Source organism: Acinetobacter sp. DSM 11652 (assembly GCF_900109815.1).
Taxonomy (GTDB): Bacteria; Pseudomonadota; Gammaproteobacteria; order Pseudomonadales; family Moraxellaceae; genus Acinetobacter.
Genome location: NZ_FOBK01000007.1, coordinates 115,343 through 171,400, shown reverse-complemented (window position 1 = coordinate 171,400; position 56,058 = coordinate 115,343). Strand labels below are relative to the sequence as shown.

Below are 56,058 nucleotides of genomic sequence, written 5' to 3'. Positions count from 1 at the left end.
ATCCATTAGAAAAAAGTGATATCCGTTTCCAAGGGCAATATTACGATGAGGAAACAGGATTACATTACAACCGTTACAGATATTACGAACCATTTTGTGCGCGCTATGTAAGCAAAGATCCGATCAGTCTATTAGGTGGTTTAAATAACTTCGCTTATGTAAGTGATCCGAATCAGTGGGTCGATCCAATGGGGTTGCAAGTTGGAATAGGATTTAGTAGTAAAAATAATACAGTGATTATTACAGATGTTGATACGAAACAATCAATGAGGATAGGTGCTTTCACTGGTGGTCATATTAGTCAAGAGGGAGTATTTAACGCTAATGGAAATAATTACGAAAAACCAATACCACCAGGATCATATTATATAACGGAATATCCTAATCCAGACAGACCCAATAATAATCATTGGTACGGGTTATTAAAAATTGATGAAAAAATTGATGATGAGACTATAGACCAATTTGGTAATAAACGATTCGGTTTTCGCCTTCATCCGCGTACTGTTAGTCATGGTTGTGTAACAATCAGTAGTTTTGATCAACAAGGTAGAGAGAGTTGGGGTAAATTAAAGGAAATGCTTGACAAAACATCGACTTCAACGATTGAGTATGAGGATAAATGGTACAGAAAGAATAGACAGCTTAAACTTTATGGAATATTACATGTTAAATAAATTAGAATGGAATATGTTATGATTTTAAAAAAAATTTCTTACATTTTTTTTGTATTAATTTTGGCTATATTGATATTATATTTAGCTTTATTATATAAATTTAAATCGATTGATTCGAGGTTTCAATTAGAGTCATCTAAAGTTTTAATTTCTTTTTTCCTTAAAGATTTTTATTTATTTGGTGGGTTAGAAAAGCAGTCATTAGAAATTGAAAGAAAAAATCAAAAAGACCAAGATGATTTTTACTATTCAATAATAATATTGGGCTCAAAAAATTTAGAGTATAATGGTGGTGGCTTGTTGCTTTTAAATGAATTATTATCAAAGAGGGATAATACAAATTTAATTCTAAAAATAAAAAAATTTAAAAATAGTAAGGGTTATGAAAGTCTTAATAAAACAGATAAGGATTCAATAAATTATTGGGAAAATATATTATTAGAAAATAATAGCTCTATTAGATCTCTCTCATAAGTCAAAAAAAGATCTATCCCTTGCTGACTATTTGTACCGAATAATTTTAAATATTCATGCATAATTTGCGAACGAAATACATCGACTCAAAGAAGCTCTCTGAAACACAGTTTAAGCGATATACAGGCATCTCATGGTCAACCTTTGTTTTAATGACTGAACAGCTAAAAATGCTTGTACCTGCTAAAGGTAGACCATCTAAGTTAAGTGTAGAAGATCAAATCCTTCTGTGCTTAAGTTATTGGCGGGAATATCGAACATTGTTTCATGTCGCAACGAGTTATGGTGTGTTAGAGCTTACTGCTTTAAGAATCGTCCGCCACGTAGAAGATTGCGTGATCAAGTCTAATCTATTTAATTTACCCAAGAGTTTGGCTAAAGGCGAAGGTATCGATTGGAATGTGGTGATCGTAGATGCCACAGAAATTCCAATTCAAAGACCTAAAAAAACAGAAGAAATGCTATAGTGGTAAGAAGAAGGCACATACTTTTAAAGTACAAGCCATTATCCATTATAGAACACAGCAAGTTCTAAGTTTATGCACGAGTCGTGCTGCAGTACATGATTTCGAGCTCTTCAAACGTAACCTGAATCAAATTCCTAAAGGGTCTTTTATCCTTGCAGATAAAGGCTATCAAGGGATTTATACGGTGTATCCAAATAGTCTATTGCCATTAAAAGCAAAAAAGCACTGTAAACTAGAACCTGAGCTAAAAGTTTACAATCAAGAAATCAATAAAAGAAGAATTGGGATTGAGCATGTATTTGGGACTTTGAAGACCTTCAAAATCCTTGCTGAGCGATATCGCAACCGTGGCAAAAGATTGGGATTAAGATTCAGTTTAATCGCAGGGATTTATAATTTAGAACTGATTAAAAAATGATTTATGAAAGAACCCTATTGTTTACTAGTATTAAAGTTAATACATTAGAAACTAAGTGTTAGTGATTACTGTGCATGTTGAATATCTGAAATGACGATATTGCTTCTAGTTCAGCATTGCTGAATAAAGTTACTACAGAGTTAAATCAAGATAAAATCGATTTAAATAATAGGAAAATAAAACACTCCATAAAAAAACCGAGCAAAAAAGCTCGGTTTTTAATGTACAAGTTTTTATTTTTCAACAAAAGCACGTTCAATCACATAATCACCAAGAACACCCATACGTGGAGATTCTTTTAGGCCATGTTGATCAAGAAGTGCAGCTACATCGTCGAGGAATGCAGGAGAACCACATAACATTGCACGGTCAGTTTCAGGATTAAAACGAGGTAAGCCGATTTTCTCGAAAAGAGCACCAGTTTCAATCGCAGTTGTAACACGACCTTGAGTATGAAAGTCTTCACGTGTAACTGTTGGGTAATAAATTAACTTTTCTTTCGCACCAAGTTCCCCAAAGAACTCATGGTTTGGAATTTCATTTTGAATAAGGTCTTGATACGCCAACTCTGAGATATAACGTGTACCGTGTACAACGATGATTTTCTCGAAACGCTCATAAGTTTCTGGATCACGGATAGTCGAAAGGAAAGGAGCTAAACCAGTACCTGATGATAAAAGATACAAGTTTTTACCAGGATTTAAATCATCAAGAACAAGTGTACCAGTCGGTTTTTTAGAAACTAAAATTTCATCACCAACTTTTACTTTTTGTAGGATTGATGTCAAAGGACCATCTGGAACTTTAATAGAGAAAAACTCAAGTTCTTCTTCATAGTTCGCGCTAGCAATCGAATATGCACGCATTAAAGGCTTGCCATTGACTTCTAAACCAATCATCACAAATTGACCATTTTTAAAACGCAATGCTGTATCGCGAGTCGTTTTAAAACTGAATAATGTGTCATTCCAGTGGTGTACGTGAGTAATCTTTTCGACGTTAAAAGCAGCCATTAAAGGTCTCAATAAATTATCAAATTAGAACAGCTTGCTATTCTAAACTAAAACCATTCTCGATAAACTGAATATATTTAATTGAGCTTATCAAAAAAAGTGATTATGAATGAGCTGACTTTACCTGTGATTGGTATAATGAGATCTCCCTACAAAGAAAAGTTTGGTATTCCACGTCAGCCAAATTTAGTAAATATTGAAAGTTATATTGAACTATTGGCGCCATATAATGATGAATTGGCTTTTGAAGGTATACATGATTTCAGTCACTTATGGCTGATTTGGCAGTTTCACGATAATAAAAATCAGAATAATCAAAAATTTAAGCCTCAAGTCAGACCACCACGTTTAGGTGGAAATAAAAAAGTGGGGGTCTTTGCGACAAGAAGCATGTACCGTCCAGCACCTATCGGTATGTCAGTCGTACAATTCAAAAGACTTTTTAAAGAAGGTGATTCTTTGAGGTTGTATGTGTCTGGTAGTGATTTACTAGATGGAACACCAGTTATCGATATCAAACCATATATTCAGTATTCTGATGCCGTGATTGAGGCGACGAGCGGTTATGCACAGGATAAGCCAATTCAAAAAGTTGTTATTTGGTCAAAAACTGCTGAAATTCAACGAAATGAGCTGTTGGTGCAACAACATGTTGCAGAAAGTTTAATCAAAGAATTGGAGCAAGTTCTATCATTTGATCCAAGACCATCTTATCAAAATGATCCTGAGCGAATTTATGGGCTAAGTTTCGGCCTCTTAAATGTCAAATTTAAAGTGGATACTGAGGTTGAGATCGTTGCACTGGAACTTTGTGCAAACGAATAAATTGTTGGACTGATGTATTTAAAGCTGAATTTGATCTAATGAATTTAATTGTAAATTCTGAATAGGCTAAAGGCTAATGTTGAATAAAGAATTTGCTATAGTTGGGCTCAAGGAATGGGGCAATTTGAATGAATTTTAATTTTGAAATTGATACAACATGGTGTTTAGAACAACTACTAAAAGATGGTCGTATTTTAGAACGAGATAAGTTGCTCATACAAACCCGACACCGCCAAAAAGATCAATTTAAATGGCATCCATTGCAGTGGATTGCTCATTTTGAATTGGTAGATCAAGTTCAACCTCAACATAAGTTAACATTGCAACGCTTATGTGAGTGGTTAGCATTAAAAACACAACTCCAATATTATGTGATCGACCCGCTTAAAGCAGATGTTGCAGCACTGACTCAGGTCATGTCACAAGAATATGCATTCAAAAATAAAATTCTTGCTGTGGAAGTGCATCCTGATCAGATCTTAATTGGTACAGATCAACCATTCTTGGATGATTGGGTCAAGAATTTAGAAAAGAGCTTAAGTCCTAAAAAAATTGTTAAGGTTTTATTGAATCCAGAGCAGTTACAACGTTACTTGATTGAATATTATCAAGTGAGCCGAGCAGTAAACTCCTCTCAATATTCAGGAGCTTACGACCGACAGAGCCGAGGTGTTGAATCCCTTTTACAATTGGGTGATAGTCAAAATCCTGATGCCAACGATCAGCACATCGTAAAATTAGTCGACTGGTTGCTTCAATTTGCCTTTGAACAGGGTGCGAGTGATATTCATCTTGAGCCTCGTGCGGAGAAAGGACGTGTTAGATTCCGTATCGATGGTGTGCTGCATACGATTTATAACATGCCTAGCAATACACTCACGGCAGTAATTTCTCGTATTAAAATTCTGGGTCGTATGAACGTTGCAGAAAAACGACGTCCTCAGGATGGGCGTTTAAAAACGCGTACACCTAAGGGTCAAGAAACTGAACTGCGTTTATCAACTCTGCCTACTGCAGCAGGCGAAAAAATGGTAATGCGAATTTTTGATCCTGAAGTATTAGTGAGGAGTTTCCAACAACTGGGTTTTGAAGGAAAACTGCTAGAACAATGGAATGCCATTACCAAAAATAGTCACGGCATCATTTTAGTGACAGGTCCAACTGGTTCAGGTAAAACCACAACCCTGTATTCATCAATGAAACAACTTGCGACTGAGCAATTAAATGTTTGTACGATTGAAGATCCTATCGAGATGATAGAGCCGAGCTTTAATCAGATGCAGGTAAACCCTGCAATTGATCTTCATTTTGCCGATGGTGTACGTGCCCTCATGCGCCAAGATCCAGACATTATCATGGTAGGGGAAATCCGAGACCAAGATACAGCGAATATGGCGATTCAAGCTGCGTTAACAGGTCATCTCGTACTTTCAACACTTCATACAAACGATGCACCTTCAAGCTTGACTCGTTTACATGATCTAGGGGTGCAGCCATTTTTAACAGCGGCAACAATCTTAGGGGTATTGGCGCAAAGGTTAGTCAGAAAATTATGTTCTCATTGTAAAGAAAAACGGGAAATTAATGCTCAAGAATGGGAGCATCTGACCTATGGGTATTTAGTGAAGATGCCTGCTCAAGTGTATCATGCCAAAGGTTGTGAACATTGTCGTCACACAGGATATAAGGGGCGGGTGGGTATATATGAATTTATGCCTGTGTCTCTAGAAACAAAACAAAAAATCAGTGCTAATCTTAATTTAGATGAATTACGTGCTCACGCAAAAAAAGAAGGTGTAGAACCGTTGCGTATTGCGGGTGCTCGAAAAGTCCTTGAAGGGGTAACGACATTAGAAGAGGTGCTAAGAGTCGTACCACTAAGTTAATTGTCAAAGATTAATAAATATTCATATTTCTTAAGATTCGCTTCAGCATTGTTTGTTTTAATAGCTTTATCGAAACAAACATCACTTGAAAAGGTATAGAAAATGAAAATGTTTAATCAAGCTTTAATTGCGACAGCTTTAGTCGGTGCAACTACATTTGCAATGGCTAATACGGCAGTGAACCAAAGTGCTGTTAATCATGCAGCCATTGCACCACAAGCAATTACGACTGTTAAAAGTGCTTTAACTGCCAAAGATGATACGCCAGTGAAATTAAAAGGCTATATTGTTAAGGCAACTGGTGATGAAAAATATCAATTCCGCGATAGCACAGGTGTGATCACTGTGGATATTGATGATGAACTTTGGCAAGGTAAACCAATCTCTGCAAAAACACCTGTTGTATTAATTGGTGAAGTGGATATTGATTATAAGCCTGCTAAGCGTGTAGAAATTGATGTAGATCAAGTTCAATTTTAATGAGCTATTTACTGAATTGAGTATTTGATTTATGGCTTTTAAGTACTCAAACCAAAAAACCACATTCTCCAGAAATGTGGTTTTTTTATGCATCTTTTTTTGAAAAACTTTATAGTGAATGAATTGTGGCTTAGTGAAGAGAGACATGCGTATATTATTAGCAGAAGATGATGTGTCACAAGCTGAAAGTATCAAAGCTTGGTTAGAAATGGATGGATATAGTGTTGATTGGGTCGAGCGTGGAGATCATGCGATATTAGCAATTGAGCAGCATCAATATGATTGTTTATTACTTGATCGTGGATTACCGAAAGCAACTGGTGATGATATTCTGACACATTTAAGAAAACACCAACACAATACACCAGTTATTTTTATTACAGCCCAAGACAGTATCCAAGATCGTGTTGGAGGACTTGATTTGGGGGCTAATGATTATCTAGTTAAACCATTCAGTTTAGATGAGCTCTCGGCGAGAGTGAGAGCACAACTACGTACTCAGCACAAAGGCACGTCTCAAATCCTAATGTTTGGATCCGTGAGTTTGGACCCCCAAGCCAAAGTTGTTAAATTAAATTCAGAAATTGTCAATCTCACAGCGAAAGAGTACCAAATTTTATATAAGTTAATGCAACATCCTGAACGTGTTGTGACACGTGAGCAACTAGAAGAGTCCTTATATGCTTGGGGTGATGAAATTGAAAGTAATGCAGTTGAAGTTTATATTTATCAGATTCGGAAAAAAATAGGCTCAACCATGATTAAAACGATTCGTGGATTAGGTTATCGAATGAATCTAGATCAGACTTAAGGTAGAACAGTGTTGGATCAGCACCCTATTTCTTTACAGAATCGTCTTGTTAAGTCTTCAATGCTCAGTTCGATGTTGGCGGGCGTTGTCGCATTAATTCTTTTATTGGTGATCTCGCTTTACCAGAACATGCAGACCCATGACAATATGATGGATGAAATCGCCGATTTGATTTTGGTCAGTGATATTTCAAGTCATGTGGGAAATGAGTTAGATGATTTAAGTGAACAATTTGATATCAAATATGAATTAAAGCTCGATGAACTTATTTTGATTGAATCGCAAGACCTTGCTTTCAGTCAAATTGGTTCCAAGGTCTTTTTTCAGAATGATCACTTTGGTTTTGTTTGGCTAGAAGGACGATTATTTCGTTATTACAGTGAGCAAAGCGATCAGCAAATTCTAACTATGCTTCAACCCATGTCAGCGCGTGTTGATCAGTTATTCAAAAGTTTGCTGGGCTACGGTGGTGTTCTCATTATTTTATGGGGCATTCAATGGTTTATTCTACACTTTATTATACGACGTCAGTTTCGATCTATTCACCAACTTTCAAAATTAATATCGCAAAAGACCGTTAAGGATTTATCACCGATTACACCTTCAAAACCAGAACTAAAAGAACTGCAACCTATTGTGAGTCAAATAAACCAAATGATGGAGCGTTTAGATCGGGCAATTACTGCGGAACAACGTTTTACAGCAGATGCATCCCATGAATTAAGGTCGCCACTTTCAGCGATTCAAATGCGGTTACAACTTTTAAAACGAAAATACCAGTCTGATCATGAGGATTTGTCACAAGACTTAGAGCAGATTCTAAAAGATGTGAGTAGAGGCTCAAATATTTTAGAAAATTTACTTTTGTTGGCTAGACTTGACCCATCTTCAACGCAAGATGTACCTATACAGTCCATAGATTTAGACCGTTTGACGAAAGAGGTTTTACATTCAGTACAACCTTTGAGCCAAGAAAAAAACATTCAGTTTAAAACTGAGTTAGGAAATCATGCGATTAATGCAAATCCTGAGTTAATGTTTAGCTGCATCCGAAATTTAGTCGATAATGCAATCCGCTATACGCCACCGAATGGAATCGTTGATATTTCAATCAAACAAAATAATAATGAAATTCTATTTGTGATTGAAAATGAAGGTCACGGCATTGAGCAAACAGTAATTGATCGGCTGGGAGAAAGATTTTATCGTAAGTTAGGCACACGTACATCGGGCTCAGGATTAGGATTATCAATTTGCCGTAAAATTGTCGAACTACACCAAGCCGAGATTGTATTTAAGAAATCGGAGTTAGGTGGGTTAAAAGTTGAAATTAAATTTCATTAAAATTAATTATCAACAAATTTGAAGAAATAAAATTAAAGAAGCAGTATGCGCTGATTCATACTGCTTAGTTCCACGATTATTATTATCAAATTTTAGAATTTTTATTTTGTCAAAATGAGTCGATTATTTCGTGTGAGACGAAGGCGATATTCTTCTCCTGCATGCATGATGCGAATTTCTCTGCCTAGAGCAAATAGATTATTTGAGTGAAGCATTGGTAATGCTTGGTGGTTTTCGTTATTACGTGTGAATAAGCTAAATGGTGCGTTCATTCCTTGGACTCCGTGGTATGTGGTGAACGATTTAAATGATAATCATTATCGAATAGGGCTGTCAACGATAATTTTTCTCATTTATAAAAAAACATAAAATGCTTACAATTAAGCACTCATTTTTTGAAAGATAATCATGTCAAAAAAAACTCTTAATGTTTCTATAGCGTTGTTATTCCACAAAAATCAAGTTCTTGTCGGGTGGAGAGAAGTCTCTTTACATCAGGGGGATAAAGCTGAGTTTCCTGGAGGAAAAGTGGAGTTAGGTGAAACTCCTGAACAAGCTTGCAAGCGTGAAGTTCAAGAAGAGGTGGGAATTTTTCTAGATCATGTCTATTTATTCGATATTATTACGCATGAATATGAAGATCTAATCGTAAAATTGCACATTTATCAGGCTTATGTAGATCAGTCTCTACTAGATCATATTGAAAGTCCTTGGACATGGCATGATCGTTCAGCACTAACCATTTTGAATTTTCCTAAAGCCAATGATGCCATTGTTAAACGACTACTCTGGCCGAATAAAATGGCAATAAAAAATATAGATCGTCTCGATACAACCATTGATCTTAATCGAGTTAGCTATTTGAGAACTGAAAATGCTTTAGATTTTGCGCTGCAACTCAACCAGTATAATCAACTGGATCAGCTCATTATCAATCGTGATGTGTGGATAGGATTATCAGAATCAAATCAGAAAAAAGTATTTGCCGTACAATTTAAACATGATCAATTGATGCAATTAAATTCTGATTCATTTATGGAGGAATGGAAGGGCATTAAACGCATCGCATCCTGTCATGACCATTCTAGTGTCAGTCGAGCTGTAGCGTTAGGTTTTGATGCAATATTTTTAAGTCCAGTACTGTGTACAACATCGCATCCTCAGCAAGCACCCTTAGGTTGGACGCAGTTTGAATTGTTATCAAAAGATATACATATACCAGTTTATGCGCTAGGCGGTATGAAGCCTGAATTATTAGATCAGGCCATACAACATGGAGCTTATGGAATTGCTGGTATTCGTGCTTTTTAAAGGCATTAAAAAAGCAAAACTCATGCTTACATCAAAATTTCTTGATTTGGTTTTGTGCTTCTTGGATGAGTTTTTGATTTTTTTGGAGTTGACCTGATTTCAAAATAATTTGCCAAAGTTGTCGCTTCATCGTTGCTGTTTGAGCATAACTGAGACCTCGTTTTGCCAACGATTCAGCATTTTTTGCCTCATTTTTTTGATTGGCAATCATCGCGAGATACATATAGGTCTCTGCAGATTGAGGGGCAAGTCTTTGTGCTTGGAGTGCGGCTTTCTCAGCTTCACTCCATTTTGCTTGACGAAATGCATGATGGGTTTGTTGCATTAGATTTTTAAATGCGGGAAGTTGGCGGCCATCATCGAATTTTTGAGTTGAGCTTTTCTGTTCAGGAATAACAATTTGTAATTGTTCCCGTTTAATCTCAGGTCGATCGTAAGGCGTAATTTTAATACCATCGGCATCTTTTTGAGATGGTGTTGTTTTAGTCTCAGCTTGTTTAGGTTTCTGAGACGGTTGTGAGTTTTTAGGGGAGGTTAAAGTTTGGCAACCGCCTAAGAGTAATATGCTGGCGAATAGTACGCTAAAATTCAGTTTTGTCATTAACCTTAACTCCTCCTAAACTTATTTTAAGGATTATAACTTCCACTCGAAAGTACTCGAGTGGCATTCGTATTTAAATCCCGTTCCATTTCTGTTTCGCTCTCACGAATATATTGGTCGATGCTGTCTTCTGCTGGAATTTCTTCTGCATTCGTTTCAGGAACGTAAGTCGGCTCTACTTGGTAGTGTGGTAAGCCACATGCTGTTGCGCGACGAGGAACAGTATATTTAAGTATCGGTACATAGAGCGCACCTTGACAACCTTGTGCTGAAAGCTCACCGCTATTTGAGTCAATCCAATGCCACTGTACTTCATCAGGTTGACGTAAATTGACAGGTTTTTGCTTCAGTTGCTTCATTACGTTGGTCCACACGGGTAAAGCGCCAGATGAGCCCGTTAAGCCTGTCACTTTATTATCATCTAATCCAAGCCAGACAACTGCCAAATGATTACCTGAATACCCCGCGAACCACGAGTCCCTTGTATCATTGGTCGTACCTGATTTACCCGCTAGATTTAGATTCGGAGCGAGGCCGTTATAAGCAGCACGTCCTGTACCTGCCGACATCACACGTTGTAATCCGTAATTTAAAATATAAGCAGCCGATGGGTCGATCGTTTGTTGAACATTTAAACTGTAGCGATTAATGAGCTGCCCATTGGTATCAACAACTGTTCGGATAGATTTTGTAGGATATTTAAACCCTCCAGTTGCAAAGTTGCCATAAATATTCATGATTTCCATAGGCGACATTTCAACAGCCCCTAAGAAAATCGATGGGTAATTTGGAATAGGTGAAGTCACGCCAAACTTCATTAAATGATTGGTAAATGAAGAAAGTCCAAATTCTTGTCCTAAGCGAACTGTAGATAGGTTATACGAATTGGCTAAAGCTTGAACCATTGGGACGTAACCATACGAAGTTCCGCTATAATTTTTGGGTGTCCAAGTCTGATTGCGATCGACTGGCACACTAATTGGCGAGTCTTCGATTGCCGTCGCCCAGTTATAACGACCAGATTCCAAAGCAGTTAGGAAAATAACAGGTTTTAATAATGAGCCTACCTGACGTTTTGCATCAACTGCGCGGTTAAAACCTGTGAAGTCAGATACTGAACCTACGGCTGCAATCAATTCACCATTTTCAGGGTGAGAAACTAATACCGCGCCTTGAAGCTCTTTCAAGCGTGCAGGATTGGTCTTAGACAGTCTTGATACTGAATCTGTAAATGATTTTTGTACTTTGATTTGTGCGATTGGATCTAATGTGGTGAAAATTCGAAGACCTTGTTTCGTTAAATCGCTTTCTTGGTATTCTGTTTTGAGTTGACGACGAACGATGTCTAGGAAATCAGGGAAGCGAGCTGGGCCTAAAGTCGGTTTTTTAATCACGTTTAAAGGTTTAGCTGACTCAGTTTCATATTGCTCTTCAGTCAAATATCCCATGACTAACATATTGTTTAGAACAACATTACGGCGTTTTAATGCACTTTCAGGATTTCTCCAAGGATTGTATAAGCTAGGACCTTGAACGAGTCCGACAAGGAAAGCCTGTTGCGCTATACTCAATTCTCTAAGTGGTAAACCAAAATAAAATTGAGACGCTAAACCATAGCCATTGATCGAGTAATTACCATTTTGTCCTAAATTAACTTCATTCAAATATGCTTCCAGAATTTCATCTTTGTCATAATGAAACTCAAGCAACAACGCCATAAAGGCTTCATTCACTTTACGTTTGATTGTACGTTCAGGGGTCAAATAAAAGTTTTTAACCAATTGCTGTGTGAGTGTAGAACCACCTTGACGCTTACCACCAGTAACGTTGCTTACAACTGCGCGTGCTGTACCACGAAACGAGACGCCGTGATGATGATAGAAGTTGCGGTCTTCAGTGGCAATAAGCGCTTGAATTAAAGGTTTAGGAACACGATTGAGTTTAATGAGAACACGGTCCTCGTTGTGTTGAGGGTAGATTCCCCCAACTAACATTGGTTCTAGACGGGCAATCCCCGTACTCGATGGTTTTGTTGCTTTAATCTCTGAAATTTGACTAGCGCCAAAACTGACTTGGAGGATTTGTTCTGGTTCTACACTATCACCAAAATCGAAGCCACGCGTGTGGACATATATAGTATTGCCTTGAACCAAAAAATTACCTGGCTTGGTATAGTCTTCAGCGTTTTTATAACCCAACAGACCTAGCTCTTGAATGAAGTTTTGTTGCTCAACGGGTGCATTAGCATAAACTTCCAAGGGGCGTGCATATACTTTCGCTGGAATATCCCAACGATTGCCTTCAAATTTATCGCGAATAATATTATCTAAGCGGATTAGATAAATACTAAAAGCCACAAATGCAGAAATCACCAGCACTGAGAAAATCAATGCAATTAAGCCAATACCACGTTCAAACTTCATAGATCAAAAAGCAAAACCCTGTTTTATTGCGCTCATCATGCGAAGCTTTTTTATAATTTGCAATAATTAAACTGTGAATTTATGCCTTTTTTAGATAAATGTAATGATTTATCTAATTCAATATTAAGGAGAAAATTAAGATTTTAAGTTGGGGAAATGTGAAATTATTCGTGAAATTCATAACATGAAACAGGCTTGAAATATGTAAGTCACAGAATGATGATGATATGATACTCAACAATTCATCTGGAGCCGTAGCATACGTGCAACTTTCAGCAAAGTCATTTCGTAATATTGGATTAATTGGACGACCAGATAAATCATCTGTGGTTGAGACTTTAAGTCTAATTCATGACCATTTGATTAGTTTAGGTTTGCATCCAGTTTTTGATTCAGAAACCGCTAAATTGGTCCCTTATAAAAATTCGCAAACGGTCAGTCGAGCTTTATTGGGTGAAGTTACAGATTTGGTGATTGTCGTAGGTGGTGATGGTTCATTGCTTCAAGCGGCTAGATCTTTAGTGAAATACAATACTCCCGTCATCGGGGTAAACCGTGGGCGTTTAGGTTTCCTAACAGATATCAAACCGACAGAAGTGTTATTTAAATTAGATCAAGTCTTGAAAGGTGAGTTTCAGCTAGATCGCCGTTTTTTATTAGAAGTCGAAGTTCGTAGTAAAAATGAACTGATTTATGATGCAATAGCATTGAATGATGTGGTGCTGCATTCAGGTAAGTCAGTCCATATGATTGAGTTTGATCTTCATATTGATGGTCAATATGTTTATCGCCAACACAGTGATGGTTTGATTGTATCGACACCTACGGGTTCAACAGCATACGCACTTTCTGGTGGCGGTCCAATTTTGCACCCAAGTATGGATGCGATCGCGCTAGTGCCAATGCACCCGCATACGCTTTCTTCTCGTCCGATTGTGGTGGGTGGTCAAAGTGAAATTAAAATTCAAATTCGTAAGAATCGAGTGTTGCCAATGGTGAGTGCTGATGGGCAACACAGTGTTTCTTTAAATGAAGGTGATTGGTTGCATATTCGCAAACATCCTTTCAAACTTACTTTATTACATCCACCTGGATACGACTTTTATATGGCATGTCGTACCAAACTAGGATGGAATCAAGATTACGATTCATTTCATCAGCAGGACTAAACATGAATATTGAACAAATGTTATCAGTTTTGGATGCAGACATCGTTGCTCGTTTAAGAACTGCCGTTGAAATCGGTAAATGGCCAAACGGTGTAGCTTTAACTCAAGAGCAGCGTCAGATTTCAATGCAAGCAGTCATTGCTTGGGAAGCTAAAAATCTGCCAGAAACAGAAAGATCAGGGTATATTGATAAAGGTCATAAAGAGGAAGGTGATGAATGTGATTCACATGTTCCAGAGCCAGAATTTCAACCTATACGTTTTGTATAATGTTCTATGCTTAAAAAAGACACCTGATGGTGTCTTTTTTTAATCCGAAGTTAAACTCGATGACGTGATTTTGCCAGTATTCTTGAGCCAAAGTCTGCGCTTGTGTAAATTTATCAGCCACATTCATGGTGTAAAGTGCGATTGCCATAGTTTCAATAACAGCCACCTCTCCGTAAGTATGTTGGGAATCACCTAACCATATTTCTTTGAAAGTATCTAAGTTCAACTCTTCTTCAATTGCTGAACGATCAGCTGTGAGTTTCGGAAGTTCAAGCTCATACAGTTCACCGTCTCGTATACCGCAAATTAAGGTTTTTGCATCTGGGTTTCGTTCAAATTCACCGCCTTCACCTTTAATCACCGCACTGTTAACGTAACCTAATTTGGCGGCAGTCTGTTGATGAGAACTGCGGTACGCAGGGTGAAATATCGCTTGTAAAGTGGCTTTGGCATTGAAGGGATTGATGAGTCGTGAAAGCGTATGAATGGGTGAGCGTAAGCCCATGATATTGCGTAATGCAATTAAGTCACTCAAGGTAGGTGAAATGGCTTCGAGTGGTATATAGGCAAAGTTATGCTGATTAAGTTCTGATGCCACTTCGTTTTCATTTTGACAAATGGTATAACCTAAATACTCTAAAACTTGTTCTGTATATAATCGATTAATGGTATGTCCAGAAGCCCCATGCATTACAATACGATGACCATGTTTTGCTAAGGTTAACGCCGATAAGATAAACCACGGATAGTGTTTGCGTTTCCCCGCGTAAGAAGACCAGTCTAGGTCGACATCAATAGCTCTAAATTTAAGTTGATCACGAGTCGCTTGCACAAAGCCAGCCAGTTCATCTACAGATTCTTCTTTCACTCGTAAAAGCATTAAAAAAGCACCCAGCTGAACGTCTAATACCTCATTTTTTAAAATCATCTCAAATGCTTGATAGGCTTCTTCATAGGTCAGTGATCGCGCACCATTTTTTCCTTTGCCAAGAATACGAACAAATTGCGCAAATGGATGTTCAAAGTCTTTATATAAATTACGTTTTGTATTCATGATCAATGCAGTTGGATGTTCTTAATGACATTGTAACGTGGAATGATGCTTCGAATAAAAGCTAAATATCAAATTCAATGATCAAGCATTATTTTTAGCTTTTGAGACTGACCAAATTGTATGAATTTTCAAGCGCTTTTGTCCATGACAACTGGAAAAAAACGGGATAGCATGAAAACTTATAAAAAAATGAAGTGTAAGGAACACAAGAATGTTGGCATATGATGCAGATTTAGAATTATTCCGTGATAATTTCAAACGTTTTATGAGTGAGCACGTTGCTCCTTATTATGAGCAGTGGGAACGTGAAGGAAAAATGCCACGTTCAGTGTGGAATGCACTTGGTGAAAATGGCTTCTTGTGCGTAGATGTTCCTGAAGAATACGGTGGTTATGGTGTTCCAACAGAATATTCTTTAATGTTGGTTGAAGAGTCGGCACGTGCAGGTTATAGCGCATTATCGACAGGTATTTCATGTCACTCAGAAATTGCAGCACCATATATTTTACATATCGCGAACGAAGAACAAAAAAAATACTGGTTGCCAAAAATGGTTTCTGGTGAAGTGGTCGGGGCAATTGGAATGACAGAGCCAGGTGCTGGTTCTGATTTACAAGCCATCCGTACGAATGCCATTTTGAATGGTGATCATTATATTTTGAATGGCTCTAAAACCTTTATTTCAAATGGTCAGCATGCAGATTTGGTTGTGCTTGCCGTTAAAACAGATCCTCAGGCACGTGCTAAAGGCGTCTCACTTCTATTGGTTGATACTCATTTAGAAGGGTTTAAAAAAGGCACAAATCTCGACAAAATCGGTTTGCATTCCCAAGATACTTCGGAACTCTTTTTTGACAATGTAAAAGTTCCAGCTGATCAGCTTTTAGGTCAAGCGGGTCAGGGATTTGCATATTTGATGCAAGAATTACCACGTGAGCGGACAGCGATTGCTGCGACAGCATTAGGGGCAATTCGAGGTTCAATTGATGTGACTGTTCAATATGTCCAAGAGCGTCAGGCCTTTGGTCAAAAAATTGGACAATTCCAAAATTCTCGTTTTGTTTTAGCACAAGCGAAAATCGATGAACTGGCTACAGCCGCGTTTTATAATCAAAACCTAGCATTGTATAAAGAAGGGAAATTGGATGTTGAAACAGCAGCTGCATTAAAAAGTTTCAGTACAGATATGCAAATGAAAGTGGCGGATAATCTACTGCAACTCTTTGGTGGCTATGGCTATATGACGGAATATCCTATTTCACGCTTCTTTGTGGATGCACGTATTCAACGAATCTACGGCGGAACCAACGAGATCATGAAAGAAATCGTAGCACGTGGCATGCTAGGACGTTAATTTTCTATCCATATTTACATCTCGTTTGAGGAATACAAGCGAGATGTATTCAAATGTGTTTTCAATTTTAAAACTTATAGAGCGAACTGATTTTAAAAAAAAGATTAAAGCTATCCTATTCATTGACCTTGTCTTTTTTTCTAATTTATAGTTCATATTGGATTGATGATTATTTCAACTGTATATTTTTAAGTCTTATTGCCATAAAGTTTGGTTGCTTAACATTTGAAAGCTAACTATTGTTATACTGTTTACATAACTGATTCTGTAAGGCGACATTACAATGATCAACGATGATCAAAACACGACGAATTCTTTAGACTTAGCTAAAATCCGCGAAGATATCGACTCAGTAGATCAACAACTCCAACAACTGATTAACCGTCGAGCACGACTTGCTGAAGCTGTAGCAAAAGCAAAATTTGCTTCTGAAGAAAATCCAATGTTTTATCGTCCTGAGCGCGAAGCACAAGTTTTGCGTAATGTGATGGAGCGTAATGAAGGTCCTTTATCTGACGTGACGATGGCGCGTTTGTTTAGAGAAATTATGTCTGCGTGTCTTGCTTTAGAAGCACCACAAAGCATTGCTTTCCTTGGTCCAGTAGGAACTTATACGCATTCCGCAGTACTCAAGCATTTTGGACATGATGCGGTTGTGCGCCCACTTCCTACAATTGATGAAGTGTTCCGAGAAGTCGAAGCAGGCAGTGCACATTATGGTTTAGTTCCTGTTGAGAACTCATCCGAAGGCGTGGTTAACCACACGCTTGATTGTTTTAAAGCGTCACATTTAAATGTGATTGGTGAAGTTGAATTACGTATTCATCATCAATTTTTGATTTCTTCAAATACGCGTAAAGACAGCATTAAACAAATCTATGCGCATCAACAAACTTTAGCTCAATGTCGTGGCTGGCTCGATGCACATTATCCAGGTGTTGAACGTGTGGCTTTGAGTTCGAATGCTGAAGCTGCTCGCCGTATCCGTAATGAATGGCATTCTGCGGCAATCGCATCTGAAACAGCTGCGAGCTTATATGATTTAGAAATCTTACATAGCAATATTGAAGATAATCCAGAAAATACAACACGCTTCTTAGTTATTGGGCGTGAAAAAGTACCACAAAGTGGTAATGATAAAACTTCTTTATTGATCTCTGCACATGACCGTGCAGGTGCGTTATTAGAAATTTTAGCGCCGTTCGCTAAACATAACATTAGCTTGACCAGTATCGAAACAAGACCTGCATTGCCTGAAAAATGGGCTTATGTATTCTTTATCGATTTAGAAGGGCATATCGAACAAGAGAACGTACGTGCGGCTGTCGAAGAAATTCGTCCATTAGTCAAAGAAATCCGTGTTCTTGGTTCATACCCGATTGCGGTACTTTAAAAAGAGTTGAAACTTAGATATGTCTCAACCTTTATTTAAAAAAGTTGCATTTATTGGGCTAGGATTGATTGGATCAAGTTTAGCACGTGTCATTCAAGCACATGGTCTTGCTGAAAATGTTGTGGCATCTACGCGATCTGTTCAAACGTTAGAAGATGCTAAAGCTTTAGGTTTGATTAGTGACGGATATGCTGATGCCAAAGATGCAGTGGTTGATGCAGATTTAATTGTTCTTGCTTTACCCGTGAGAGCTACACAATCTGTATTAAACTCGATCAAATCTGTGATTACTCCTGATACCATAATTACAGATGTGGGCAGTACCAAAGGCAATGTTGTTGAGGCTGCAATTGCGGTTTTTGGTGAGCAGTTACCCGCAGGTTTTGTTCCAGGGCATCCAATAGCTGGTGCTGAACATACTGGTGTTCATGCAGGTAAAGTAGATTTATTTGCTAACCACAAAGTGATATTAACGCCGTTAGCAACAAGTGCTGAGTGGGCAGTGCAAAAACTAATTCAGTTATGGCAAGCTGCTCAAGCTGAAGTAATTTGTATGGATGTGGAAAAGCATGATGAAGTGCTTGCGCATACAAGTCATCTGCCACATTTAATGGCATTCAATTTGGTTGAGCAACTTGCAAATCGTGAAGATAATCTGGACATTTTCCGCTATGCAGCTGGTGGTTTCAGAGACTTTTCTCGCATTGCGGCGAGTGATCCACAAATGTGGCATGATATATTCTTTGCCAATAAAAAAGCGATTTTGAATGCTGTTGATGGTTTTGAGAACCAATTGGCTCATATTCGACAGCTCATTGAAAACGAAGATTCAAAAGCACTCATGGGATTGCTTGGACATGCTCAGGCAGCACGCCAACATTTTAACCATATGCTTGCCAAGAAACCTTTAATGGAGAACAAAACTGTGACACAGCAATTTACTATTCTGCCGGGTGCTAAATCATTTACTGGAAAATTTAGCGTGCCAGGTGACAAATCTGTGTCACACCGTTCAATCATGTTTGGTGCGATCGCTGAAGGTACAACCCATGTTACTGGTTTCTTAGAAGGTGAAGATGCCTTAGCAACACTTCAAGCATTCCGTGATATGGGTGTAAATATTGAAGGTCCAAAAAATGGTGAAGTCACGATTCATGGTGTAGGAATGCATGGCCTTAAAGCTCCAGCAAGTGAGCTTTATATGGGTAACTCTGGGACTTCAATGCGTCTTCTGTCAGGGATGTTGTCTGCGCAAAAATTTGACTCAGTAATGACTGGTGATGCATCGTTGAGCAAACGTCCTATGGAACGTATTGCAAAGCCACTCCGTGAAATGGGTGCTCAAATTCAAACAACAGGTGAGCGTGGCACACCGCCAGTATCGATCACAGGTAATCAGCAACTAAAAGGTATTCATTACGATTTACCGATGGCTTCTGCACAAGTGAAGTCTGGCATTCTGCTCGCTGGTTTATGGGCAGAAGGTGTAACGTCGGTGACTGAGCCAGAACCGACACGTGATCACTCTGAGCGTATGTTACGTGCATTTGGGTATGATGTGAAAACTGAAGGTAACCGTATTTCTTTAAAAGGTGGTGGTAAGTTAGTTGGCACGAATATTCAAGTGCCTTCAGATATTTCATCTGCTGCGTTCTTTATGGTGGGTGCTGCCATTACTGAAAATTCAGATGTAACACTTGAGGCAGTGGGTATTAACCCTACTCGTACTGGTGTGATCGAAATTTTGAAGCAAATGGGGGCTGATATTTCAGTCGAGAATGAACGAATTGCAGGTGGTGAACCAATCGCTGATATTCGAATTCGTGGCACTCGTACTTTGAAAGGCATCCACATGCCTGAAGATCAAGTACCTTTAGCGATTGATGAATTCCCAGCATTATTTATTGCTGCAGCTTGTGCTGAAGGTCAAACAGTGTTAACTGGTGCAGCTGAACTTCGTGTAAAAGAGTCTGATCGAATCCAAGTGATGGCTGATGGATTGAAAACAATGGGTGTTGATTGTACGCCTACGGAAGACGGTATTATTATTGAAGGTAAAGGTAAGTCTGGTGATTGGTCTGCTATCTTTACAGGTGGTGAAATTGAGTCACATCATGATCATCGTATTGCAATGAGTTTCTCCATTGCGGGGCTGCGTACTTCAGGCGCAATTAAAATTGTGGGAACTGAAACCGTTGCAACAAGTTTCCCAACATTTACTCAACTCACTGAACAAGCGGGTTTATCTATTCAAGTTAGTGAATAATACGACCAAAGATTTGTATATTTCTTTTCAAACAGCCAAGCAAAAGCTTGGCTGTTTTGTTTATATTGCTTATTCTAATTCTATATAATTAAAAAGCCTTTGGATGAGGAAATGAAAAAATTACAATTTTTAGTTGATCAAACGAAATACGCTAAGGCTCATTCAAGTCATTCTCATGATAATGCACAAACTTACGTTACAGCATTGTTATCTGAACAGTTGGTGCAACATGGATTTCACACTCAAACTACGAATCCGCATGAATTAGAAGTCAGTGTCTCTGATCACCCAATCGCTTTAGGGGTGAACTGTAATCAACCAGATGGCGAAGGACATTTTGTATGTGAAATAAGTGCGCATGCAGATGAGGAACAGGATTGGTTCCAAAAAATTGAGACGCAGAGTGTGATTAAACAACTTGCGCAAGCAGTAGAGCAGACATTAAGAGAAGATGAATCGTTCCAGTCGCTAGAATGGAAATCCTAACGAGGAATAAAACAAACCCAATGTAAAGAATCTACACTGGGTTTTTCTGAAACACGTAATATTTATATTAAGCAGTAAGGAAGCGAGTGATCGCGACGCGAAGTTGCTTCAAATAACCTGTGAAGAAGTGATTAGCACCGGGTAGCACTGTAATAATATGGCGTTGAGGCTTTGCCCATTCAATTAAATCGGATAATAAAGTGACTTCATCTGCCTCACCATGAATAAACAGAATATCACCTTTAATTGCCGGAGTAACATAGTGACGGATACCAGCAACTGTGGCTGTTGGTAAACCACATAGAATGACTTGTTCAGGTTGAATTTCTTGAGGTAGTGCATGATATGCCTTCGCCATAACATGTGCACCAAAACTAAAGCCTCCAACATAGAAAGGCAATGTAAGGTGTTTTGCACGTACTTGACGAATGACTTCTAAAATATCTTCTGTTTCACCAAATCCTTCATCGTGAACCCCTTCACTTTGACCTGATCCACGGAAACTTGGACGATAAACGATATAACCACGCTCAAGGAACATTTGAGCTAGCAGAGTGGGAACTTTGTGCTGAGGAGTACCACCTTGAAGCGGGTGAGGGTGACAAACGACCGCAAATCCTTTTACTTCAGACTGAGGATAATCTACAAAAACCTCAATTTTGCCAACAGGGCCTTGAATGAACATTTGTTCAGACATAAAAATACCGATTAACGTGCAGGAGAATCGTATATTTTAACGTCAATAATTAAAAAAAACACAATTGGAAATAAAATAAGTCTACTGTTATAGTTTGATTAATTGTTTTTTGATCAGGTTTCTATGTTTGCCTTAATTTCTCCTGCTAAGACATTAGATTATGAATCTACACTTCCAACTGATGAACATACTTTACCAAGATTGCTTGACCACTCACAACAGCTTATAGACGTAAGTCGTAAACTGTCTGCTTCAGAAATCGCCAAATTAATGAGTGTGAGTGAAAAAATTGCGAATCTTAACGTGGAACGCTTTAGAGATTGGCAATCAGACTTTGATTTATCAAATTCACGCCAAGCAATATTTGCCTTTAAGGGCGATGTTTATACAGGTCTGGATGCGTATTCGCTTACGCAAGCTGATTTAGAGTATGCTCAATGCCATTTAAGAATGCTATCGGGTCTCTATGGATTACTTCGACCACTGGATTTGATGATGCCTTATCGTTTAGAAATGGGCACGAAATTAGCAAATCCACGCGGTCACAATCTTTACGAATTTTGGGGAGATGAAATTACCCAATTGATCAACCAAGATTTATCAGAAGCCAAGAGTGATTTATTGGTCAATATCGCATCCGATGAATATTATAAATCGGTGAAAGAAAGCAAAATTAAAGCTGAAATTATCAAGCCCGTATTTTTAGACCAGAAAAATGGAAAATATAAAGTAATAAGTTTCTATGCAAAAAAAGCGCGTGGATTGATGGCACGTTATATTATCGAAAATAAACCTAATACTGTGGATGATCTTAAATCATTCAATACGGATGGCTATTATTTCGATGCTGAAAGTTCTTTGAAAGGTGAGCTCGTATTTAAACGTGATGAGCAGGCTGCTTGAAAATAAATAGGCGGTAGCTGGGCAGGGTGTCTGATGATTGATTCATATTTAAAACAGTTGAGAAGATACTGGGCCGCTACTGCACAACAGCTTGAACTATCCTCAGAGGATTCCATATCTATTCTTGATAGATTAGAAGTTCATTACAGTGAGCCTCATCGGCATTATCATACAGTGCAGCATATCGTTGAATGTATGGATCACTTACAATTGGTTCTACCAAATTTAAAAGATCCTTTATCAGTCTCTATAGCTCTTTGGTTTCATGATGTCATATATGAGCCTAAGGCACACGATAATGAACAACAAAGTGCTGATCTGATGCTGAACATCATATCTCCCCACATGGAGATGAGGAGATGTGAGAAAATTTATCAGTGGATATTAGCGACCAAAGAGCATCGTTGTGCATCTGATTCGGATCTTAACTATTTACTTGATATTGATCTTGCAATTCTCGGTTCAAACGCCAAACGTTTTGAAGAATATCAGCAGCAAATTCATCAAGAATTCAGTTGGGTACCCTCTGAAATTTATACATTAAAACGAAATGAAGTTCTTAATAGCTTTTATCAAATGGAATCCATTTATAAAACAGCATATTTTCATGACACTTTAGAAAATCAAGCCAAACAAAATTTAGAACGAGCATTCGTTAGGCTGATTTGAAAGCAGCTAATGCGCGCTGTCGACTCATCTTTAAATCAACAATAGGTTTTGGATAATTGAGTTTAAGATTCGGATTTTTAGCATAAGGCTCATGAATGATTTTTGCATCAAGATGAGCTAATTCAGGTACCCATTTGCGAATATAATTACCTTGACTATCAAATTTTTGTGATTGACTAATGGGGTTGAAAATACGGAAATAAGGTACAGCATCTGTACCTGTTGAAGCACACCATTGCCAGCCACCATTATTTGCCGCTAAATCTCCATCAATCAAATGTTGCATAAACCATTGTTCGCCTTTACGCCAGTCGATGAGCAAATTCTTACTAAGGAACATGGCGACAATCATTCTGACACGATTGTGCATCCATCCTGTTTCAAGCATTTGACGGATTCCAGCGTCCACAATTGGAATCCCAGTTTGTCCAAACTTCCAAGCATTTAATTCATCGGGTGCGTCACGCCATGGCACATTAGACGTGTTTAAATTGAATGGTTGATATTTCGATAATCTTGGAAAGTCAAACAGGATATGTTGATAAAATTCTCGCCATAATAACTCATCTAACCAAGTTTGTTGACCATCAGAGTAGAGATGAAAATTGCCATTTGAGCGACTAAAAATTGCAGCCAAACATTGTCGAATCGAAATAATTCCTAGATTTAAATACGGTGATAATTGACTGGTTGCATCAATGTTTGGAAAGTCGCGTTGTTGTTTGTACGTCTCTAAATTCTCATCAACAAATTTCTCGAGCATTTGTAGTGCAAATGACTCTCCAACAGGCCATTGATATTTAATCTGAGCATCAGGATAAAAATCATGTATCGATGGAATTTTGGAGGTATGAAAGCGTTGTATAAGCTCATGAGGCTGTACTTTAGGTACAGGGAGTGGTTGAGGAACAGAGATATTCAAGATTTCATAGCATGCACGTTTATAAGCACCAAAAACTTGATAAGGCTGGTGCGCCTGATTACGAATTGATTCAAGTGGGAAAATTGTGCGGTCATGATAATACTCGACAGTTACTTGATGCGATTCTAATAAGGTCTGCACTTGTGCATCACGAGGTAACTCATTCACGCCGATTTCAATGTTGGCGTGTATCACAGTAACTTGATATTTATTTGCGAAAGTTAATAATCTAGCTGGTACATCGTCCCATTGGGGAACGATTTCCACCATAAGTGGGATATTGAATTGCTTTAACTCAATTTCAAGTGATTTAAGTTGGCGAAGATAAAAGTCAATTTTAATCACTGCATCATCATGCAATTTCCATTGTTCAGGCGAAAGTATCACCACTGCACAAGTATTCCCATGCTGGGTTGCCTCCATTAACGCCGTGTTGTCCCTAACTCTTAAATCCTGACGAAACCAAATGAGATTCATATGATTAATATCCAAATATCCTCAGGAAATTATAAAAATTTGAATCATTTAAATCGTTAAGCATTGTAATTTTTTGCATAAAAAAAAGGCGAAGCAGAAGCTTCACCTTTTTGTCCTAAAATCCGTAGATCTTAGTGGTGGTGACCACCTACACCGTGAACGTGACCGTGATCTAACTCTTCTTGAGTTGCTTCACGGATTTCAACGATTTCAACATCAAATGTTAAGTCTTGACCAGCAAGCGGGAAGTTAGCATCAACGATTACGTTTTCGCCTTCAACAGCTTTAACAGTCACAATTTGAACGCCATCATCAGTTTGCGCTTGGAATTGCATGCCAGCTTCGATGTTGTCTACGCCTTGGAACATTTGTTTAGGTACTTCTTGAACTAAATCAGTGTTGTACTCACCATAAGCTTCAGCAGCAGGAATCGTTACTGTGAATTTGTCACCAGTCGTTTTACCTAACATTGCTTTTTCTAAGCCAGGGATAATGTTGCCAGCGCCTTGCAAATATGCAAGTGGTTCACCTTGAGATTGATCGAGAGTTTCACCCTCTGCATTAGTCAATTTATAGTTAAATAAAACCACAAGGTCATTTGCAATAACTGTCATGTTAATGATCCATTCAAATATTTTAAGGGTACATCATAAAGTGAAAACCAATTTTTGTAGACAATTTTCTAAAAAAAATGCAGTTTCGATAATTTATAACGCTTAAATATTACATTGGGGCGTCTTTTAGATTTTTCAATGCAATTTGATTTTAGGTGCTATTTTTCTGGTCACAAAATCTTTGGCTGTGAGTAACCCTGCCTGTGCATAACCATAAATCGTGGCTTGATGCAGTCGGTAAAGAGATACATACATCGACTTCGCCACAAATCCTTGAACATTGACCTGACCTAGTAATTCGCCGACTGCTTTATTCTCACTTAAAGACACAAGTGAACCTTTGTCAGAAAAATTGAACATCGGTTGTGATCTTCCTGAAATTCGCGCTTTCATTGCATCAACGAGGAAAGCAGCCTGTTGACTTGCAACTTGCGCACGCGGTCCTAAAGCTGTTTCACGGGCATCTAAAATACAGTATGCGCAATCACCGAAAGCAAAAACATTCGGATCTGCTTTTGTTTGGAGTGTTGCAAATACGTGTAAGCGACCCATACGATCTTTTTCGAAGCCTTCTAGGTTTTGAATCACTGCTGGAGTTTTAATGCCTGCAGCCCAAATTTTTAATTGTGCTGGAATTGAACTTCCATCATTAAAGTAAATTTGATCAGCATCCACTTTTTCGACACGCTTAGACGTTAAAATATCCACATTCATGCGCTTAAGCTGCTTAGTGCTGTGGTCTGACATTTTTTCAGAAAGAGCCGGTAAAATACGATCAGCGCCTTCGATTAACGAAATTTTGACGTTTTTAGGGTCAATTTTATTAAGACCGTATTTAAAGAAGTTTTGTTTGGCTTGAACTAATTCAGCTGCAAGCTCAACGCCAGTTGCACCTGCACCTATAATGCCAATATGCAGCTCACGATGGTCATTGTTATTTTGAGCTTCGATATAAAGATGAAGTAGATGCTGCTGGAACTGTTCGGCCTGTTTTGAATTATCTAAATAGTGACAATGTTCTTGCACACCTGAAGTATTAAAATCATTGGAAACCGAACCAACCGCTAGAATAAGAGTGTCATAACTTAGCGTTAAATGATCAGTCGATTGGTCATAGGTCGATGCAACAGGTTTGAGCAATTGAATGGTCTTGGCTTCACGATCTAATTTTTCGAATTTACCCAATACAAACTCATAATGATGCTTCGCAGCATGACCAAAATAGTTTGTTTCTTCATCACTAGGGCTTAACGTACCTGCTGCAATTTCATGTAAAAGTGGTTTCCAAATATGTGTAAGCTTTTGGTCAACTAATGTAATTTTTGCTTTTTTAGATTTGCCCAGCGTGTCACCCAGTTGTGTTGCTAGTTCTAAGCCACCAGCACCACCACCCACAATCACAATATGATGAAGATTCGACATTTAATATTCCTATTTTTATAGCGTCATAAATAAAAAAGAGATGGGGCTAATATGCCATCTCTTTTTTAAAAGAATTGTTCTTTTTGTATTACAAGTTACAGATTTACAATAAAAAAAACTGCAATCAGTTTAAAGGATAGATTTTTGCTTGATTTGCACTGCTAGATCCGAAACTAAATAATTGTTTAAACCAATTCAAAATACTTTCAAACCATGATGCTTCATCAATTTGAAGTTCATCCTCAATCAATACCGTTTGAATGAGTCGATTATTTTGATAGATATGAATACGTGCCAACTGCTGAATTTGCGCAATAGGTGCGGTTAATGATTGTGTTAGTAGCTCGACGTTCATATGCGTTTGAGTTTGCTGTAAAGGCTCAAGAGCTGAAGTGAATCCAAAAGCATCTGTTTGAATCAAACGATGAGTTTGATTGTCAAAATTACGCATATCAATCATTTGATTCGCGTTATACAAAGAGGTCGTCACGATACTTGGCTTTTTAGTTTCGACTCTGAACATTTTTAAGGTAGATGCGACTACAGGGAGTTCAGCAATTAGTTGCTTATTTTTAATTGCAATTTCATTGCGTGTATAAGCATAGGATAGGTTTAAAAGCTGATGTGCGATTTCAGCGCGTTTGAAGCCACTTTGAGCACCGAGTACCACAACAATAAGTCTTCTTTGATTGAGCTCAAATTGTTGAGTTGGTCGGTTGGCTGTAAGTGCAAGGTTATAGCCTGCAGCACGAGTAAACCCTGTTTTTAAACCATCAACAGTAGCATCTTGTTTTAGTAAGATATTCGTTGCACGGTGAAAATGCTGATTGTAAGTAAAACTTTGCTGTTTCGAGTAGTCAAGGTAATCGGGTGTTTCATTGGTGAGTGCTTGTGCGAGCACGGCTAAATCATGCGCTGTTGAATAGTGCATATCCATTGTAATGCCCGCAGGATTGGCAAAGTTTGTATCTTTCATGCCAAGTGCTTTGGCTTCTTGATTCATGCGTTGAACAAATGCAGGCACTGATCCTGAAATTCGTTCAGCCAATGTGACAGCAGCATCGTTGGCAGACATGATAATTAAGCCTGCTAAAAGCTGATCAATCGTAATTTGTTGAGTCGGCTTCAGATACATCTGAGACTCATCCCATTGAACTACATTGACGACTGGTGTGGCAGTAATAACTTCATTTTTGTTAATTTTACCTGCTTGAATGTCTTTCAGAACGATGTATGCCACCATCATTTTGGTTAACGAAGCTGGTGCACGTTGGACATGGCTATTGTGTTCAGTAATGACTTGACCTGATTGTGGATCTAAGACAGTCCATGCTTCAGCTTCTAAACTTTCTGGTGCAACTTCGAACAAGGAAGCATGCGTGATATTTACAATAAAAAAACTAAAAATTATGAGTAGAGCAGAGTAGAGTTTCAACGGGTTTACCTATATAAGCCAATCCAATGGCATAGATCATCAAGCACACCGCATGCTATGCCTTTTTTTTCTGAAACTCTAGTCAGATTTGTAGACAATTAATACGAATCGCGCAACTCCAAGTAAAAAAATGCTAATCTAAATACAAGTTGGTTCTATAGTTTCTCAATTAAGACATTATGTTGCATTATCAGATCGAATTTGACGACTTTCGTCAGCATCTCATTCACGTTACTGTTCGTTTCGTTGCTCAACCAACTCAAGTATTGAGCTTGCCAACTTGGATTCCAGGAAGTTATCTCATTCGAGAGTTTTCAAAACATATTGAGTCTGTTCGTGCCTATGATGAAGATGGTCGAATACTCAAGATTCGTAAAAATGAAAAAAATAAGTGGCAGTTATTTAATACTGATTTTGAGCTGATTACGGTTGAGTACGACGTCTATGCATACGACCTCTCAGTACGTGGTGCTTATGTTGATGAAACACGCTTATATGTGAATCCTGCTTGTGCATGTTTAGGTTTAGAAGGACAAGAAGATAAAGCGGTAGAAGTTGAGTTATTTTTGCCAGATGAATTGAAACATTTCCAACTCGCTACAGGATTGGCATCTAAAAGTTTAGTGCGTGGTCGCTATACCCTTAAGGCAAAAAACTACGCTGAATTGATTGATGCACCATTTGAGCTTGCAGATCAAACTCGTTTTGCTTTTGAAGCAAATGGTATTCCACATGAGTTTGTGGTTTCTGGCAAACATGCGATGAATGTCCAACGTATGAAACAAGACATTGAGAAAATCTGTGCGACAGAAATATCCATGTTTGGTTCAGCACCATTTGAAAACTACACTTTTATGACCATCGCGACGGGTAACAGTTATGGTGGTTTAGAGCACCCGAACTCAACCAGTTTGATTTCTCCACGTGATGATCTACCTAAGTCCAATGAGCCTGTTGAACCTTCCGCTGAATATCAGCGTTTCTTAGGTTTATGTAGCCATGAATATTTTCATTCATGGTTGGTGAAATATATTCGCCCTGAAAATTTTGTGAATTATGATTTAGACAAAGAAGGCTATACCTCTTTGTTATGGATTTTTGAAGGCTTTACGTCCTACTATGATGATTTAATTCTACTTCGTAGTGGTGTGATTTCTCAGGAATCTTACTTGAAGTTGTTAAAGGCGCAGATCGATCGTTATTTGCAAAATCCAGGTCGTTTTGTTCAAACTGTTGCAGAGTCAAGTTTTGATGCATGGGTCAAATTCTATCGTCAAGACGAAAACTCTAACAATGCTGGCACAAGTTACTATAACAAGGGTTGCTTAGTAGCGCTGTGTCTAGATTTAGGTTTACGTTTAAGAGGTTCAAGTCTTGATGCATTGATGCGTAAGCTGTATGAAAATGCGCAACAGGGTATACAGGTTCATGAACGTACCATCTATGAACTATGCCAAGAATTAACAGGTGATGATTGGTCTGAACAAATTAACCATTTGATTAATACCACGGATGAGTTACCGCTTGATCAGTTGTTCCCTGAATTTGGCTTAGACTATGTTTTAAAGCATGATAAATCTTTACCATTTGGTTTAAAACTTGTAGATAAACCTGAAGGTGTATTAATTCAGTCTGCTCGTCGTGATGGCGCTGGTGTTAAAGCTGGGCTTTCTGCTCATGATATTATCATCGCAGTTGATGGTTTAAAGGCGACCACTAAGCAACTCGATAAGTATGCAAAATTGGAAGGTACTTTTAATGTGCATGCTTTCCGTCGTGATGAATTAATGCAATTTGAAGTTCATGCAGGTGGTAGTGAACTCACTGAAGTAGATCTTAAGGTTTCCGATCAATCTAAAGTTGAGAAATGGCTTAAAGCTTAATTTGCTTAGATTAGAAAATTCATGAAAAACCCATGCTTAGCTATGGGTTTTTCATAACTCCAGTTCTCGTCTTAGATCTTCCAAACGCTTTTCAAATATTGTTTTGTCTTTTGAGTATTTTTCAAAAGCAATTTGAACTTTTTTTATAGATTCTTTTCTTCTGTTTATGTCGCTATCTGAGGCGTAATTTTGACCATAATTTACCTCACTCAAATGAGCTTCTGAAACAAGTCTATGAGCATAATCTATAGCAGTTTCAAAAGTTCTTAAAACTTCTTTAAAATTTTTATGCTTGTTCACATTTTTTTCTTGATTGAGCCACTGTTGAAGATTTATTAATTTGTCGTAGTAATACAGATTATTGAATTTATCTTCATAAATTTGCTCTTCTAAATTAAATGAGTTGTGTAATTCATAACCTTTAGCGCGGATGAGTGAGTTTTTTTAATTGGTATAAGATGGTGTGATATTGATTTGAAATAATCTTGAGTTCTTCAAACTTGGATAAAGTTTCAATTGCTCTATGGAATTTATAGGCATCTTTCCATGATTCTAGGGACTTCAGTACGAAATATAGGCTGATCCAAGCTGTGATTATCCCAAGAAATTCAGCTAAAGATAAGATTTCAAGACAAATATAGTTATCACAATAGTGAGATAACTTGTTTTCATTCAATGCATAAAAGAAGTAGTAAAGAATTGATAAAATAAAAGCAGCGTAATAGCCTTTAGGAAAGCTTTTTTTATGTTCATAAGAAATCCTTATTCTTTTGAATAGGATAATTAAACTTTTAAAATTAATAAAGAAATAAAAAAGCTCACATAATGTGAGCTAAATTTGTGTCATAAATGATCAACAAAAAAAACATTAGTTCCCTCGATAGGTTGAATAACCATATGAACTTAATAACAACGGAATATGGTAATGATCTAAACTACCATCAATCAAAAAAACCACTGGCACTTCTGGAAAAAAAGTACGCTTGTTGTTTGCTTTAAACCAGTCGCCAGTTTTAAAAGTTACTCTGTAAACACCTTTTTGAAGATCAGTTTCGGCTGGATATAGAGCCTTGATACGACCATTTTCATCCGTTTTAGCTTCGTTGAGCTTTACCCATTTTTCACCCTGCTGCGCTTCAAGTGTAACTGCAATATTAGAAGACGGAAAACCAGTTTCTTGATTAAGCACATGAACACTTAAAGGATTTGCCAAAGTGAATGTTGAAAATGCAAAACCTGAAAGAGCAAGCGTAAATTTTTTCATAAGTATCAACTACACAATAAGCAAATAATCGAAAAAGTGTACTTAAAATGAGAGATTATTTAAGTTAATTTATGTATAAAAAAAGGATGCAATCGCATCCTTTTTACTTTTTTATACAATAGCTTGAGCTTAGCGTGCGCGTCCACGTGGAGCTTTTGTATTTGGGCGAGTAGTACCATTGGTCTTACGACGTGGTTTCTCATGTTCTTCCATTTGCCAAATACGTTTAGTACCCGATTTTTTCTTAGTACCATCTTTATTGACTTTCTTATTAATCGGCTTGCCACCTGTACCGCCCGGTTTCTTCACATAAGAGCGTGAGCGGTATGGCTCTTCTGCAGGAACATTTTGAAAGTCAGGATAAAGTAATGGTTCAATTTCTCTAGTTTCGCCAGATTCAAGACCCATCTGTACTAAGTCTATTGATCCAATTTTAGTGCGAATAAGACGTAAAGTTGGGAAACCTACTGCTGCAGTCATACGTCGAACTTGGCGGTTACGACCTTCGCAAATCGAAATTTCAACCCAAGAAGTAGGTACAGAAGCACGGAAACGAACAGGAGGATCACGATCCCACAACCACTCTGGCTGTTCAACTTTTACAGCTTTTGCGGGTAGAGTCATACCGTCTTTAAGCTCTACACCTTTACGAAGCTGTTCTAAAGCTTCTTCAGTCACATCACCATCAACTTGAACCAAATAAGTTTTAAATTTCTTATTGGCAGGGTTGGTAATGTACTGATTTAAACCACCATGGTCGGTTAAAAACACTAGACCTTCAGAGTCCATGTCTAGACGTCCAGCAAGACGTAAAGTCGGATCGTCAACGAAATCAGACATTGTCATATGCGCTTCGTCTTTACGAAACTGGGAGAGAACGCCATAAGGTTTATTGAGAATGACGATTTTCATATAAAAACTTCAATAATGTGCAAATAGTGAAAGGTCTGACTTATCAAGAATTTATGAACATCCTGAATTGATCTGAGGATTCGATCAATGAAGTCAAACAAAATAAATAGGGGAATTGGTGACTATTATGCGTGATTCAAAAAAGAAAGTATCGTATTGATCAAAAAAAATATGTAATTCTGACGATTTAATCAGTATAAGCAGGCTTTTATTGGTTTCTGACAGGTGCTTTTAATTTAATCAATACAATGCAAACGTCGATCAGACGCTAAAATTTAACTCAATTTAAGATGTTGGGTTGTATATGAAAAAAAGGATTATTGGATTACTCATTGCAATCAGTTGGATGCTTACTGCTTGTCAGCCCCCAACTTCAGGCGAAACAGCAGGAATACAATATCCATATTTGTACTGGAAACTTCAACAGCAAGCGTTGACAGAGCCGTTGGCGATACCCGTTGAAGGAGTCAAAGTAACTCAAATAGCAGATACTTGGGGGGCGGCACGTTCAAATGGTCGTACACATCAAGGAATTGATATTTTTGCCAAACGAGGTACGCCTGTATTGAGTGCAACACAAGGTATTGTAAGTCGTATCGGCACAAATAGTTTGGGAGGTAAAGTCGTCTGGGTGGTAGGACCTCAGTTAAGTCGCCATTACTATGCACATTTAGATGAATATGCAGCACACATCCAAGAAGGTGACTGGGTTGAAGTCGGTGAAGTATTAGGATATGTGGGAAATACTGGCAATGCGATCAATACACCTCCACATTTACATTATGGGATTTATTTAACGAGTGGTGCTACAAATCCATATCCATATTTAAAACTAAAGGAATAAGTCTCGTTAATACAAGTAAACAAATGAGAGAGCCTTGTAAGCCTCGTAACATGTATCAATTTTAATCCTCTGAAATTTATATAGCTTACAGAATGAAAGTTACGATGCAGTATTTTGATACAGCTCTATGCTCGCAGTTTCATGCAAAAGGGTTATGGTTATTTGTACTGGTCTAATTCATTCAAGTGAAAAAGAATTCAAGATCAGTATCAAAATCTGATAATCATGGAGATATGAAATGAGTAATCAATACAATCAAGATCAAAATGACCAACAGCAACAAAATCACCAACAACGTCAACAAGGTCAACAGCCACATCAACAACAACCGAATCAGCAGCAACAGCAACAAGATCAACAGCAGCAGAATCAGCAACAGTCCCGTCAACAATCACAACAGCAATCTGATTTAGATCAACAAAATCGTTAATCCATTAATCATAAATTGAATGGGAATTTAGGGATGAATGCCCATTCTTGTCAGTAAACCCAATTATTAACGATTTCAAGTGAATGACATGAGGAAGATAAGATATGGCGAATAAGTCCAAGTTAAAAATTAAAGATTTAAAAGATCAAATTAAATCGAGACTTAAGAAAATTTCTAAGCATGAATCTAAGTTAAAAGATTTAAAGAAAGCGCTCAAAAAGCGTAAATAGCAAAAGACCCTCATGTGAGGGTTTTTTTATGGAAGATCATTAGAAATATACAGTTTATGAACGAATCTTTGTGAAGCAATAATTTATAGTCAAGAGTGAAATTAATCTATGATTTGAAATGATAAAAGATTATTATTCTCAATTAGAAGTTTGGAAATATTAGGGTGTATTTATGAAAATGTATCAAGTTGATGCCTTTACTACAGCGTTGTTTAAGGGGAATCCTGCAGCTGTAGTGGTCAGTGAAGAATGGCTTGATACATCACTCATGCAAAATATTGCATTTGAAAATAATTTGGCTGAAACGGCTTTTGTTAAAATTATTGATGATGAAAATTATGAAATCCGTTGGTTTACACCTAAAGTTGAAGTCGATTTTTGTGGTCATGCCACTTTAGCGAGCAGTTATGTACTTTTTAATGAGTATACTCAAGCGAAAAAAATTAAATTTCATGTCAAAGATTTAGGAATTTTTACCATCACTCGACAAGATGATGGAAAAATTACAATGAATTTCCCTGTTCGAATCCCTCATTTAACTGAAGAGTTTCCTGAGTTATTAAAAGAAGTGGTTGATCGTCCAATCAAGGAAATTTATCTAAATCAACAAGCTTATATTTTAGTCTTGGAAAGTGAACAAGATGTGCTTGATGCCAAACCTAATTTTGCCAATATTAATGCAATTGCTGAAGCATATGAGGTTAGTACTTGTATTACAGCATCCGATCATCCTGATATTGCTATAACTGCAGCATCAGAACAATATGATTATGTGGCACGTTATTTTGCACCACATAAAGGCATCAATGAAGATCCTGTAACAGGTTCTATGCATACAGGATTAGCACCCTTGTGGGCTGAGAAATTGAATAAAACAGAACTTATTGCTTTTCAAAGCTCAGAACGAGGTGGCGTGTTGTATTGCCAACTTAAAGAGAATCAAAGAATTGAAATTTCTGGCTATGCCAAACTTTATATGAAAGCTGAAATTTACCTTTAAAGCATAAACCCTATTGATCATACCCTTGTCAGGCGTGTGATCAATTTTTTTTATATCAATAATTGGAAGAACAATGCTAACTCGTTTTAAAAAACTTTCACTTACTTTAATGATCGTTGCGGTCAGTTCTAGCGGTTTAGCACAACCTGTTTTGGTCAAGACTGAACAAAATATTGAAGAATACAAACTAGAAAATGGTTTACGGGTGATTTTGGCACCGATACCTAAAGAAAATAAAATTTTTATGAATATGGTGTATTTAACGGGAGCTTTGAATGACCCACAAGGTAAAGGTGGTTTAGCACATTTACTTGAGCATCTCGCGTTTAAAGGCACAGAAAATGTAAAAGGAGATGAGTTTCAACGTCGTCTAGATCAGCATACGCTCATGAGTAATGCGATGACTGACTACTATTCTACCCAGTATATGAGTGTCATCCGTCCAGAACAAAAAGCCATTGATGAAATGTTGTATCTGGAGGCAGAGCGAATGGATAAGCTCGTACTTCAGGAAAAATTTGTTCCGTCAGAAATCGCAATCGTAAAACGAGAGCGTGAGGTTCGAATGGATCAACCTTTTTCAGTATTGATGGATCAAATTTGGAAATCTGCTTACGGAAATCAGTATCTAGGTCGTCTACCGATTGGTGATTTAACTGAGCTTCAGTCAATCAACATGAAGGAACTGAATCAATTTTACCGACAATGGTATGCACCGAATAATGCAGTTCTAGTGATTGCAGGTAAATTTAATAAAGCGGATATCCTGAAAGCAGTGGATAAAAATTTTAATCAAATTCCTGCGCGTCAAATTCCTGAGTCAACCCAAGTTCCAATGCTTGATTCGACCAAGATCAAAGATCGTCAATTTATCGTGCAAAAGGGAAGTGATTTAGGCAAATACAATATTTATCTCAATGGCACCCAGCAAAAAACACAGACTGCACTCGCTTTAGCACCTTATTTATTTACAATGCAACCTAGTGGTCATTTGTACAAAGATATTGTAGAAACAGGTACGGCTACACAGGTTCAATCGACGACATGGTTAACACCAGATTTTAATCTTGTTTTTATGGGGGCAGTGTATGCTCCTAATCACGACGAGAAAAAAGTTGCCCTTTCTCTAGAGAAAGGAATTGAGAAAAAGCATCAATTTAATGAAACAGAATTAAATCGTGTCAAAAACATGATTAAAAATGGTCAAGAGAGCATGATGACCAATGCTTCTTCTGTGGGCGGTTTCATTAGTGATTATGTGGTTTCATCCAATGGGGATTGGGCAAAATATTTTAAAGATCAAGCAGAGATACAAAGTTTAAATGTCGATCAAGTTAATCAAGCAATAAATCAATTCTTGGTTGCTGAGCATCGCATTTCGGGAGACATACAACCTACGCCTGAGGATCAAAAAAAGGCACTCGAGCTAGACGCTAATGAGCAAGATTCAAAAACTTTAGATCAAGTGACAACTCAAGAAGAGCCTTTAAAAGACCCAACTGTGTATAAGGCTGAAGTGGCTGAGCACTTAAAAAATTCCAAACAGTATGTTGAAAAGTTAGAAAAAAAAATCAAGCGTGGTATTTTGAAAAATGGGATGCATTATGCACTATTCCCAACGTCAACACGCGATGACAAAACTTACGCATCGATATCTTTAAATTTCGGGACAGCACAATCACTCAAGCATCAAGGTGAAGCACTAGGCTTTATGTCTTATTTGCTATTGAGAGCATCTGAGCAGTATAGCCTGCAAGATATTGCAGACAAATCAATCGAGGCGGGTGGTCGAGCATCTGCTTCAGCTGTTGATAATGGTATTGTGATTAACGTATCTGCGAAGAAAGAAAAATTTCCAGAATTCTTCAAGTTTATTGTCGACGTTATGAATAATCCGAAATTTGAGCAAAGTCAGTTTGACCTCATCAAATCGCAAACATTATCGTCATTAAATCGACCATATACAGAGCCTGAAACTGTTGCAGGACTGACTATCGCTAGAATCGTAGAGCGATATGAACCAGGTGATTTGCGATATCATTTTGAACCTGAGCTAGCAAAGCAGCAAATTGAAACCATCACCAATGATCAAATTAAAGCTTTGTACCAAAAGTATTTTACAACTCAAAATGGTCAAATATCGGTGACTGGTGATTTTGATGACAAAGCCCTTCTGAAATATTTGAATTCATCTTTAGGCCAGTCTAAGACAAAAGAACCATACCACCGTTTGCAGGGCAGTCATATAGATTATCCTGCTCAAAAAGTTCATGCGCTGGCTGAACAGCGTCAATTTGGTAATTATCAAGCGGTTATTGCCATTCCAGTGGGTAATAATCATCCTGATGCAGAAGCATTATATGTGTTGAGCCATATTCTAGGCGAGTCACAATTATCATCACGCCTTGCCATGGAGTTACGTGAAAAAAATGCGTTGGTTTACAGCTTTGGAAGTAGTTTGAGTTTGGATAATTTTATCAATGCTGGTGCTATAGGTGTAAATGCTAATTATGCAGCTGGAAAATCAGCTCAAGTTTCTCAAGGTGTGCATAAAGTATTCACTGACTTATTAAAGAATGGTGTGACGGAGCAAGAGCTTGAAGCGGCTAAAGCCAATATTATGAAACAGCGTGTCACGAATTTAGAGGATGAGCGCCGTATTCATCGTGGATTGAACAGCCAGCTTGAACAAAATAAAACACAGCTTTCAAGACTAGAGCGAGATCAGGCATTTGCAAAACTGACGAAGAAAGATATAGATGCAGTGATCAAAAAATATATTAAGCCTGAGTTTTTGGTTGAAGTTATGGCAGATCAGTACGGTAAACCACAACCTGAAATGATTTCTAAGCCTAAAACTTAGAACCACAATGTACGATTCAAAAAGGCTCATTCGATCGTGAATGAGCCTTTTTTTCAAAGCTTATAAAATTGCTGCGCATTTTTACAAAATATCTGTTCAACAACTTCTGAATTATAGGCAGCGACTATGTCGCTAAAGGCATCAATGATATTTGTAAGTGATGTGCTCACTTTATCCATCGGAAAGTTGGATGCAAACATGACACGATAAGGTCCAAAACATTGTAAAGCATGATTAATCATAGGAGAGACCAATTCAATGATTTGTTGTTTAGATGCTAGTGTTCGTCGTGTATGAAATTGATGACCCAAAACTGGCATGAACAGTCCAGACATTTTTGTATATACATTCGGACATTGAGCTAATTCTGCAAGATCTTCTTTCCAGTGGAAATAGATATTGTCTCGCGCAGTTTGGGTAATTCCTGTGTGTTTCCCTACTGGGCCGAATAAACCTGCTGGTGTGCCCAAATGGTCTAAGACAATCGAAGTCTCAGGAAAACGTTTTGCCAAAGCAATAACATCTTTAAGCTGGCTAGAATAAACCCAAGCATCGAAGCTTAAATTGTACTGGGCTAATGCTTCAAAACCTTTTAAAAATTTTCGATCAGTGTAGAGGTGGGGGTCGTCGTTCCATGCATGAATTCCAGGATCTTCATGATGTGCAGCCATTTTTCGGATACCACGAAAATATGGAGATGCCTTTTTATGCATTTTAAGAATTTTTTTGAAATTGCTTTCGCGAGGATCAGCTGTTGCAACGATTCCAGCCAATTTGATGTTTTCTTGAGAAAAAGGAAGCTGCTGAATAAATTGCGTTTCTTCTACAACGCCAGTCCCTTTTTGATGATGCCAGCTGGCTTCGACATGTACAACACGGCTCACAGTATAATGTCCAATGTCTTTGTGGTAATCCGCTGGTAAATAGGGTGCTGTGATGTAATCTGTAAGTCCTACTGTATCAATTAAATCTTTAGGTTTTACGAGACGAACGACTTTATCCAATATTCTTGGATGTTTTCCAAAAAGCTTAACAGCTAAAGCGGCAGCATGCGGTGTGTGATAAGGATCCCATTGATGGATATGAGCATCGACGATGGGAAAGTTGAGTTGATTCATCGCTATCCTTAGTTGAGTCATCAATAAGAATAACATACGAGAAATTGATCAATTTTTGAATTGCATTTTCGTTTGAATATTAGAGTTTAAGCATTAAAAAAGCCCCCTAAAGGAGGCCCAATGCACACAATGCAAATCTATTTAATGTTCGTGGTCATGTTTATTTGCATGAAACTCTTCATTACGACGGAAGCGAAGGTAGTTCTCAAACTGTTCGCAGTATTCGTCATAATTATCTTCAAGCATCATATGAAACTGTTGCATGATATAAGACATCACTTGTTCTTTAGCATCACGCATTTCATTGCCGTCTTTAAAGTTATTGGCAGCAACCCATGTATTAAAACGAGCAGTACCAAATAGCATCGCAGCACTGACTTGACCACGAGCATCGGCTGGTTTAACAGTAGAACCTTTTTCAACACGGCAAAATTCATTGGCTTGCTTAATAAATTCATCAGCACGTTCGAAGAAAATCGCATTCAATGCTTCTTCTTCAGTGACATCAGTCGCTTGAATCTTTTGAACCATGAATTGTTCCTAATAAATAACTTAATTCAAGCACTATTATAGGCAAAGGCTTGCATAAACTAAACCTTTCACTTAATCTAAAAATAGCCTAAGTAATTTTTTTATGAGCTTTTCTATGCAAGATGCTATCGCAGTTCAAAGTTTAAAAAGTGATATTGCGTTACTGAGACAGAATATTTGGCCACCTGTTGATCTTGCGAATGTCGAAGGTCTTCCCATTTATTATGGAAGCAAAGAGCAAGTAGCTGCTTATTACCAGCAGTGGACAGGTCTAATCGAAAGGGCACAAGATTTATTTCAACCTTTTATGGAAGATGAGGTTTTAGATGCCATTCATTTACCGAGTCATCTAAATTTACCGCTGTTTTATTTTCATGTAGACCGAATTCGCATTAACAAAACACGTGCAAAGGAATCAAAGACTTTTCGTGGTATTGCTAGTGTATTAGAGAAGTGTGGACAGTTTGAACCTGAACAAGTTTTGGCAATGAGTCGTTGGTTGGATCATGATGACACTGCTGCATTAGTTGCGCATCGCGAATTTATAGATTTAAGAACTTATGTATTTCAGCATGGGCAAAGTGAATATACGAGAACACGTTTTTATGTAAATGGTATTGTCTTAAGTGTTGAGCCTCATTTCGAGTTGGTTGATGCTCGCGATAAACCACGTAAGCAACGAAATGACTCATATAGCGATCCATTGGCGGATAACAACACGTGGCGTATTTATGGTAAATATCGTTAGTTGAGCTGATTGAACTTAGTTTTTAGACATTAGAATCAATGATTAGCTACTTTATAAGTACAAAGCTTCTACGATCAATATCCAAACTTATTGATTAGTATTGTTTAAAATAGTCATCACAAAAAATAACTAATTTAAAAAATGATGACTGAAAAGATTAAACAATTTAAAAAGGCGTGGATGTTATTCCGTCAACATGATGAAAATGGATTAAGTGTATTCTTCGTTTTAGCCATACTTCAAATTTTAATTATTGGTACGAGTGTTGGTTTACCGTATTTGTTTAAGCTGCTGATTGACCAGACCAGTGAGCCTGATCATTACTATTCGATTCAAGACTTTTTTCAAATTCATCTGCTCTATTTATTCGCCGTAGCTTATGCACTCGCTTGGTTTATCAATGAAGGGATGAAGAATGTAAATAATTTTGCCATGTCTATGATGATCAGAAATGTTGATGCATCCATGCTTAAAGCTGGTGTATTTAATTTTCTAGATTTGAAATTAAAAGATCAACGTCAACAACATATCGGTGTATTTAATGCAAATTTAATTCGTGGCAGCGAAGCACTTGGTACAATTATTTTTACTATATTTTTTGTTATTGTTCCTACAGTATTTAAAATCTTAGGTATGGTGTATGTGCTCGGAAATACGATCAATCTTGAATTTGGTGTGTATTTTTTCGTATTCTCAGCTTGTACAGTTGCTTTATCGCTCATCATTACCTTTAAGACACAAGATATCTTTACGATTATGTATGGTGCTCGAAATCAACTGAATCAATTTGTGATTGAAAAACTCCAACAAAGTTATGATATCAAACTCAGTCATTCGAAATATTACGAATTTGAAGAGTTTAGCCGCAGAATCGATGACTATAAAATAAAGACTCAGGATACCTATAAAAAACTTCAGTATCTCATGATATATCAACTGTTATTTGTGTCATTTTTTCTTTTGGTATTCATGGTTTTATCAGTCTATATGTTTGAATATCAAAGTTTTAGTTCAGGTGATTTTGTTTTAGTCAGTACCTATATTATAGGTTTAACCATTCCTTTAATGATGATGTCTCAAAATATCATTCATTTGAAAGGTCATATTGTGGCTATTGATCAGTACCTAGAATATTTTGAATTGGAACATGAGTCATTCAGTACGAATGATCTAACAGCTGAGGAACAGAAAGAAAGTGCGGTGGCGTATTCGTTTCAAAATGTGACATTTGATCTAGGTCAGCAGACGATTGAAAATTTTAATTTAGACATCGTGTGTGGAAAAATATATTTAATTCAAGGTCGAACAGGTATTGGAAAATCAAGTTTCCTCAATTATTTGGTGGGAATAGAAAAGATCAAATCTGGACGACTATTCTTTAGAAATTTAGAGATCACTTCAGTATTTTCAGAAAAGATATTTGATCAGATTGCTGTGGTCAGCCAAACTCCGATCGTTTATTCAAGCTCATTAAGACAAAATTTGATTCAAAATACTGAGATCAAATATTCTGATGAGGAGCTTAAACATTGGCTAAAAGAGTTCGATTTACTCCATTTGCTGGAAAAAAATCAAATTGAGTTAGACGATGATATACAAGAAATTTATAAAAACTTCTCTGGTGGTGAAAAACAACGATTAAACATCATTCGTGCATTATTAAAAAAACCAGAGCTTTTGATCTTAGATGAACCTACAGCAGCCTTAGATGAGAAAACAAGTTCGAAAATTTTAAAAATTATTCAAGAGCGAGTTGAAACGGTCATTATGATTTCTCATGAACGTATGGCGACAGAAATCGCAGATGAAATTATTGATTTCAACATCATTCTAAATTCTATCGATGAGGATTAAATGATGATTGTTGTGGCATGAATATCAATCAAAAAAAGCGTTTTTTAAAATATGTATTTATTTGATTAAATTTAGTCTTGAGCAACGATTCATGTACTTGATGATCGATTTTGATGTCAGTTAAATATTTTTTAGCATGATCTGAATGATTTTTATGCTATGAAATATTTATGATAATACAAAATCTACAGCTGCTTGCGCATGAATAGAAGTTGTATCAAATAGAGGGACTGAGAATTTTAGATCTCCTATAAGCATACAAATCTCAGTGCATCCTAAAATGATTCCTTCAGCGCCAGAAGATATTAATTCTTCGACAATATGAATATATTTCTTTTGCGAAGCTTCGCTAATTATGCCTAAACATAATTCGTTGTAAATAATATCATGAACAATTTTTCTACTCGCTTTATTAGGTGTAATTACTTTAAGTCCTTTTTCCTCCAATCTGCTTTTATAAAAATCTTGTTCCATCGTAAATGCAGTACCAAGCAGCCCAATTTTTGTAATTTTCTGGCTCATGATTTCCATGGCTGTCGCATCTGCTATATGAATAAATGGTATGTTGGTTGATTCCTCAATATAAGTTGCTACTTTGTGCATTGTATTTGTACAAAGTACTATGCCATCTGCACCTGCTTTTTCTAATTGTATGGCTTGATCTCTTAAATAGATTCCTGCATCTTCCCATAATCCTTTGCGTTGTAACTCCTCAATTTCAGCGAAATCAACGCTAATAAGAATAACCTTAGCAGAGTGTAACTTGCCAAGTTTCGTTTGAACCATCTTATTGATTTGTTGATAGTACAAATCAGTCGACTCCCAACTCATTCCACCTAATAAACCAATTGTCTTCAAGTTCGCACCTTTAAAAATTAAATATTTAATTAATCAATATAATGAAAATTATCGAGTATGAAATTGCTACTTTTTAAAATAATGACTTAATCAAAGTGAGAAAAGTTCAGCTTTTGATGTGTATTTTTAGGGATGAATGTATATAAGTTTAGCAGCAGAATTTACCAATCTTATGGTTGAGTAAGCTTCTCATCGGAAGAATTCACATTAACCCCGAACTTAGATGCCATAAATAGAGGAAAATTATTGTATTGCTGAACAATCCATGTATAGAGCATTCTAGTTCAAAATCTTGTAGGATATCAATCAAAAGGCTCATTCATGAGCCTTTTGATGAGTGATTTGAAAGATTAAAAAATCTATTGATCATAGGAATTTTTTTTAAATTAAACCAGCGTGTCTACAACGCCTTTTAATACACCTAATCCTAATGAATCAATTGTTCCATTAAGTGTTTCATTTACGCCAGTGCCAATTTTCACTAAAGGATCTTTTAATCCTACAAGAGAGCCGACAGTACCAAGCAAATTAGTCACTAAACCTGCACCAGATACTGCTTCAATTTCATCTAATGTAAGTTCTTTTAAAGTTGTTGGATTTGAATTATTCATTGTATTCACCATTCATGTTTGATTTTATTTTCAAGTAAATCGAATAACTAGCGTTAAACGATAGACTCATCATAATGAATGCATTTTGTATGCCAACTAATAAATAATGATAAATATATAATTTAGGTATAATTAATAATATGGAGGAGTGATTAACGGATTTTTCATGAAAAAATTCATCATTTTTGTGCAAATGTCACCGAATTGGTGCATTGATCGATTTGAATGATGGTTGAGAATTTAGCGCGTTAATTTCTTAAATTGATTTCACTAAACGAAATGAGTTTATATTTCATAGAATTATTTAAGAATTGAGCGTAAAAAATTACACTCAACTCAACTCAACTCAACTCAACTCAACTCAACTCAACTCAACTCAATTAATTGATGTACATTGCTGAGCTTTAGGATTATTCAATCCTCGACTATGAGTGAATACAGCAATTACAGCTAAAGAGATAAAAATCAATACACTGTAAATTAAGGTACTGGTATTGAAGTGATCTACCATAAAACCACCAAATAATGCGCCTGCTGCAATCATGATTTGGAACATACTGACAAAAAGAGGCATCCCTTTTTCAACCGCATGTGGCGCATGTAAAAACATCCAAATATTGGCTGTCGTAGGAAAGGCACCAAAAGCAAAACCCCATAATGCTGTAAGAATATATGCACCAGTTAAGAATTTGGCATAAACCGGGAATGTAAGGAATACGATCGCTAAACACAATGCAACAGCAAAAAGCGTATAGCGGACATTGATATTGCTGCTATAACCGGAGAATGCATTGCCTACGAAGCCTGCTGCTCCATAAATAAGAAGCAATGAACTGATGGTTGAACCATCAAATCCTGCTTCATTTTTATAGAATGGCGCCAAGTAACTGTACGTTGAAAAATGCGCTAATCCGATAAATAAAACAATGATTAAGCCTTTACGAGCTTTGGGATCTCGAAACAATGCGGGTAGATCGCTATATTGAATAGCTGAAGTCGGCGGTAATTTCGGTAGGAATTTAATCTCAAATAACAGAATAATGGCACCAATCACTGAGGTGATCATAAAAGCATTACGCCAACCGTAAATTTCACTTAGCCATGTTCCAACCGGAACACCCAGCACAGTTGCCAGAGTCACGCCAGCCATGACGATAGCTGTTGCTTTGGCGATGGGTAGGTGAGGAGGTGCAACACGACCACTTAAGGCGATTGCAGTTGCCCAGAATCCGCCTATCGCGATACCCAAGAAAAAACGACTCAATAGAATCCAAGTGAAACTTTCTGAATAGCTCGTAATGAAATTTGCAATGACCATGACCGCTGTGAGTGCGATTAATAAATAGCGTCGATCAAGTTGCTTCACCCAGACCGAGATAAGCGGTGCTGCGAAAGCACCCATCACGCCTGGAAGGGTAATGAACAGGCCAGCAGTACCGACTGAAATGTTGAGATCTAGTGCGATTGCATTGAGCACACCAATAGGGAGAAACTCACTGGTCACTAATATAAAAGCGGTGATAGAAAGTGTAATAACAGCAAACCAATTTCCTTGATTTTTTGTAGGAGATGGAGAATTAACAGCGGTTTCAGTCAGATGAGATTCAGATTTCATTGACCAACGCTCCTTGAAAATAATTTCATAATGATTGTTATAAAAATAAAATATTTGAATTTAAGATCTGGGTCAATTAATTTATTAATGATCATTATAAAATTAATTGGGTTGAATATGCAGGAAAGTTCAAAGCCAATAAATCAAATGGATAGTGCCAAATCAATATCTAAGGGGCGTGGACGTCCTAAGTGTTTTAATGAAGAACAAGCACTTGAAAAAGCCATGACACTATTTTGGAAATACGGTTATGAAGCTACTTCAATGAGTGATTTAACATTCGCCATGGGAATCACTGCACCTAGTCTTTATAGTACGTATGGTGATAAATCAGAGCTCTTTAATCGTTGCATTGACTATTATCTCAGGCACGAATCATGCTCGATGGAAATGATTTTTAAACATGCACATTCCATAAAATTAGCAATGGAACTTTATTTGATTGAAAATCTAAAACGACTGGTGCAGAAAGACAAACCGAAAGGATGTATGTTGGTCGTGTCGACAATGAACTGCTCGATTCAAAATCAACAAATACAACAATCAATTTCGGAAAAAAGACAGTTATCTAAATCGAATTTACTAGAAAAATTATTAGCTGCCCAAGCCTCAGGTGAAATTAGTACACAAACTAATATTCAGGCAATGACAGATTATTATATGACGATTTTACAAGGACTAAGCTTACAAGCACGTGATGGGGCTACTTTTGAACAATTGGAAAGCGTTGTACACATGGCGATGCAAACTTGGGCTCATTTTTAAGTCAGAACTTCTCACTTACGAAAAGTTCTGACTTGAATTTTATGACTTGATAAATTTTCGGCTTACTAAGAATTGTTCAGTCGCTTCCAAAAGTTTTTCAGCGTAAATTTCTTGCTTTGCCGTCAACCAACCTAAGGCGAACCAGTCACTGGCTTCTAATTCTGTTTGCTGTAAGTAGGATGATGAGGAAGACAATACTTGATATTGTTCAGCTGCATAATGTGCATCATTAAGCGCCTTGCCGTATTTTTGTAAATTTTTCACATCAAAAATTTGTGTTAAGACTGGGAAACTGAATTTTAATTCACTTAAATGTATTGCCAATTGGTCAAGACTATCAAAGTTAGAAGGATCAGCTTCATTCAGACATTCCTGTAAAACTTTATACTGTTGTTGAAGCGTATTTTGAGCATAGGTTTTGAGGTCTTGGGTTTGCACCTTCTTAGAATTGCCTAAACTAAAACTCAAAAGTTCAAGATAGTGTTGAACGTTTTGGGTAGATTTGACTAAGTTGTTTAATTTTTCTCGGGCGTAGAGCACATCTTTGCTGAGCATTTCAGCAGTTTTAGGGTTTTGCAGAATAGCACCTAAGGTGTGTTGCATATGCTCATAATGTTTTAGGTTTTCAAAATGACTTTTAAATGCAGATAACTGATGTGCCCATTTATCTGTGCTCTTTGATGTCCAGTCTTTAAAAATAGATAGACTTAAAAACAAATAGTTCAAAGCAATATGTGCTTGTTCGATGTGTTCCTGTTCAGCCACTTCCGCAGAAATCGCAGCAATATTCGGCAGCAAATGTTGCATATGATGACCGATCATCATTCGAATCGTTTTTTCTGCGCTTTCTTTTTTTGCAACGATCCATTCTTTTTCAGTTCGCGCTGGGCTTACAACTATATTTGAAACCAATAAATTTCCAAACTCAGCTTTACTTCGAACATCTAGCCAAAGTTGATATTTTTTGACCCACTCAAAACTAAATGCTAGTAATGTTTCAACTTTTCCTTGTTTGAGTTCAAACTCTACTTCATGAATCTCATGTTCTCGATCACCTGATCGTACAACGCCAATATCTAGACACACTTCAATTTCAGCATCTTCAAAGCTAATCACTCGGACTGTACGTTGAATGTCTGTTTCAAACTGCAAGACTAATTGGTCAAAATCACCTTTTAATGCGTCATTTAAGACCTTATAAGCTTCGGAATCATCTGAATAAATAGATAGATCTAAATTCGGTGCAGCCTCAAGATTACCTAAATCATGATTATGTTCGAAACGGTGTAAATGACTTTTACTTTTCGTCGCTTTTAAGGTCTGAACCCAATTGGCATTTTCAAGACGTTGTCGAATAGCTATCCCATGCTGAGAGAGTAGGCGATCAGGAGTGTCATAGTACTTTGCTTGCATTTGAATGAGTTCAGACTTTTTTGGATCAATTGCTTTTAAAATCGCATTCCGTCGAGCTTCTGGGATCTGAAACTTTAATTCAATTTCAAGCATGTGATTTTCCTAATTGATCAATCATTTTCATAGAAGTAAGATATTTGATTGCTTTTAATTTAAAGGGGATTGTAACTGATTTAGTTAGAACCACAATCTAGACAATTCACTTACATTTACTTGAATGAATGATTAATCACAATATTTGTAAGATAAGCTTTTCAAGTGCAATTTTTTGAATTATGGTGGTCAAAAAAGGACAGGAATAAAAAAATGAATGCTTATGTAGAGCCATCTTCATCGCAAGAAGAAGCTAAACTTCAATTACCCATCAAGAATTACTCAGAATTTTATCGTTTTTATTTGACTGAACACCGCAGCATTATGAGTCGTCGTTTACATGCAGCAGGTAGCTCAATCGGTATTTATTTTTTTACTCAAGCGATTCGTCAGCGTAAAGCTAAATATTTAGTCTACGGATTAGTTTCAGGCTACGCATGCGCGTGGGTGGGGCATTTTGTTTTTGAAAAAAATAAGCCAGCAAGCTTTAAACAACCGTTGTATAGCTTTATTTCAGACTGGAGAATGTTGTCAGATATTCTACGAGGTAATTTGAGCCTTAGAGACCGTAAATTTGATAAAATTGATAGCTAAATTTATATATTTTTTTTAAAAGCTCAGAATATTCTGGGCTTTTTTGTCATGAAATGTTTTAAGAAAGCTACAGGAAATTTTGTAACAATGATTGAATAATATGTAGGGAAGGCTAAAATTCAATGAATGAATCCAAATTATAAATTGTGGTATTTAATAAAAAAATTAACGTATTCGGTTAGATGAATTAACGATATTATTCTGACTATTTGCATAATGTTAAATTTAGAAAAACTGCTAAAAATAGAGTATTACCTTGGTGCTATCAAATAAGCTGTTATGTTTCTTAAGAAAAATCCTATAAATCACAATTATTTCTGATTATCCAATTTTTTTAAATCAGGTCGAATTTTATAAATATTATTTTGGAGTTCAAAAATATGACTTAGTGCTTTTCCTATCAGTAAGATATTTTCTCTGTTTTCTAGCGATGGATCTGATTGAATCTTACTAGGAATGCTATCTAATAATATAGCGGCTTGATGCAAATCATCATTTATTTTTTTTAATTGATCCATTTTTCTCTTCTATAAATGTTGGTAAGGATATAAATAATATTAAGTTGAGATCCTGAATTATTCGACTGTTTGGTGTATTGCTGTTCTAATAAGAACTTTATTAGAACATAGTAAAATCGTAGCTCTAATACATCTTTTTCTTAAAGTTTATATTAGCATTTTAAGCGTAACACAGTGTTCTTTAACCATATTTTACACATGTAAGAGGTTTGTATAATTCAAATATTCATCAGCTCTCAAGTTTATTTACTGGATAGTCGGATGTAATGTTTTGCCATCGAGTTCAACGGAAATTTCTTCAAAATCAAAATAAATATTTACTGAATTTTCTTAAAACCTAATAAATTCAATTTGACTTTCTTTATTCGTGTAAGAAAACTATTGCTGAAAGTGGTTTAATTTGATGAATCGCTATTTACTTTTCAATAATTACATTTACTAAGTCCTTACTATAATTTATTGTACTTAAATTTATGATTTTTAATGATATTTTGTTTGCCTCTTAATTTTAAAAGATATCACTTAATCATTTGCTGTACATGACATGCCAAAAGGTGTTTTCATACTGATTCGTCTATAACTAATGCCAGGTATGGGCTCCTTCGCAGGTTACATCTCTCTTTTTTCGCAAACTTCTTTTATGTACATAAGCGTGTCTTTCGAAGAACTATATGGAATATATTCAAGCGTATTTGAGTCAATGACTTTAAATCTCTGTCTTAGCTCATAAATTTTTTCACTAGGAGCTTGTGCTGAAAGCTTTCTTTCAATAATTTGATTTTCAGCTTCATACCAAGAGCGATCAACAAACCCTTCTTTGTCATGTTTAAAAATCATTTCTGCATGAGCGAAATTATTAGCTAATAATAAAATTAAAATTCTCATAAACATCTATTTTTTCTTTTATATATTTTAAATATATTCAATTATACCTCAATATTTATCCCAAGAGTTGGCCACAGAACTTGTGGATGAATTTGAGCTTGAAAAAAAATAAAATAGATGAAATTTCGATTTTGATCAATTTTTGTCATATTTTGCCAAAAAGGTCTATCCAGCAATTAGCTTCGAATGATTAGTCAAATTTTCTTGGATTAAATTTCACAAATTCATTTCAATCAATATCTTTAATACGCTTAGTCAACAATAGAGCCTGTTAATTTCTACATTTTATCAATGTGTTCTTCCAAGGCTTTGTCCTATAATGTTTTAAATTTTTAGTATTTGCCTAGAGTTATTCTTTATGCGCGGTTTGTATTTAATCACCAACGATGATCCTATTGAACTTCTATTAGCAAAGCTTGAAGGAGCGATGGCAACTTATGAAGTTGCAGTACTTCAGTATCGTCGTAAAAACGTTGTGAAAGAAGATCAAGCTTATGAAATTGAATACATGAAGAATATGTGTAATCAATATAAGGTTCCTTTTGTCATCAATGATGATTTAGAGGCTGCAGTCAAATATGGCGTGGGTGTGCATCTTGGTCAAGATGATGGTTCAATCCAAGAGGCTGTAGAACGATTGCCAAAAAATGTCTTAATTGGACGTAGTTGTAATAATTCTATTGAACTTGCCGAACAGGCGATCGCAGACGGCGCAAATTATGTAGCATTTGGCGCAATTTATGCGACAGAAACCAAACCTGAAGCAGGCAATATTGGTTTAGAAACGTTAAAAGCTGCAAAAGCAAAATTAAATGTACCTATTTGCGCGATTGGTGGTTTGACGGTTGAAAATGGTGCTGAAGTGATTGCTGCCGGAGCAGATCTTTGTGCTGTAATTAGCGATGTATTGGGTCGTTCGATGTCAACCGTTGGTCAACGTGTTTACGATTGGTCAGAGCTATTTACTAAACAAGCTTAAATTTTTTACTTTTTTGAGTTGAGTGATTTTCATGAGTTTATCTCCTAAGCAAGAACAATTATTTAAACAAGCCAGCAAACATATTCCAGGTGGTGTGAATTCACCAGTACGTGCCTTCAATGGTGTAGGTGGTACGCCGATATTTATTGAAAAAGCTCAAGGCGCCTACCTGTACGATGTAGATGGCAAACGCTATGTAGATTATGTTGGTTCATGGGGGCCAATGATTTTAGGACACGCCCACCCTGCGATCATTAAAGCTGTTCAAGACGCCGCTGTTGATGGTCTAAGTTTTGGTGCACCTACAGTGCATGAAACGACATTGGCAGATATTATCTGTGAAATTATGCCGTCGATTGAATTGGTACGTATGACCAACTCAGGGACAGAAGCAACAATGACTGCGATTCGTCTTGCACGTGGGTATACAGGTCGTGACAAGATTGTTAAGTTTGAGGGCTGTTACCATGGTCACTCAGACTCACTTTTAGTGAAAGCAGGTTCTGGTCTACTCACAAGTGGTGAAGGCGAGGCGACATCAGCGGGTGTTCCTGCTGATTTTGCAAAACATACTTTGACGCTTCCATACAATGATATTACGACTTTAAAAGAATGCTTTGCTAAATTTGGTTCCGAAATTGCGGGTGTTATTGTTGAACCTGTTGCAGGTAACATGAACTTGGTTAAACCAATTGATGGATTCTTGCAAGCCATTCGAGATGTGTGTGATGAGCATGGTTCAGTATTCATTATTGATGAAGTGATGACCGGTTTCCGTGTGGGATTAGGTGGAGCTCAAGCACACTACGGCGTTACACCTGATTTAACTACGCTAGGTAAAATTATTGGTGCAGGTCTTCCTGTAGGCGCATTTGGTGGTAAGCGCGAAGTGATGGAATGTATTGCACCTCTTGGTAAAGTTTACCAAGCGGGAACTTTGTCAGGTAACCCACTGGCAATGAGAGCTGGTATTGAGATGTTTAAACATCTTCGTCAACCTGGTTTCTATGAAAATCTAACTGCACAGCTCGAAAAGTTATTGGTTGGTTTACAGACTGCCGCAGATGAAGCAGGTATACCATTTAAGACTCAACAGGTTGGAGGTATGTTTGGATTGTATTTCACTGATCAAGAAGACATCACAAGCTTTGATTCAATGTTGAAATGCGATGTTGAAATGTTCCGTAAATTCTTCCATGGCATGTTGGATGAAGGTGTAAATTTAGCGCCTTCTGCTTTTGAAGCCGGCTTTATCTCAAGTGCGCATTCCGATGAAGATATTGCGTTCACTATTCAAGCAGCTAAGAATGTATTTGCGCGTTTAAAATAGAATTTTTTTGAAAATCTATTAACATAAGCCTACAGTGTAAATACTGTAGGCTTTTTTGCACGTATAAAATTCACGGACTTAAAATAGAAATGAAATTAAAACATTATTTAACTTTAGAAGACGCGGAGTTCTTACTGACGCGTGCGCAACAATATGCGATTGATAAAAAGTTGAATGTCAGTATTTCTGTTGTAGATGAAACTGGAAGTTTACTTGCAATGAAACGCATGGATGGTGCCTCTCCGATGACTGCGAATTTGTCAGCTGAAAAAGCAAAATGTTCAGCTTTGAGCCGCCACCCATCTCAAATTTTTGAAGAGCTGATCAAAGATGGGCAATTGGGTTTTCTGACTGTTCACTCATTGTCGGGAATGTTAGAAGGTGCGGAACCCATTATTTATCAAGGGCAATTGGTGGGAGCCGTGGGAGTTTCAGGTGCTAAATCTTTTGAAGATGCTGAAATTGCGCTGCATGCCATTGAAGTTTTCTTGGCTTTAGCTGATTAAAGTGGCAATGTCATATTTTTATACACCACCCAAAAAAATTGAACTCAGCGCGAGTTTGGCAAAGTGGTCCATTCAAGCTGAACAATGCGTCTTGGTGGTTTTTGGATTTCAACGTTTAGCTGAATATAGCAATGACCAACATCAAGAATTATTAATTCATTTAAATCGCTTAATTAAAAAAGCTCAGGCTTTAGATATTGAAGTGATTGAAATTGAAGAGCAGCAATCATTTTCTAAAGTAGCGCAGTTGGGTGAATTACTCGCAGAAAAGAAACAACTCATTGTCTCTGGCATGATCAATTCACCTATAAAACAACTTTTACAGCATATCATTTCGATTACTCCTCAAATTTGTGTGGTGAACGATGCTGTTCATCTAGAAACGAAGAGCCAACATTTACAGTGGATTGAGAACTGTGTAGAACAAGGTATTCATCATATGAATACCTCTGCCATGATTCGAATGCTGGAATTAAGTGCGCCGACTTCGTTTATTCTTTCTGAAAAGGGCATATTACTGTCTATTGCTGAATACCTCGAATTCGATATTTTAGAAATTGATCCATTTCAAGATTTACGGAACTATGGCTTAGATTCAGTCGCAATGGTGAGTTTGATTGGCTTGTGGAGAGCCAATGGCGCACATATAGATTTTGAATCATTTGTGCAAAATTGCACACTTTCTCAATTGCTTCCTATCCTGAGAAAAGACTGCTAGATGTCAAAAATAAAACTTAATTCATTTGAATCGTTAGATTGATTTAATTTCTATCAGATATCGGAAAAATCATCACTGTTTGTCCATTTCAAGATTGTAATTTATCGCTAAGCTTTCTATTATTGCCGCCTTGTTTTCACGATCTGCTAGGAATAGAAATTTGAGTCATTTTCTTCAGGAACATCTCATTCATCGTGATCAAGATTTTATGGTGATTCACAAACCAGCTGGATTACTTTCTGTTCCGGGCAAAACGCCTGATCTTCAAGATTGCGTTATCAATCGTCTTCTTCAAGAAGAACCACGTACGCTTCTGATTCATCGTTTAGATCGTGATACATCAGGCTTATTGGTGTTTGGACTCAGTAAAACAGGTCAAAAATCGATCTCGCGCCAATTTCAAGAACGTGAAACGGATAAAACTTATCAAGCACTAGTCGTGGGATGTGTAAAAGGTCAAGGAACTGTAGATATTCCCGTGATTTACGACCCATCGCGTCCGCCATTGCATATCGTAGATGCGCATCACAATAAAGCAGCGTTAACGCATTGGGAAGCAGTTGAACAATTTCAAATTCAAGATCAGTGGGTGACACGCGTAATATTAACGCCAATCACAGGTCGAGCACATCAACTTCGCGTTCACATGCAGCATTTAGGGCATCCCATCGTAGGGGATACTTTGTATGCAACACCAGCGCAACAAGCTTTGAAAGATCGACTCTGTTTGCATGCAGAGCAGTTAAGTTTCAATCATCCTGTTACCGGTGAACGACTGAACTTTCATTGTCCAGTGCCGTTCTAAATACACATTTTAAAATCAGCATACGAATATTTTTATGATCTCATCATGATGAAATTTTGGTTATGATCAATTAAGTATATCGTTGCTAAATATTGCTCACTTTTTGGTGGGCTTTATGTCAAAATATATTGCTTATAGACGTTAAATTTTGCTCAAATCATCTCCTGTTTGAGCATAAGTTTTCAGTCCTAACTTGAGATAAGGTGGAAAAATTGCAGCAGTTTGCTATTGGTCAACGTTGGTTATCAGACACAGAGACAGAGTTAGGTTTAGGGGTTTTGATTGATGTAAATGAACGATCAATTAGCATCCTCTTTCCTAAAAGTGACGAAACCCGTGTCTATGCACGTAGTAACGCACCTTTATCTCGAATTGTGTTCAATGTGAATGATGAGCTTCAAGACCAAGAGGGCATCGTCTGGAAAGTCGAATCATTAGAAGAGCGTGGTGGCGTTATTCGTTACAACGTCATTCGTCAGTTACAAGATGGTACTGATGAACGTAAATCATTAAATGAAACTCGTGTTGGTGCGACGATTCAATTGTCTAAACCACTTGATCGTTTACTGGCAAGCCAAATTGATTATAAAGAATGGTATGACCTGCGTATTGAAGCATTACAAATGCAAGCTAATATGCAAAATAGTCCATTACGTGGCATGGTGGGTGCTCGTGTTGGATTGATTCCTCACCAATTTTATATCGCGCATGAAGTAGGTAAGCGCTTTGCTCCACGTGTCTTATTGGCGGATGAAGTTGGTCTAGGTAAAACCATTGAAGCAGGTTTAATCATACACCAGCAACTGAAAACAGGACGTTCTGAACGCATCCTCGTTTTAGTTCCTGATTCGCTGCAATATCAATGGATGGTTGAAATGCGTCGCCGTTTCAATTTGAATTTCTCGCTATTTGATTTAACGCGTACTGCTTCGATCAAAGAACATGATCCAGAATTGAATCCGTTCTTAACTGAACAGTGCATCATTGCGTCTGTTGATCTCATGATCGACCATGAAGATTTACGTGAGCAAGCGCTCGAAGCAGGTTTTGATTTGCTTGTGGTGGATGAAGCACATCATTTGATGTGGTCAGAAGAAGAAGGTGGTAATGACCGCTATGACCTTGTTGAAGAATTTGCTGAAAAAACTGCAGGCGTACTTTTACTGACTGCAACGCCTGAACAGTTAGGGGTCGAGTCTCATTTTGCCCGTTTACGTTTACTCGATCCGCAACGTTTTAGTTCGCTTGATCGTTTCTTAGATGAAGAGGAAAAATATCAGCAAACAGCTCAAATTGCAGAAGTGCTGATGTCGGATCAACCTCTTGAAGCTGATCATTTCCAAGCAATTGAGCAGTTACTGGGTCACAAGATTGAAGATGAGCCAGAACAGCGTTTCCGTGCAATTCATGAATTGTTAGATCGTCACGGTACGGGACGTGTACTATTCCGTAATACACGTGAAGCGATTCAAGGCTTCCCTGGTCGTGATTGTCAGCCTGCACCATTACCTGCGCCAGAAGGATGGTCGATGGATGGTAAACTTCGTGAACAAATGTGGCCAGAAGAAGCGCAATTGGACGGGGCTTGGATGGAAACTGATCCGCGTGTAACGTGGATTATGGAAATGCTCCGTACTCAGTTAAAGCATAAAAAAGTCTTACTCATTGCGCGTAGTGGGCCTGTAGTTGAAGCTTTAGAAAATGCATTACGTATCCATGCAGGGATCCGTACAGCAATGTTCCATGAAGGCATGAGTCTATTAGAGCGTGACCAAGCAGCTGCTTATTTTGCGGAAGATTCGTATGGTGCTCAGATTTTATTGTGTTCAGAAATTGGTTCAGAAGGTCGTAACTTCCAGTTTGCTTCAGATTTAATCCTATTTGATTTGCCAGCGAACCCTGATGTGCTTGAACAGCGTATCGGTCGACTTGATCGTATTGGTCAAGAAAACCGTATTCAGATTCATGTGCCATATTTAGTGGGCACTGCACAAGAGCGCATGTTCCGTTGGTACAATGAAGCATTAAATATTTTCAGCAATATTTCTCCAACTGCGCAAACCTTACAAGAGAACTTTATTGTTGATCTTAAAGATTGCTTGTTGGCTGATAAAGGTCAAGCGTTTGAAGATCTTCTTGAAGCTGTAAGTGTGCAACGTGAAGCCTTAGAGCAAGAGCTACAAGCAGGACGTGATCGTTTATTGGAATACAATTCTTGTCGTCCAATGGTTGCGCAAGAAATTGTGCAAGCACTTGAAGAGTATGATGATAATACGACTTTGCCAATGTTTATGAAACGCTTCATGGCATCAACCAATATTGATTTTGATGAGCAAAGTAATGGCACGGTGATTATCAAGCCTACTGATCAAATGCAAGTCCAAGGTCTGACTTTGGATGAGGAAGGCATGACCGTGACGTTCTATCGTGATCAGGCTCAGATCCGTGAAGATGCGCAATACATAACGCTTGAGCATCCTTTCACTGAAAGTGTCATGGAAATGATCAATACGCAATCGTTTGGTAGTACCAATGTGGCGTTATTGAAGTCTGCAGCTTTACCACAAGGTTCAGTTTTAGTTGAGGTGTGGTTCAAAGTGGATGTGATTGCACCGAAAGCATTGAACTTGCCAGCGAGTTTACCAACACAATTGATTCGTGTGTTATTAAGTGAAAAGGGCCAAGATTTATCAGCTAAAATTGCACCAGATATTTTGAAACCATACTTACATCATCTTGACGGTAATAGTTGTCGCCAAGTGGTGAAAGCACGTCGTGATGTCGTTGAACAACGTTATGCACAAGCTTTAGACATTGCAAAAGGTGCTTTG

At 37.3% G+C, this 56,058-nt stretch carries 55 protein-coding genes (1 of these 55 running past the window's edge); 34 read left to right on the top strand and 21 right to left on the bottom strand.

Features of this window, described 5'->3' with window-relative positions:
• From BMW42_RS08895 to BMW42_RS08880, 4 genes are all read left to right on the top strand, one after another.
• A partial coding sequence (locus tag BMW42_RS08895; protein WP_143047407.1) for an RHS repeat-associated core domain-containing protein occupies positions 1–677 on the top strand: 677 nt, incomplete at its 5' end.
• A gap of 18 nt (positions 678–695) precedes the next feature.
• Positions 696–1,151, top strand: a complete 456-nt coding sequence (locus tag BMW42_RS08890; protein WP_092767185.1) for a hypothetical protein — start codon at positions 696–698, stop codon at positions 1,149–1,151.
• Between the two features lie 56 nt (positions 1,152–1,207).
• The gene (locus BMW42_RS08885; RefSeq protein ID WP_092767183.1) at positions 1,208–1,618 is read left to right on the top strand and encodes a transposase family protein; all 411 of its coding nucleotides are present in this window, start codon (positions 1,208–1,210) and stop codon (positions 1,616–1,618) included.
• Complete coding sequence (locus BMW42_RS08880) at positions 1,566–2,036, top strand: transposase (protein ID WP_092767181.1); 471 nt, start codon at positions 1,566–1,568, stop codon at positions 2,034–2,036. Before BMW42_RS08885 ends, BMW42_RS08880 begins: the two co-directional genes overlap by 53 nt.
• 233 nt (positions 2,037–2,269) lie before the next feature.
• Here BMW42_RS08880 and BMW42_RS08875 read toward each other — a convergent pair whose 3' ends face one another.
• Positions 2,270–3,049 (bottom strand): ferredoxin--NADP reductase, encoded by a 780-nt coding sequence (locus BMW42_RS08875; protein ID WP_035267346.1) that lies wholly within the window; start codon positions 3,047–3,049, stop codon positions 2,270–2,272.
• Between the two features lie 105 nt (positions 3,050–3,154).
• Between BMW42_RS08875 and tsaA the strand changes: the two genes are divergently transcribed.
• The 5 genes from tsaA to BMW42_RS08850 all read left to right on the top strand — a co-directional run bounded on the left by tsaA (position 3,155) and on the right by BMW42_RS08850 (position 8,395).
• Complete coding sequence (gene tsaA / locus BMW42_RS08870) at positions 3,155–3,874, top strand: tRNA (N6-threonylcarbamoyladenosine(37)-N6)-methyltransferase TrmO (RefSeq protein ID WP_092767179.1); 720 nt, start codon at positions 3,155–3,157, stop codon at positions 3,872–3,874.
• Positions 3,875–4,002: 128 nt separating this feature from the next.
• Positions 4,003–5,760: a GspE/PulE family protein gene (locus BMW42_RS08865; RefSeq protein ID WP_035267342.1), complete on the top strand. Its 1,758-nt coding sequence runs from the start codon at positions 4,003–4,005 to the stop codon at positions 5,758–5,760.
• Positions 5,761–5,868: 108 nt separating this feature from the next.
• Positions 5,869–6,240 carry a NirD/YgiW/YdeI family stress tolerance protein gene (locus BMW42_RS08860; RefSeq protein WP_373683345.1) on the top strand — a complete coding sequence of 124 codons (372 nt, stop codon included), beginning with the start codon at positions 5,869–5,871 and terminating at the stop codon, positions 6,238–6,240.
• A 145-nt stretch (positions 6,241–6,385) separates the two neighbouring features.
• A complete protein-coding gene (locus tag BMW42_RS08855) occupies positions 6,386–7,051 on the top strand; it encodes a response regulator transcription factor (RefSeq protein WP_092767175.1) in 666 nt (221 codons plus the stop codon).
• 9 nt (positions 7,052–7,060) lie between these two features.
• Positions 7,061–8,395, top strand: coding sequence for a sensor histidine kinase (locus BMW42_RS08850; protein ID WP_322853435.1), 1,335 nt, complete (start codon positions 7,061–7,063; stop codon positions 8,393–8,395).
• Between the two features lie 101 nt (positions 8,396–8,496).
• Here the strand turns inward: BMW42_RS08850 and hemP are convergent, their stop codons facing one another.
• Positions 8,497–8,667 carry a hemin uptake protein HemP gene (hemP, locus tag BMW42_RS08845; RefSeq protein WP_035267337.1) on the bottom strand — a complete coding sequence of 57 codons (171 nt, stop codon included), beginning with the start codon at positions 8,665–8,667 and terminating at the stop codon, positions 8,497–8,499.
• 136 nt (positions 8,668–8,803) lie between these two features.
• Here hemP and BMW42_RS08840 point away from each other — a divergent pair, with 136 nt between their 5' ends.
• Positions 8,804–9,706, top strand: a complete 903-nt coding sequence (locus BMW42_RS08840) for a thiamine phosphate synthase (protein WP_092767173.1) — start codon at positions 8,804–8,806, stop codon at positions 9,704–9,706.
• 31 nt (positions 9,707–9,737) lie between these two features.
• Here the strand turns inward: BMW42_RS08840 and BMW42_RS08835 are convergent, their stop codons facing one another.
• Both BMW42_RS08835 and mrcB read right to left on the bottom strand, forming a co-directional pair.
• Entirely contained in the window at positions 9,738–10,307 is a 570-nt protein-coding gene (locus BMW42_RS08835; protein WP_092767171.1) for a tetratricopeptide repeat protein, read from the bottom strand.
• 26 nt (positions 10,308–10,333) lie between these two features.
• A complete protein-coding gene (gene mrcB, locus BMW42_RS08830) occupies positions 10,334–12,730 on the bottom strand; it encodes a penicillin-binding protein 1B (protein WP_092767169.1) in 2,397 nt (798 codons plus the stop codon).
• 227 nt (positions 12,731–12,957) lie between these two features.
• Between mrcB and BMW42_RS08825 the strand changes: the two genes are divergently transcribed.
• A complete protein-coding gene (locus tag BMW42_RS08825; RefSeq protein WP_092767167.1) occupies positions 12,958–13,899 on the top strand; it encodes an NAD(+) kinase in 942 nt (313 codons plus the stop codon).
• A 2-nt stretch (positions 13,900–13,901) separates the two neighbouring features.
• Positions 13,902–14,168, top strand: a complete 267-nt coding sequence (locus tag BMW42_RS08820) for a YeaC family protein (protein WP_035267325.1) — start codon at positions 13,902–13,904, stop codon at positions 14,166–14,168.
• A 10-nt stretch (positions 14,169–14,178) separates the two neighbouring features.
• Here the strand turns inward: BMW42_RS08820 and BMW42_RS08815 are convergent, their stop codons facing one another.
• Positions 14,179–15,222, bottom strand: coding sequence for a glycosyl transferase family protein (locus BMW42_RS08815; protein WP_092767165.1), 1,044 nt, complete (start codon positions 15,220–15,222; stop codon positions 14,179–14,181).
• 211 nt (positions 15,223–15,433) lie between these two features.
• On the opposite strand from BMW42_RS08815, the gene BMW42_RS08810 reads away from it, so the two are divergent.
• The 4 genes from BMW42_RS08810 (at position 15,434) to BMW42_RS08795 (ending at position 20,721) form a co-directional block, all read left to right on the top strand.
• Positions 15,434–16,576 carry an acyl-CoA dehydrogenase family protein gene (locus tag BMW42_RS08810; protein WP_092767163.1) on the top strand — a complete coding sequence of 381 codons (1,143 nt, stop codon included), beginning with the start codon at positions 15,434–15,436 and terminating at the stop codon, positions 16,574–16,576.
• A 283-nt stretch (positions 16,577–16,859) separates the two neighbouring features.
• Positions 16,860–17,969 (top strand): prephenate dehydratase, encoded by a 1,110-nt coding sequence (gene pheA / locus BMW42_RS08805; RefSeq protein ID WP_035267321.1) that lies wholly within the window; start codon positions 16,860–16,862, stop codon positions 17,967–17,969.
• Positions 17,970–17,988: 19 nt separating this feature from the next.
• Positions 17,989–20,235 (top strand): bifunctional prephenate dehydrogenase/3-phosphoshikimate 1-carboxyvinyltransferase, encoded by a 2,247-nt coding sequence (locus BMW42_RS08800; RefSeq protein WP_092767161.1) that lies wholly within the window; start codon positions 17,989–17,991, stop codon positions 20,233–20,235.
• Between the two features lie 111 nt (positions 20,236–20,346).
• Positions 20,347–20,721 (top strand): hypothetical protein, encoded by a 375-nt coding sequence (locus tag BMW42_RS08795; RefSeq protein ID WP_092767159.1) that lies wholly within the window; start codon positions 20,347–20,349, stop codon positions 20,719–20,721.
• Positions 20,722–20,788: 67 nt separating this feature from the next.
• Here the strand turns inward: BMW42_RS08795 and BMW42_RS08790 are convergent, their stop codons facing one another.
• Positions 20,789–21,418: an alpha/beta hydrolase gene (locus BMW42_RS08790; RefSeq protein WP_035267316.1), complete on the bottom strand. Its 630-nt coding sequence runs from the start codon at positions 21,416–21,418 to the stop codon at positions 20,789–20,791.
• A 123-nt stretch (positions 21,419–21,541) separates the two neighbouring features.
• Here BMW42_RS08790 and yaaA point away from each other — a divergent pair, with 123 nt between their 5' ends.
• On the top strand, positions 21,542–22,321 hold the full coding sequence (gene yaaA / locus BMW42_RS08785; protein WP_092767157.1) for a peroxide stress protein YaaA: 780 nt from the start codon (positions 21,542–21,544) through the stop codon (positions 22,319–22,321).
• 33 nt (positions 22,322–22,354) lie between these two features.
• A complete protein-coding gene (locus BMW42_RS08780; protein ID WP_092767155.1) occupies positions 22,355–22,990 on the top strand; it encodes an HD domain-containing protein in 636 nt (211 codons plus the stop codon).
• Here BMW42_RS08780 and BMW42_RS08775 read toward each other — a convergent pair.
• The 4 genes from BMW42_RS08775 to BMW42_RS08760 all read right to left on the bottom strand — a co-directional run bounded on the left by BMW42_RS08775 (position 22,977) and on the right by BMW42_RS08760 (position 27,860).
• A complete protein-coding gene (locus tag BMW42_RS08775; protein WP_092767153.1) occupies positions 22,977–24,389 on the bottom strand; it encodes a cryptochrome/photolyase family protein in 1,413 nt (470 codons plus the stop codon). The genes BMW42_RS08780 and BMW42_RS08775 overlap by 14 nt on opposite strands.
• A 131-nt stretch (positions 24,390–24,520) precedes the next feature.
• The gene (locus BMW42_RS08770; protein WP_092767151.1) at positions 24,521–25,003 is read right to left on the bottom strand and encodes an FKBP-type peptidyl-prolyl cis-trans isomerase; all 483 of its coding nucleotides are present in this window, start codon (positions 25,001–25,003) and stop codon (positions 24,521–24,523) included.
• 135 nt (positions 25,004–25,138) lie between these two features.
• Positions 25,139–26,425: an NAD(P)/FAD-dependent oxidoreductase gene (locus BMW42_RS08765; RefSeq protein ID WP_092767149.1), complete on the bottom strand. Its 1,287-nt coding sequence runs from the start codon at positions 26,423–26,425 to the stop codon at positions 25,139–25,141.
• A 124-nt stretch (positions 26,426–26,549) separates the two neighbouring features.
• Positions 26,550–27,860, bottom strand: coding sequence for a D-alanyl-D-alanine carboxypeptidase family protein (locus tag BMW42_RS08760; RefSeq protein WP_092767146.1), 1,311 nt, complete (start codon positions 27,858–27,860; stop codon positions 26,550–26,552).
• Positions 27,861–28,039: 179 nt separating this feature from the next.
• Here BMW42_RS08760 and BMW42_RS08755 point away from each other — a divergent pair, with 179 nt between their 5' ends.
• Complete coding sequence (locus BMW42_RS08755) at positions 28,040–29,743, top strand: M61 family metallopeptidase (protein WP_092767144.1); 1,704 nt, start codon at positions 28,040–28,042, stop codon at positions 29,741–29,743.
• Positions 29,744–29,794: 51 nt separating this feature from the next.
• On the opposite strand, the gene BMW42_RS08750 is transcribed toward BMW42_RS08755, so the two are convergent.
• From BMW42_RS08750 to BMW42_RS08740, 3 genes are all read right to left on the bottom strand, one after another.
• Positions 29,795–30,043, bottom strand: coding sequence for a hypothetical protein (locus BMW42_RS08750; RefSeq protein ID WP_092767142.1), 249 nt, complete (start codon positions 30,041–30,043; stop codon positions 29,795–29,797).
• Positions 30,044–30,611: 568 nt separating this feature from the next.
• The gene (gene uraH, locus BMW42_RS08745; RefSeq protein ID WP_092767140.1) at positions 30,612–31,007 is read right to left on the bottom strand and encodes a hydroxyisourate hydrolase; all 396 of its coding nucleotides are present in this window, start codon (positions 31,005–31,007) and stop codon (positions 30,612–30,614) included.
• Positions 31,008–31,136: 129 nt separating this feature from the next.
• Positions 31,137–31,919, bottom strand: coding sequence for an rRNA large subunit pseudouridine synthase E (locus BMW42_RS08740; protein ID WP_035268720.1), 783 nt, complete (start codon positions 31,917–31,919; stop codon positions 31,137–31,139).
• Positions 31,920–32,223: 304 nt separating this feature from the next.
• Here BMW42_RS08740 and BMW42_RS08735 point away from each other — a divergent pair, with 304 nt between their 5' ends.
• The 5 genes from BMW42_RS08735 to BMW42_RS08720 all read left to right on the top strand — a co-directional run bounded on the left by BMW42_RS08735 (position 32,224) and on the right by BMW42_RS08720 (position 37,286).
• Positions 32,224–32,763 carry a M23 family metallopeptidase gene (locus BMW42_RS08735; RefSeq protein ID WP_092767137.1) on the top strand — a complete coding sequence of 180 codons (540 nt, stop codon included), beginning with the start codon at positions 32,224–32,226 and terminating at the stop codon, positions 32,761–32,763.
• 238 nt (positions 32,764–33,001) lie between these two features.
• Complete coding sequence (locus BMW42_RS08730; RefSeq protein ID WP_092767135.1) at positions 33,002–33,193, top strand: hypothetical protein; 192 nt, start codon at positions 33,002–33,004, stop codon at positions 33,191–33,193.
• Positions 33,194–33,297: 104 nt separating this feature from the next.
• The gene (locus BMW42_RS14930; RefSeq protein ID WP_257219857.1) at positions 33,298–33,423 is read left to right on the top strand and encodes a hypothetical protein; all 126 of its coding nucleotides are present in this window, start codon (positions 33,298–33,300) and stop codon (positions 33,421–33,423) included.
• A gap of 172 nt (positions 33,424–33,595) precedes the next feature.
• Positions 33,596–34,423, top strand: coding sequence for a PhzF family phenazine biosynthesis protein (locus tag BMW42_RS08725; protein WP_092767133.1), 828 nt, complete (start codon positions 33,596–33,598; stop codon positions 34,421–34,423).
• A gap of 73 nt (positions 34,424–34,496) precedes the next feature.
• The gene (locus BMW42_RS08720; protein WP_092767131.1) at positions 34,497–37,286 is read left to right on the top strand and encodes a M16 family metallopeptidase; all 2,790 of its coding nucleotides are present in this window, start codon (positions 34,497–34,499) and stop codon (positions 37,284–37,286) included.
• Positions 37,287–37,339: 53 nt separating this feature from the next.
• On the opposite strand, the gene BMW42_RS08715 is transcribed toward BMW42_RS08720, so the two are convergent.
• Entirely contained in the window at positions 37,340–38,404 is a 1,065-nt protein-coding gene (locus BMW42_RS08715; RefSeq protein ID WP_092767129.1) for an amidohydrolase family protein, read from the bottom strand.
• 141 nt (positions 38,405–38,545) lie between these two features.
• On the bottom strand, positions 38,546–38,935 hold the full coding sequence (locus BMW42_RS08710) for a DUF3144 domain-containing protein (protein ID WP_092767127.1): 390 nt from the start codon (positions 38,933–38,935) through the stop codon (positions 38,546–38,548).
• 115 nt (positions 38,936–39,050) lie between these two features.
• Between BMW42_RS08710 and BMW42_RS08705 the strand changes: the two genes are divergently transcribed.
• Positions 39,051–39,683: a hypothetical protein gene (locus tag BMW42_RS08705; protein WP_035268706.1), complete on the top strand. Its 633-nt coding sequence runs from the start codon at positions 39,051–39,053 to the stop codon at positions 39,681–39,683.
• 144 nt (positions 39,684–39,827) lie between these two features.
• Positions 39,828–41,537 (top strand): ATP-binding cassette domain-containing protein, encoded by a 1,710-nt coding sequence (locus BMW42_RS08700; protein WP_171260700.1) that lies wholly within the window; start codon positions 39,828–39,830, stop codon positions 41,535–41,537.
• Positions 41,538–41,705: 168 nt separating this feature from the next.
• On the opposite strand, the gene BMW42_RS08695 is transcribed toward BMW42_RS08700, so the two are convergent.
• The 3 genes from BMW42_RS08695 to BMW42_RS08685 form a co-directional block, all read right to left on the bottom strand.
• The gene (locus BMW42_RS08695) at positions 41,706–42,395 is read right to left on the bottom strand and encodes an aspartate/glutamate racemase family protein (RefSeq protein WP_092767123.1); all 690 of its coding nucleotides are present in this window, start codon (positions 42,393–42,395) and stop codon (positions 41,706–41,708) included.
• Positions 42,396–42,781: 386 nt separating this feature from the next.
• On the bottom strand, positions 42,782–43,006 hold the full coding sequence (locus BMW42_RS08690; RefSeq protein WP_092767121.1) for a hypothetical protein: 225 nt from the start codon (positions 43,004–43,006) through the stop codon (positions 42,782–42,784).
• Positions 43,007–43,382: 376 nt separating this feature from the next.
• Positions 43,383–44,621 carry an MFS transporter gene (locus BMW42_RS08685; RefSeq protein WP_092767119.1) on the bottom strand — a complete coding sequence of 413 codons (1,239 nt, stop codon included), beginning with the start codon at positions 44,619–44,621 and terminating at the stop codon, positions 43,383–43,385.
• Between the two features lie 117 nt (positions 44,622–44,738).
• Between BMW42_RS08685 and BMW42_RS08680 the strand changes: the two genes are divergently transcribed.
• Positions 44,739–45,386 carry a TetR/AcrR family transcriptional regulator gene (locus BMW42_RS08680; protein WP_092767205.1) on the top strand — a complete coding sequence of 216 codons (648 nt, stop codon included), beginning with the start codon at positions 44,739–44,741 and terminating at the stop codon, positions 45,384–45,386.
• A gap of 39 nt (positions 45,387–45,425) precedes the next feature.
• Here the strand turns inward: BMW42_RS08680 and BMW42_RS08675 are convergent, their stop codons facing one another.
• Positions 45,426–46,892: a CYTH domain-containing protein gene (locus tag BMW42_RS08675; protein WP_092767117.1), complete on the bottom strand. Its 1,467-nt coding sequence runs from the start codon at positions 46,890–46,892 to the stop codon at positions 45,426–45,428.
• Between the two features lie 213 nt (positions 46,893–47,105).
• On the opposite strand from BMW42_RS08675, the gene BMW42_RS08670 reads away from it, so the two are divergent.
• Positions 47,106–47,486 (top strand): DUF962 domain-containing protein, encoded by a 381-nt coding sequence (locus BMW42_RS08670; protein ID WP_092767115.1) that lies wholly within the window; start codon positions 47,106–47,108, stop codon positions 47,484–47,486.
• 311 nt (positions 47,487–47,797) lie between these two features.
• Here BMW42_RS08670 and BMW42_RS08665 read toward each other — a convergent pair whose 3' ends face one another.
• Together BMW42_RS08665 and BMW42_RS08660 are read right to left on the bottom strand one after the other, a co-directional pair.
• Positions 47,798–48,004 carry a hypothetical protein gene (locus tag BMW42_RS08665; protein ID WP_092767113.1) on the bottom strand — a complete coding sequence of 69 codons (207 nt, stop codon included), beginning with the start codon at positions 48,002–48,004 and terminating at the stop codon, positions 47,798–47,800.
• 609 nt (positions 48,005–48,613) lie between these two features.
• Positions 48,614–48,895 carry a hypothetical protein gene (locus BMW42_RS08660; protein WP_092767111.1) on the bottom strand — a complete coding sequence of 94 codons (282 nt, stop codon included), beginning with the start codon at positions 48,893–48,895 and terminating at the stop codon, positions 48,614–48,616.
• A gap of 352 nt (positions 48,896–49,247) precedes the next feature.
• Here BMW42_RS08660 and thiE point away from each other — a divergent pair, with 352 nt between their 5' ends.
• The 6 genes from thiE to rapA all read left to right on the top strand — a co-directional run.
• The gene (thiE, locus tag BMW42_RS08655; protein WP_092767109.1) at positions 49,248–49,868 is read left to right on the top strand and encodes a thiamine phosphate synthase; all 621 of its coding nucleotides are present in this window, start codon (positions 49,248–49,250) and stop codon (positions 49,866–49,868) included.
• Between the two features lie 31 nt (positions 49,869–49,899).
• On the top strand, positions 49,900–51,198 hold the full coding sequence (hemL, locus tag BMW42_RS08650; protein ID WP_092767107.1) for a glutamate-1-semialdehyde 2,1-aminomutase: 1,299 nt from the start codon (positions 49,900–49,902) through the stop codon (positions 51,196–51,198).
• An 89-nt stretch (positions 51,199–51,287) separates the two neighbouring features.
• Positions 51,288–51,704: a GlcG/HbpS family heme-binding protein gene (locus BMW42_RS08645; protein WP_035267160.1), complete on the top strand. Its 417-nt coding sequence runs from the start codon at positions 51,288–51,290 to the stop codon at positions 51,702–51,704.
• Between the two features lie 7 nt (positions 51,705–51,711).
• A complete protein-coding gene (locus BMW42_RS08640; protein ID WP_092767203.1) occupies positions 51,712–52,422 on the top strand; it encodes a phosphopantetheine-binding protein in 711 nt (236 codons plus the stop codon).
• A gap of 160 nt (positions 52,423–52,582) precedes the next feature.
• Positions 52,583–53,227 carry an RluA family pseudouridine synthase gene (locus tag BMW42_RS08635; protein WP_171260699.1) on the top strand — a complete coding sequence of 215 codons (645 nt, stop codon included), beginning with the start codon at positions 52,583–52,585 and terminating at the stop codon, positions 53,225–53,227.
• Between the two features lie 203 nt (positions 53,228–53,430).
• Positions 53,431–56,058: the 5' portion of an RNA polymerase-associated protein RapA gene (gene rapA, locus BMW42_RS08630; protein WP_092767105.1), read on the top strand. Its footprint extends 210 nt past the window's final position; the window shows 2,628 of its 2,838 coding nt (coding positions 1–2,628); the start codon lies at positions 53,431–53,433; its stop codon lies beyond the right edge, outside the window.

Excerpts from the sequence above, each read along its gene's own strand:
- BMW42_RS08890 (WP_092767185.1), top strand. The coding sequence starts at position 696 with ATGATTTTAAAAAAAATTTCTTACATTTTTTTTGTATTAATTTTGGCT.
- BMW42_RS08885 (WP_092767183.1), top strand. The coding sequence starts at position 1,208 with ATGCATAATTTGCGAACGAAATACATCGACTCAAAGAAGCTCTCTGAA.
- BMW42_RS08880 (WP_092767181.1), top strand. The coding sequence starts at position 1,566 with ATGCCACAGAAATTCCAATTCAAAGACCTAAAAAAACAGAAGAAATGC.
- BMW42_RS08875 (WP_035267346.1), bottom strand. The coding sequence starts at position 3,049 with ATGGCTGCTTTTAACGTCGAAAAGATTACTCACGTACACCACTGGAAT.
- tsaA (WP_092767179.1), top strand. The coding sequence starts at position 3,155 with ATGAATGAGCTGACTTTACCTGTGATTGGTATAATGAGATCTCCCTAC.
- BMW42_RS08865 (WP_035267342.1), top strand. The coding sequence starts at position 4,003 with ATGAATTTTAATTTTGAAATTGATACAACATGGTGTTTAGAACAACTA.
- BMW42_RS08860 (WP_373683345.1), top strand. The coding sequence starts at position 5,869 with ATGTTTAATCAAGCTTTAATTGCGACAGCTTTAGTCGGTGCAACTACA.
- BMW42_RS08855 (WP_092767175.1), top strand. The coding sequence starts at position 6,386 with ATGCGTATATTATTAGCAGAAGATGATGTGTCACAAGCTGAAAGTATC.
- hemP (WP_035267337.1), bottom strand. The coding sequence starts at position 8,667 with ATGAACGCACCATTTAGCTTATTCACACGTAATAACGAAAACCACCAA.
- BMW42_RS08840 (WP_092767173.1), top strand. The coding sequence starts at position 8,804 with ATGTCAAAAAAAACTCTTAATGTTTCTATAGCGTTGTTATTCCACAAA.
- BMW42_RS08835 (WP_092767171.1), bottom strand. The coding sequence starts at position 10,307 with ATGACAAAACTGAATTTTAGCGTACTATTCGCCAGCATATTACTCTTA.
- mrcB (WP_092767169.1), bottom strand. The coding sequence starts at position 12,730 with ATGAAGTTTGAACGTGGTATTGGCTTAATTGCATTGATTTTCTCAGTG.
- BMW42_RS08825 (WP_092767167.1), top strand. The coding sequence starts at position 12,958 with ATGATACTCAACAATTCATCTGGAGCCGTAGCATACGTGCAACTTTCA.
- BMW42_RS08820 (WP_035267325.1), top strand. The coding sequence starts at position 13,902 with ATGAATATTGAACAAATGTTATCAGTTTTGGATGCAGACATCGTTGCT.
- BMW42_RS08815 (WP_092767165.1), bottom strand. The coding sequence starts at position 15,222 with ATGAATACAAAACGTAATTTATATAAAGACTTTGAACATCCATTTGCG.
- BMW42_RS08810 (WP_092767163.1), top strand. The coding sequence starts at position 15,434 with ATGTTGGCATATGATGCAGATTTAGAATTATTCCGTGATAATTTCAAA.
- pheA (WP_035267321.1), top strand. The coding sequence starts at position 16,860 with ATGATCAACGATGATCAAAACACGACGAATTCTTTAGACTTAGCTAAA.
- BMW42_RS08800 (WP_092767161.1), top strand. The coding sequence starts at position 17,989 with ATGTCTCAACCTTTATTTAAAAAAGTTGCATTTATTGGGCTAGGATTG.
- BMW42_RS08795 (WP_092767159.1), top strand. The coding sequence starts at position 20,347 with ATGAAAAAATTACAATTTTTAGTTGATCAAACGAAATACGCTAAGGCT.
- BMW42_RS08790 (WP_035267316.1), bottom strand. The coding sequence starts at position 21,418 with ATGTCTGAACAAATGTTCATTCAAGGCCCTGTTGGCAAAATTGAGGTT.
- yaaA (WP_092767157.1), top strand. The coding sequence starts at position 21,542 with ATGTTTGCCTTAATTTCTCCTGCTAAGACATTAGATTATGAATCTACA.
- BMW42_RS08780 (WP_092767155.1), top strand. The coding sequence starts at position 22,355 with ATGATTGATTCATATTTAAAACAGTTGAGAAGATACTGGGCCGCTACT.
- BMW42_RS08775 (WP_092767153.1), bottom strand. The coding sequence starts at position 24,389 with ATGAATCTCATTTGGTTTCGTCAGGATTTAAGAGTTAGGGACAACACG.
- BMW42_RS08770 (WP_092767151.1), bottom strand. The coding sequence starts at position 25,003 with ATGACAGTTATTGCAAATGACCTTGTGGTTTTATTTAACTATAAATTG.
- BMW42_RS08765 (WP_092767149.1), bottom strand. The coding sequence starts at position 26,425 with ATGTCGAATCTTCATCATATTGTGATTGTGGGTGGTGGTGCTGGTGGC.
- BMW42_RS08755 (WP_092767144.1), top strand. The coding sequence starts at position 28,040 with ATGTTGCATTATCAGATCGAATTTGACGACTTTCGTCAGCATCTCATT.
- uraH (WP_092767140.1), bottom strand. The coding sequence starts at position 31,007 with ATGAAAAAATTTACGCTTGCTCTTTCAGGTTTTGCATTTTCAACATTC.
- BMW42_RS08740 (WP_035268720.1), bottom strand. The coding sequence starts at position 31,919 with ATGAAAATCGTCATTCTCAATAAACCTTATGGCGTTCTCTCCCAGTTT.
- BMW42_RS08735 (WP_092767137.1), top strand. The coding sequence starts at position 32,224 with ATGAAAAAAAGGATTATTGGATTACTCATTGCAATCAGTTGGATGCTT.
- BMW42_RS08730 (WP_092767135.1), top strand. The coding sequence starts at position 33,002 with ATGAGTAATCAATACAATCAAGATCAAAATGACCAACAGCAACAAAAT.
- BMW42_RS14930 (WP_257219857.1), top strand. The coding sequence starts at position 33,298 with ATGGCGAATAAGTCCAAGTTAAAAATTAAAGATTTAAAAGATCAAATT.
- BMW42_RS08725 (WP_092767133.1), top strand. The coding sequence starts at position 33,596 with ATGAAAATGTATCAAGTTGATGCCTTTACTACAGCGTTGTTTAAGGGG.
- BMW42_RS08720 (WP_092767131.1), top strand. The coding sequence starts at position 34,497 with ATGCTAACTCGTTTTAAAAAACTTTCACTTACTTTAATGATCGTTGCG.
- BMW42_RS08715 (WP_092767129.1), bottom strand. The coding sequence starts at position 38,404 with ATGAATCAACTCAACTTTCCCATCGTCGATGCTCATATCCATCAATGG.
- BMW42_RS08710 (WP_092767127.1), bottom strand. The coding sequence starts at position 38,935 with ATGGTTCAAAAGATTCAAGCGACTGATGTCACTGAAGAAGAAGCATTG.
- BMW42_RS08705 (WP_035268706.1), top strand. The coding sequence starts at position 39,051 with ATGCAAGATGCTATCGCAGTTCAAAGTTTAAAAAGTGATATTGCGTTA.
- BMW42_RS08700 (WP_171260700.1), top strand. The coding sequence starts at position 39,828 with ATGACTGAAAAGATTAAACAATTTAAAAAGGCGTGGATGTTATTCCGT.
- BMW42_RS08690 (WP_092767121.1), bottom strand. The coding sequence starts at position 43,006 with ATGAATAATTCAAATCCAACAACTTTAAAAGAACTTACATTAGATGAA.
- BMW42_RS08685 (WP_092767119.1), bottom strand. The coding sequence starts at position 44,621 with ATGAAATCTGAATCTCATCTGACTGAAACCGCTGTTAATTCTCCATCT.
- BMW42_RS08680 (WP_092767205.1), top strand. The coding sequence starts at position 44,739 with ATGCAGGAAAGTTCAAAGCCAATAAATCAAATGGATAGTGCCAAATCA.
- BMW42_RS08675 (WP_092767117.1), bottom strand. The coding sequence starts at position 46,892 with ATGCTTGAAATTGAATTAAAGTTTCAGATCCCAGAAGCTCGACGGAAT.
- BMW42_RS08670 (WP_092767115.1), top strand. The coding sequence starts at position 47,106 with ATGAATGCTTATGTAGAGCCATCTTCATCGCAAGAAGAAGCTAAACTT.
- BMW42_RS08665 (WP_092767113.1), bottom strand. The coding sequence starts at position 48,004 with ATGGATCAATTAAAAAAAATAAATGATGATTTGCATCAAGCCGCTATA.
- BMW42_RS08660 (WP_092767111.1), bottom strand. The coding sequence starts at position 48,895 with ATGTTTATGAGAATTTTAATTTTATTATTAGCTAATAATTTCGCTCAT.
- thiE (WP_092767109.1), top strand. The coding sequence starts at position 49,248 with ATGCGCGGTTTGTATTTAATCACCAACGATGATCCTATTGAACTTCTA.
- hemL (WP_092767107.1), top strand. The coding sequence starts at position 49,900 with ATGAGTTTATCTCCTAAGCAAGAACAATTATTTAAACAAGCCAGCAAA.
- BMW42_RS08645 (WP_035267160.1), top strand. The coding sequence starts at position 51,288 with ATGAAATTAAAACATTATTTAACTTTAGAAGACGCGGAGTTCTTACTG.
- BMW42_RS08640 (WP_092767203.1), top strand. The coding sequence starts at position 51,712 with ATGTCATATTTTTATACACCACCCAAAAAAATTGAACTCAGCGCGAGT.